Annotated in this window: 46 protein-coding genes; 17 read left to right on the forward strand and 29 right to left on the reverse strand. The window is 60.3% G+C overall.

The annotated features are described in order from the left end of the window. From PMI35_RS16810 to PMI35_RS16770, 9 genes are all read left to right on the forward strand, one after another. Nucleotides 1-228 (forward strand): aldehyde dehydrogenase family protein (locus PMI35_RS16810; protein ID WP_008059457.1); only part of this gene is annotated, 228 nt, incomplete at its 5' end. A gap of 250 nt (nucleotides 229-478) precedes the next feature. After that, complete coding sequence (gene eat / locus PMI35_RS16805) at nucleotides 479-1,849, forward strand: ethanolamine permease (RefSeq protein WP_008059458.1); 1,371 nt, start codon at nucleotides 479-481, stop codon at nucleotides 1,847-1,849. 96 nt (nucleotides 1,850-1,945) lie between these two features. After that, nucleotides 1,946-3,340 carry an ethanolamine ammonia-lyase subunit EutB gene (locus PMI35_RS16800; RefSeq protein WP_008059459.1) on the forward strand — a complete coding sequence of 465 codons (1,395 nt, stop codon included), beginning with the start codon at nucleotides 1,946-1,948 and terminating at the stop codon, nucleotides 3,338-3,340. Then, nucleotides 3,337-4,173, forward strand: coding sequence for an ethanolamine ammonia-lyase subunit EutC (gene eutC, locus PMI35_RS16795; protein WP_008059460.1), 837 nt, complete (start codon nucleotides 3,337-3,339; stop codon nucleotides 4,171-4,173). The genes PMI35_RS16800 and eutC overlap by 4 nt, the downstream gene beginning before the upstream one ends. 116 nt (nucleotides 4,174-4,289) lie before the next feature. Then, nucleotides 4,290-4,751, forward strand: coding sequence for a GNAT family N-acetyltransferase (locus PMI35_RS16790; RefSeq protein ID WP_008059461.1), 462 nt, complete (start codon nucleotides 4,290-4,292; stop codon nucleotides 4,749-4,751). Nucleotides 4,752-4,962: 211 nt separating this feature from the next. After that, entirely contained in the window at nucleotides 4,963-5,619 is a 657-nt protein-coding gene (locus PMI35_RS16785; protein WP_008059462.1) for a DedA family protein, read from the forward strand. Nucleotides 5,620-5,622: 3 nt separating this feature from the next. Next, nucleotides 5,623-6,435 (forward strand): zinc-dependent peptidase, encoded by an 813-nt coding sequence (locus PMI35_RS16780; RefSeq protein WP_008059463.1) that lies wholly within the window; start codon nucleotides 5,623-5,625, stop codon nucleotides 6,433-6,435. Nucleotides 6,436-6,548: 113 nt separating this feature from the next. Beyond that, nucleotides 6,549-7,076 carry an inorganic diphosphatase gene (gene ppa, locus PMI35_RS16775; RefSeq protein ID WP_007894323.1) on the forward strand — a complete coding sequence of 176 codons (528 nt, stop codon included), beginning with the start codon at nucleotides 6,549-6,551 and terminating at the stop codon, nucleotides 7,074-7,076. Between the two features lie 228 nt (nucleotides 7,077-7,304). After that, on the forward strand, nucleotides 7,305-8,051 hold the full coding sequence (locus tag PMI35_RS16770; RefSeq protein WP_008059465.1) for a S24 family peptidase: 747 nt from the start codon (nucleotides 7,305-7,307) through the stop codon (nucleotides 8,049-8,051). Nucleotides 8,052-8,778: 727 nt separating this feature from the next. Here PMI35_RS16770 and PMI35_RS16765 read toward each other — a convergent pair. The 3 genes from PMI35_RS16765 to PMI35_RS16760 are packed head-to-tail and all read right to left on the reverse strand — an operon-like array spanning nucleotide 8,779 to nucleotide 12,994. Further along, the gene (locus tag PMI35_RS16765) at nucleotides 8,779-9,570 is read right to left on the reverse strand and encodes a hypothetical protein (protein ID WP_008059466.1); all 792 of its coding nucleotides are present in this window, start codon (nucleotides 9,568-9,570) and stop codon (nucleotides 8,779-8,781) included. Next, nucleotides 9,570-10,961 (reverse strand): hypothetical protein, encoded by a 1,392-nt coding sequence (locus PMI35_RS33315; RefSeq protein WP_008059468.1) that lies wholly within the window; start codon nucleotides 10,959-10,961, stop codon nucleotides 9,570-9,572. The genes PMI35_RS16765 and PMI35_RS33315 overlap by 1 nt, the downstream gene beginning before the upstream one ends. Then, the gene (locus tag PMI35_RS16760; protein ID WP_008059470.1) at nucleotides 10,958-12,994 is read right to left on the reverse strand and encodes an N-6 DNA methylase; all 2,037 of its coding nucleotides are present in this window, start codon (nucleotides 12,992-12,994) and stop codon (nucleotides 10,958-10,960) included. The genes PMI35_RS33315 and PMI35_RS16760 overlap by 4 nt, the downstream gene beginning before the upstream one ends. 435 nt (nucleotides 12,995-13,429) lie before the next feature. Between PMI35_RS16760 and PMI35_RS16755 the strand changes: the two genes are divergently transcribed. Continuing rightward, a complete protein-coding gene (locus PMI35_RS16755) occupies nucleotides 13,430-17,236 on the forward strand; it encodes an AAA family ATPase (RefSeq protein ID WP_008059471.1) in 3,807 nt (1,268 codons plus the stop codon). 421 nt (nucleotides 17,237-17,657) lie between these two features. On the opposite strand, the gene PMI35_RS35285 is transcribed toward PMI35_RS16755, so the two are convergent. From PMI35_RS35285 to PMI35_RS16695, 14 genes are all read right to left on the reverse strand, one after another. Beyond that, a complete protein-coding gene (locus PMI35_RS35285) occupies nucleotides 17,658-18,263 on the reverse strand; it encodes a hypothetical protein (protein WP_008059473.1) in 606 nt (201 codons plus the stop codon). Further along, entirely contained in the window at nucleotides 18,260-18,832 is a 573-nt protein-coding gene (locus PMI35_RS35290) for a hypothetical protein (RefSeq protein WP_008059475.1), read from the reverse strand. Before PMI35_RS35290 ends, PMI35_RS35285 begins: the two co-directional genes overlap by 4 nt. Further along, nucleotides 18,829-20,514 carry a DUF3987 domain-containing protein gene (locus PMI35_RS16750; protein ID WP_008059478.1) on the reverse strand — a complete coding sequence of 562 codons (1,686 nt, stop codon included), beginning with the start codon at nucleotides 20,512-20,514 and terminating at the stop codon, nucleotides 18,829-18,831. The genes PMI35_RS35290 and PMI35_RS16750 overlap by 4 nt, the downstream gene beginning before the upstream one ends. Then, on the reverse strand, nucleotides 20,511-21,581 hold the full coding sequence (locus PMI35_RS16745; protein ID WP_008059480.1) for a toprim domain-containing protein: 1,071 nt from the start codon (nucleotides 21,579-21,581) through the stop codon (nucleotides 20,511-20,513). Before PMI35_RS16745 ends, PMI35_RS16750 begins: the two co-directional genes overlap by 4 nt. 3 nt (nucleotides 21,582-21,584) lie before the next feature. Next, the gene (locus PMI35_RS16740; RefSeq protein WP_008059481.1) at nucleotides 21,585-21,884 is read right to left on the reverse strand and encodes a hypothetical protein; all 300 of its coding nucleotides are present in this window, start codon (nucleotides 21,882-21,884) and stop codon (nucleotides 21,585-21,587) included. Beyond that, nucleotides 21,884-22,090 carry a helix-turn-helix transcriptional regulator gene (locus PMI35_RS16735; protein ID WP_008059482.1) on the reverse strand — a complete coding sequence of 69 codons (207 nt, stop codon included), beginning with the start codon at nucleotides 22,088-22,090 and terminating at the stop codon, nucleotides 21,884-21,886. The genes PMI35_RS16740 and PMI35_RS16735 overlap by 1 nt, the downstream gene beginning before the upstream one ends. A gap of 121 nt (nucleotides 22,091-22,211) precedes the next feature. Continuing rightward, the gene (locus tag PMI35_RS16730) at nucleotides 22,212-23,030 is read right to left on the reverse strand and encodes a hypothetical protein (protein ID WP_032831593.1); all 819 of its coding nucleotides are present in this window, start codon (nucleotides 23,028-23,030) and stop codon (nucleotides 22,212-22,214) included. Nucleotides 23,031-23,123: 93 nt separating this feature from the next. After that, the gene (locus PMI35_RS16725) at nucleotides 23,124-24,368 is read right to left on the reverse strand and encodes a tyrosine-type recombinase/integrase (protein WP_008059484.1); all 1,245 of its coding nucleotides are present in this window, start codon (nucleotides 24,366-24,368) and stop codon (nucleotides 23,124-23,126) included. Between the two features lie 208 nt (nucleotides 24,369-24,576). Further along, nucleotides 24,577-25,389, reverse strand: coding sequence for a YfaP family protein (locus tag PMI35_RS16720; RefSeq protein ID WP_008059485.1), 813 nt, complete (start codon nucleotides 25,387-25,389; stop codon nucleotides 24,577-24,579). Nucleotides 25,390-25,392: 3 nt separating this feature from the next. After that, nucleotides 25,393-27,024, reverse strand: a complete 1,632-nt coding sequence (locus tag PMI35_RS16715; RefSeq protein ID WP_008059491.1) for a DUF2300 domain-containing protein — start codon at nucleotides 27,022-27,024, stop codon at nucleotides 25,393-25,395. Nucleotide 27,025: 1 nt separating this feature from the next. After that, nucleotides 27,026-31,582 carry an alpha-2-macroglobulin family protein gene (locus PMI35_RS16710; protein ID WP_008059492.1) on the reverse strand — a complete coding sequence of 1,519 codons (4,557 nt, stop codon included), beginning with the start codon at nucleotides 31,580-31,582 and terminating at the stop codon, nucleotides 27,026-27,028. Continuing rightward, nucleotides 31,579-32,229 (reverse strand): DUF1175 domain-containing protein, encoded by a 651-nt coding sequence (locus PMI35_RS16705; protein ID WP_008059493.1) that lies wholly within the window; start codon nucleotides 32,227-32,229, stop codon nucleotides 31,579-31,581. Before PMI35_RS16705 ends, PMI35_RS16710 begins: the two co-directional genes overlap by 4 nt. After that, nucleotides 32,214-33,926 carry a DUF2138 domain-containing protein gene (locus PMI35_RS16700; RefSeq protein ID WP_008059499.1) on the reverse strand — a complete coding sequence of 571 codons (1,713 nt, stop codon included), beginning with the start codon at nucleotides 33,924-33,926 and terminating at the stop codon, nucleotides 32,214-32,216. The genes PMI35_RS16705 and PMI35_RS16700 overlap by 16 nt, the downstream gene beginning before the upstream one ends. Nucleotides 33,927-33,962: 36 nt before the next feature. Next, a complete protein-coding gene (locus tag PMI35_RS16695; protein WP_008059500.1) occupies nucleotides 33,963-34,751 on the reverse strand; it encodes a YfaP family protein in 789 nt (262 codons plus the stop codon). A 277-nt stretch (nucleotides 34,752-35,028) separates the two neighbouring features. Between PMI35_RS16695 and PMI35_RS16690 the strand changes: the two genes are divergently transcribed. The 5 genes from PMI35_RS16690 (at nucleotide 35,029) to PMI35_RS16670 (ending at nucleotide 41,420) form a co-directional block, all read left to right on the forward strand. Next, entirely contained in the window at nucleotides 35,029-36,174 is a 1,146-nt protein-coding gene (locus PMI35_RS16690; RefSeq protein WP_008059508.1) for a Fic family protein, read from the forward strand. Nucleotides 36,175-36,271: 97 nt separating this feature from the next. Further along, entirely contained in the window at nucleotides 36,272-36,514 is a 243-nt protein-coding gene (locus PMI35_RS16685) for an exodeoxyribonuclease VII small subunit (protein WP_007970180.1), read from the forward strand. Next, entirely contained in the window at nucleotides 36,511-37,398 is an 888-nt protein-coding gene (gene ispA, locus PMI35_RS16680) for a (2E,6E)-farnesyl diphosphate synthase (RefSeq protein ID WP_008059510.1), read from the forward strand. Before PMI35_RS16685 ends, ispA begins: the two co-directional genes overlap by 4 nt. 91 nt (nucleotides 37,399-37,489) lie before the next feature. Beyond that, the gene (gene dxs / locus PMI35_RS16675; RefSeq protein ID WP_008059511.1) at nucleotides 37,490-39,388 is read left to right on the forward strand and encodes a 1-deoxy-D-xylulose-5-phosphate synthase; all 1,899 of its coding nucleotides are present in this window, start codon (nucleotides 37,490-37,492) and stop codon (nucleotides 39,386-39,388) included. 148 nt (nucleotides 39,389-39,536) lie between these two features. After that, a complete protein-coding gene (locus tag PMI35_RS16670) occupies nucleotides 39,537-41,420 on the forward strand; it encodes a TonB-dependent receptor domain-containing protein (RefSeq protein WP_008059512.1) in 1,884 nt (627 codons plus the stop codon). A gap of 108 nt (nucleotides 41,421-41,528) precedes the next feature. Here the strand turns inward: PMI35_RS16670 and PMI35_RS16665 are convergent, their stop codons facing one another. From PMI35_RS16665 to nrdR, 12 genes are all read right to left on the reverse strand, one after another. Next, nucleotides 41,529-42,329, reverse strand: a complete 801-nt coding sequence (locus PMI35_RS16665) for a cobalamin-binding protein (protein WP_008059513.1) — start codon at nucleotides 42,327-42,329, stop codon at nucleotides 41,529-41,531. Beyond that, a complete protein-coding gene (locus tag PMI35_RS16660) occupies nucleotides 42,329-42,748 on the reverse strand; it encodes a hypothetical protein (RefSeq protein ID WP_008059514.1) in 420 nt (139 codons plus the stop codon). The genes PMI35_RS16665 and PMI35_RS16660 overlap by 1 nt, the downstream gene beginning before the upstream one ends. Next, nucleotides 42,745-43,362 (reverse strand): GTP cyclohydrolase II, encoded by a 618-nt coding sequence (ribA, locus tag PMI35_RS16655; protein WP_008059515.1) that lies wholly within the window; start codon nucleotides 43,360-43,362, stop codon nucleotides 42,745-42,747. Before ribA ends, PMI35_RS16660 begins: the two co-directional genes overlap by 4 nt. Before the next feature lie 109 nt (nucleotides 43,363-43,471). Continuing rightward, entirely contained in the window at nucleotides 43,472-44,227 is a 756-nt protein-coding gene (locus PMI35_RS16650; protein WP_008059516.1) for a substrate-binding periplasmic protein, read from the reverse strand. A 23-nt stretch (nucleotides 44,228-44,250) separates the two neighbouring features. Then, nucleotides 44,251-44,754 carry a phosphatidylglycerophosphatase A family protein gene (locus PMI35_RS16645; protein WP_008059518.1) on the reverse strand — a complete coding sequence of 168 codons (504 nt, stop codon included), beginning with the start codon at nucleotides 44,752-44,754 and terminating at the stop codon, nucleotides 44,251-44,253. Further along, nucleotides 44,751-45,716, reverse strand: a complete 966-nt coding sequence (gene thiL, locus PMI35_RS16640) for a thiamine-phosphate kinase (RefSeq protein ID WP_008059519.1) — start codon at nucleotides 45,714-45,716, stop codon at nucleotides 44,751-44,753. Before thiL ends, PMI35_RS16645 begins: the two co-directional genes overlap by 4 nt. Before the next feature lie 18 nt (nucleotides 45,717-45,734). Beyond that, nucleotides 45,735-46,235 (reverse strand): transcription antitermination factor NusB, encoded by a 501-nt coding sequence (gene nusB / locus PMI35_RS16635; RefSeq protein ID WP_008000432.1) that lies wholly within the window; start codon nucleotides 46,233-46,235, stop codon nucleotides 45,735-45,737. Then, nucleotides 46,232-46,708: a 6,7-dimethyl-8-ribityllumazine synthase gene (ribH, locus tag PMI35_RS16630; protein ID WP_003228649.1), complete on the reverse strand. Its 477-nt coding sequence runs from the start codon at nucleotides 46,706-46,708 to the stop codon at nucleotides 46,232-46,234. The genes nusB and ribH overlap by 4 nt, the downstream gene beginning before the upstream one ends. 91 nt (nucleotides 46,709-46,799) lie before the next feature. Continuing rightward, on the reverse strand, nucleotides 46,800-47,891 hold the full coding sequence (gene ribBA, locus PMI35_RS16625; protein WP_008059522.1) for a bifunctional 3,4-dihydroxy-2-butanone-4-phosphate synthase/GTP cyclohydrolase II: 1,092 nt from the start codon (nucleotides 47,889-47,891) through the stop codon (nucleotides 46,800-46,802). 31 nt (nucleotides 47,892-47,922) lie between these two features. Beyond that, the gene (locus PMI35_RS16620; RefSeq protein WP_008059524.1) at nucleotides 47,923-48,588 is read right to left on the reverse strand and encodes a riboflavin synthase; all 666 of its coding nucleotides are present in this window, start codon (nucleotides 48,586-48,588) and stop codon (nucleotides 47,923-47,925) included. Between the two features lie 47 nt (nucleotides 48,589-48,635). Next, on the reverse strand, nucleotides 48,636-49,769 hold the full coding sequence (gene ribD / locus PMI35_RS16615) for a bifunctional diaminohydroxyphosphoribosylaminopyrimidine deaminase/5-amino-6-(5-phosphoribosylamino)uracil reductase RibD (RefSeq protein WP_008059525.1): 1,134 nt from the start codon (nucleotides 49,767-49,769) through the stop codon (nucleotides 48,636-48,638). Next, a complete protein-coding gene (gene nrdR / locus PMI35_RS16610; RefSeq protein ID WP_003228656.1) occupies nucleotides 49,766-50,230 on the reverse strand; it encodes a transcriptional regulator NrdR in 465 nt (154 codons plus the stop codon). The genes ribD and nrdR overlap by 4 nt, the downstream gene beginning before the upstream one ends. Nucleotides 50,231-50,357: 127 nt before the next feature. Here nrdR and PMI35_RS16605 point away from each other — a divergent pair, with 127 nt between their 5' ends. Together PMI35_RS16605 and PMI35_RS16600 are read left to right on the forward strand one after the other, a co-directional pair. Next, on the forward strand, nucleotides 50,358-50,816 hold the full coding sequence (locus PMI35_RS16605) for a YbaY family lipoprotein (protein WP_008059528.1): 459 nt from the start codon (nucleotides 50,358-50,360) through the stop codon (nucleotides 50,814-50,816). Continuing rightward, nucleotides 50,813-51,466 (forward strand): class I SAM-dependent methyltransferase, encoded by a 654-nt coding sequence (locus PMI35_RS16600; RefSeq protein WP_008059531.1) that lies wholly within the window; start codon nucleotides 50,813-50,815, stop codon nucleotides 51,464-51,466. The genes PMI35_RS16605 and PMI35_RS16600 overlap by 4 nt, the downstream gene beginning before the upstream one ends. The last annotated feature ends 65 nt before the right edge of the window (nucleotides 51,467-51,531 follow it).

Below are 51,531 nucleotides of genomic sequence, written 5' to 3' on the forward strand. Positions count from 1 at the left end.
GCCGGCCTCTGGACCCGCGACATCAACCGCGCCTACCGCATGGGCCGCGCGATCAAGGCCGGTCGTGTGTGGACCAACTGCTACCACCTGTACCCGGCGCACGCCGCGTTCGGCGGGTACAAGAAGTCCGGCGTCGGCCGTGAAACCCACAAGATGATGCTCGACCACTATCAGCAGACCAAGAATTTGCTGGTGAGCTACGACATCAATCCGCTGGGTTTCTTCTAAAAGACCGGGGCAGCACGGGATTTCCGTGCCGCCCTTCCCACCGCCATCGCGAGCAAGCTCGCTCCCACAGGTTTTGTGGTGAGCGGGCCGATGCAAAACCCTGTGGGAGCGGGCTTGCCCGCGATGGCGTCCGTAACGAAAACATAAAATCATCGCCCTGCCGCTCCGGCACGGGCTTTGCGTGCCCGCAGTTCACGCAAACGCAACACCCGAAAGTCCAACAAGATCAAAAAAAATACAGCGAGGACTTATGACAACTACCACACAGCTCAAACCCACACTCGGCACCTTGCATCTCTGGGGCATTGCCGTTGGCCTGGTGATCTCCGGCGAGTACTTCGGCTGGAGTTACGGCTGGGGCACCGCCGGAACCCTGGGGTTCCTCGTTACTGCCCTGATGGTGGCAACGATGTACACCTGTTTCATCTTCAGTTTCACCGAATTGACCACCGCGATTCCCCATGCCGGCGGGCCGTTTGCCTATAGTCGGCGAGCCTTCGGTGAAAAAGGCGGGCTGATCGCCGGCATCGCCACCCTGATCGAATTTGTTTTCGCGCCCCCTGCCATCGCGATGGCCATCGGCGCCTATCTCAATGTGCAATACCCGGAACTGGACCCGAAAATCGCCGCGGTTGGCGCCTACTTCGTGTTCATGACCCTGAATATTCTCGGCGTCAGCATCGCCGCCACCTTCGAACTGGTGGTCACCGTGCTGGCCGTCGCCGAACTGCTGGTGTTCATGGGCGTGGTCGCGCCAGGCTTCAGCTTCAGTAACTTCGTGGTCAATGGCTGGTCGGGTGCCAACGAATTCACCATGGGCTCGATTCCCGGCATTTTCGCCGCCATTCCCTTTGCGATCTGGTTCTTTCTCGCCATTGAAGGCGCGGCCATGGCCGCCGAGGAAGCCAAGGACCCGAAACGCACGATTCCCAGGGCATACGTGAGCGGCATCCTGACCCTGGTGTTCCTGGCCATCGGCACAATGGTGATGGCCGGTGGCGTCGGCGACTGGCGTCAACTGGCAAATATCAACGACCCACTGCCCCAGGCCATGAAAGCGGTGGTCGGCAACAATTCGACCTGGATGCACATGCTGGTCTGGATCGGCCTGTTCGGCCTGGTGGCGAGTTTCCACGGGATCATTCTCGGCTACTCGCGGCAGTTCTTCGCCCTGGCCCGCGCCGGCTACCTGCCGCGCAGCCTGGCCAAGCTCTCGCGCTTCCAGACACCGCATCGGGCGATCCTGGCCGGTGGCGTGATCGGCATTGCGGCCATCTACAGCGACGGTCTGGTCAACCTGCAAGGCATGTCGCTGACGGCGGCAATGATCACCATGTCGGTATTCGGTGCCATCGTCATGTACATCATCAGTATGCTGAGCCTGTTCAAACTGCGTAAGACCGAGCCGAACCTCGAACGCACCTTCCGCGCACCGGGCTATCCGGTCGTACCGGGGATTGCGCTGTTCCTGGCGGTGGTGTGCCTGGTGGCGATGGCGTGGTTCAACACCTTGATCGGCCTGATCTTCCTTGGCTTCATGGCCGCCGGTTACCTGTATTTCCAGCTGACCGCGCGGCAACGCTCCGAAGCACCGGCGGACGCTATGCTCGAAGGAGCTTGAGTTGCACCGGCGCCGGGCCTCCAGCCTGGCGCTTGCCCTGTTTGGGGTCGAAAAACCCGCCCCAAGGTTCAATATTCAACCAGGAGGACACCGCCCATGGCCGTATACGCCCATTCCGTCGGCGCCCAGACCTACCGCTTCGAAAACCTCAAGGAAGTGATGGCCAAGGCCACCCCGGCCCGCTCCGGGGACTACCTGGCCGGCGTCGCCGCCCTCAATGACGGCGAGCGCGTCGCGGCGCAGATGGTGTTGGCCGACATCCCCCTGAGCCACTTCCTGCAGGAAGTCCTGATCCCCTACGAGACCGATGAAGTCACACGCCTGATCATCGACACCCACGACAAACAGGCGTTCGCGGTGGTCAGCCATCTCACCGTCGGCGGTTTTCGCGACTGGCTGCTCAGCGACGCCGCTGACGAGCAGGTCCTGCGCGCCCTCGCCCCCGGCCTGACACCGGAAATGGCGGCGGCCGTGTCGAAGATCATGCGCGTACAGGACCTGGTGCTGGTGGCACAGAAGATCCGCGTCGTCACGCAGTTTCGCGGGACCCTTGGCCTGCGCGGCCGCCTGTCCACCCGCCTGCAACCCAACCACCCCACTGACGAACCGGCCGGAATTGCCGCGAGCATCCTGGATGGCCTGCTGCACGGTAACGGCGATGCCATGATCGGCATCAACCCGGCCACCGACAGCATCGCCTCGATATGCGCCATGCTGGACATGCTCGATGCGATCATCCAGCGCTACGAAATCCCGACCCAGGCCTGTGTGCTGACCCATGTCACCACCTCGATCGAAGCGGTCAATCGCGGCGTCCCCCTGGACCTGGTATTCCAGTCGATTGCCGGCACCGAGGCAGCCAACGCCAGCTTCGGCATCAATCTGAACGTACTCAAGGAAGGTTACGACGCCGGCTTGAGCCTCAATCGCGGCACCCTCGGCAACAACCTGATGTACTTCGAAACCGGTCAAGGCAGCGCACTTTCGGCCAATGCCCACCACGGTGTCGACCAGCAGACCTGCGAAACCCGGGCCTACGCCGTGGCGCGCCATTTCAACCCATTCCTGGTGAACACCGTTGTCGGCTTCATCGGCCCCGAATACCTCTACAACGGCAAGCAGATCATCCGCGCCGGCCTCGAAGACCACTTCTGCGGCAAGCTGCTGGGCGTGCCGATGGGCTGCGATATCTGTTACACCAACCATGCCGAGGCCGACCAGGATGACATGGACACCCTGTTGACCCTGCTCGGGGTCGCCGGGATCAACTTCATCATGGGCATCCCCGGCTCCGATGACATCATGCTCAACTACCAGACCACGTCGTTCCACGATGCGCTTTACGCCCGGCAAACGCTGGGGCTCAAGCCTGCGCCGGAATTTGAACAATGGCTGGCGAAAATGGGCATTTTCACTCAGCCGGACGGCAAGGTCCTCTTCGGTAACAGCCTGCCGCCGGCCTTCCGCCAGGCCTTGGCGCAATTGGGATGAGTGTCGATATGGAAAAACCACCCTTTGATCCGCACAACCCCTGGCTGGAACTGCGACGCCTGACCCCCGCACGCATTGCCCTGGGCCGCACCGGCACCAGCCTGCCCACCCGCGCCCAGCTGGACTTTCAATTTGCCCACGCCCAGGCGCGAGACGCGGTGCACTTGCCGTTTGATCATGCCGCCCTCAGCGAGCAACTGGCCGAACGCGGTCGTGACAGCCTGTTGCTGCATAGCGCCGCGCCTGATCGCAACAGCTACCTGCAGCGCCCCGATCTGGGGCGCAAGTTGAGTGTGGAGTCGGCAAAAAAACTGCGCCAATACGCCGCCGCCAATCCTGCCGGGGTCGATCTGGCAATCGTGGTCGCCGATGGTTTGTCTGCATTGGCCGTGCATCGCCATACATTGCCGTTCCTGGTGCGCTTTTCAGAGCAGAGTTCAGCCGACGGATGGTCAATGGCACCTGTAATATTGGTGGAACAGGGCCGGGTTGCCGTAGCCGACGAGATCGGCGAACTGTTGGGCGCAAAGATGACCGTGATCCTCATCGGCGAACGCCCTGGCCTGAGCTCTCCAGACAGCCTGGGACTATATTTCACCTACAATCCAAAGGTCGGCCTGACCGACGCCTATCGCAATTGCATTTCGAATGTGCGCCTCGAAGGCCTGACTTACGGCATGGCGGCACACCGTTTGCTTTATTTGATGCGCGAGGCGTGCCGGCGACAGTTATCCGGAGTCAACCTGAAGGACGAAGCACAGGTGCAAACGCTGGAGTCAGACGCAGGTGCGGACATAAAAGGAAATTTCCTACTTGATTCGCCGCAAGCCTGAACCGCTTCCGCATTGCGCTTTCTCACCTTTTTCAGGCAGGATCGACGAACGGCTGCCAGTGAGTCCCCTTTGCCGCCAAAGCACGTGAAGACAGCCACTTGAAGACGAGACCTACCATGCGGATTATTCAAGCGACCCTCGAACACCTGGACCTGCTCACCCCATTGTTCGTCAAATATCGCGAGTTTTATGGCTCCCTGGCATACCCGGACTCGTCCCGGGCGTTCCTCGAGAAACGCCTGCGTCGCAAGGAATCGGTGATCTACCTGGCCCTGTCCGACGACGACAGCAACAAACTGTTGGGCTTCTGTCAGCTGTACCCAAGCTTCTCTTCGCTTTCGCTTAAGCGCGTATGGATCCTCAATGACATCTACGTTGCCGAGGAGTCTCGCCGCCAGTTGGTGGCCGACAACCTGATCCGCACCGCGAAGAAAATGGCCAAGGAAACCAATGCCGTGCGCATGCGTGTGTCCACCAGCAGCAACAATGAAGTGGCGCAGAAAACCTATGAGTCCATCGGATTTAAGGAAGACACCGAGTTCAAGAACTACGTGTTGCCGATCAGCGACGAGTTATAAGTTCACAAAAGATCGCAGCCTTCGGCCGAAGGCTGCGATTTTGTACTCAATACATTCCGAAATTCCCTGCTACAAACCCCACGCGCTTTTCACTTCGCAGCCCGTATAATTCCCTTCTTTCCGGCTTGTAAGAAAACTACCTCCTGTCTGTAGTCTTACGCGAAGTCATCCGCAGGCCTGCCGAATCGGGCCGTTACCACAGGTGTCGTCAATGGATTTCAACCCGCTCGATCTCGTCCTGCATCTCGATGTCTACCTCGATTTGCTGGTCACCAACTACGGGCCATGGATCTACGCCATTCTGTTTCTGGTGATCTTCTGTGAAACCGGCCTGGTGGTCATGCCCTTCCTACCGGGCGATTCACTGCTGTTCATCGCTGGCGCCGTCGCGGCCGGTGGCGGCATGGACCCGGTGCTGCTGGGCGGTTTGCTGATGCTCGCGGCGATTCTCGGTGACAGCACCAACTACATCATCGGACGAACGGCGGGCGAACGATTGTTCAGCAACCCGAACTCGAAGATCTTCCGGCGCGACTACCTGCAGCAAACCCACGACTTCTATGACAAACACGGCGGCAAAACCGTGACCCTGGCGCGTTTCCTGCCGATCATCCGTACCTTTGCCCCCTTCGTCGCGGGCGTCGCAAAAATGCCTTACCCGCGTTTCTTCGCCTTCAGCGTGCTGGGCACGATTCTCTGGGTCGGTGGCCTGGTGACCCTGGGTTACTTCTTCGGCAACGTCCCCTTCATCAAATCGAACCTGTCGCTGCTGGTGGTTGGTATTATCCTGCTGTCGCTGGTACCAATGATCATTGGCGTTGTGCGCAGCCGTCTTGGCGGTTCGAACTCCAAAACCGCCTCGCGCTGAACGATGTGGTCCCTTGGCGCCTGGCGACGCCGGCGCATCCTGGCCAAGCACCCTATAGCCGACGACATGTGGCAGCGGGTGCGCCATCACCTGAGTTTCCTGGATGGCATCAGTGCCGCCGAAGACCAGTGGCTGCGCGAAGCCTGCGTACTGTTTCTGCAGGACAAGCACCTGACCGCCCTTCCCGGGGTTGAGCTGCATCAGGAACAACGCCTGCTGCTCGCCGCCCAGGCGCAACTGCCTTTACTGCATCTGGGTGACCTGAACTGGTATCAGGGCTTTCACGAAATCATTCTCTACCCCGACGACTTCCTCAGCCCCCAGCGCCATCGTGACGCCAGTGGAGTCGAGCACGAATGGGACGGCGAGCACAGCGGCGAAGCCTGGCAGCAAGGGCCAATCATCCTCGCCTGGCCAGGCGTCATGGCCAGCGGCGGCTGGGAAGGCTACAACCTGGTGATCCACGAACTGGCACACAAGCTCGACATGCTCAACGGTGACGCCAACGGCCTGCCCCCGCTGCACGCGGACATGCGGGTCAGCGACTGGGCCAGGGTCATGCAGCAAGCCTACGACGACCTCGACCGCCAACTGGACCGCAACCCGCACGCCGAGACTGCCATTGATCCGTATGCCGCGGAAAACCCGGCCGAGTTCTTCGCCGTCACCAGCGAATACTTCTTCAGTGCCCCGGATTTGCTGCACGAGGCTTATCCACAGGTCTACGGGCAACTCAAGCTGTTCTATCGCCAGGACCCACTGGCAAGGCTGCGGCAACTTCTGGCCGAAAACCCTGTCTATCAGGCACACGACTAAGGTCTACACGACTTCTGGTACGTGGCGTCGTCGTAGGAATATGCCTATAATCGCCGCCACTTTTTGGTCAATCCGGCCAAGTGTTTCTGGTCAACTAACGGGGGCAACGCCCAATGAGCTACAGCAAGATTCCGGCTGGCAAAGACCTGCCGAACGACATCTACGTCGCGATCGAGATTCCGGCCAACCACGCGCCGATCAAATACGAAATCGACAAAGACAGCGATTGCCTGTTCGTTGACCGTTTCATGGCCACCCCGATGTTCTACCCGGCCAACTACGGTTACATCCCGAACACCCTGGCAGACGACGGTGACCCCCTCGACGTGCTGGTCGTGACCCCTTACCCGGTTGCTCCAGGTTCGGTGATCCGCGCGCGTCCAGTCGGCATCCTGAACATGACCGACGACGGCGGCGGCGATGCCAAAGTGATCGCGGTTCCACACGACAAGCTGTCCCAGCTGTACGTCGACGTGAAGGAATACACCGACCTGCCAGCGCTGCTGATCCAGCAGATCGAGCACTTCTTCGCGAACTACAAAGATCTCGAAAAAGGCAAATGGGTGAAGATCGAAGGCTGGGCCGGCGCAGACGCCGCCCGCGACGCGATCACCAAGTCGGTTGCCGCCTATAAAGGCTAAGCGCAGCTGCAGGCCTTGAGCCTCCCGCTTCAAGAAAAACCCCGGTTATCCGGGGTTTTTCTTGGGCGCCTGTAAAGCCGACTTAAACAACATGTTTATTTCGCTGCATTCCCAGGTTTTCATGTTTATTTTTTACCCAACACGTCTCACATCCAGTCGTAAATTTCCCGCGAAATTTGAACGAGTCGTTTATTCAAAGCCCTGACCGGCGCCAGTAGACTCCCGTTCATGAAAAAGAACACTAGCGGCCCACGGTTTAAAGCGCTCCTTGAAGCAGCGAACATCACGACAACAGGATTTGCCGAATTCCTGGATACGGCTCCGCAAAATGTACACAACTGGTACACCCGCGGTGTCCCCGCCCATTGCATGGAAGAAGTCGCGCGGAAACTCTCGGTCAACAGCGACTGGCTTAAAACCGGCGAAGGCTCGAAAGACGCCAGGCACCTGCGTCTCGTCGACGACACCGGCTACACCTTCGACGCCCAGGCGATCCGTGGCGTCTACACGGTCGTTGAGCCCACCGACATCGAATTGCCCTTCTACAAGGAAGTGATCACGGCCCCCGGCTCCAACAAGACCCACGTCATCGAAGACCGTGAACAATGCCTGCGCCTGCCCCGCAGCCACCTCGACTCCCTGGAAATCAATCACACCGACGCCATCGCAGCCGCCATGATCGGCAACAGCATGGCCGAGAAAATCGATGACGGCTCCACCCTGGCAATCGATCGCGGACTGACCCAGATTATCGATGGCGAGATCTACGCGATCGAACATGACGGCATGCTGCGCATCAAATACCTGCACCGATTGCCGGGCAACTCCCTGCGCTTGCGCAGCCATAACCGCGCGGATTACCCGGACGAAATCTTCAGGCCCGCACAAATCGAAGAACAGAACATCAGGGTACTGGGCTGGGTGTTCTGGTGGTCGACCCTGAACAAACGACGGCCACCGCTGCCGTTCTTGTAACACCCGGACACCCCATCTCACACACCAAGCTGGGAATTTCACAAAAAAATCAGTATGCTGCGCCCCACATTTGCGCATCGACCCGCCAAGCGGCCCTGATCGCACCGACAAGGCAGATGACTTTCTCGCCAAGTCCCACAGCCGGACGCAAGATCCGGGTGTACGTTTTGAAGGCTGGCGCGGTTTACCAAAAATGAACCAAGCCAGTCCCCGAGAAGCCGGCCACAAGCCGGCTTTTTAATGCCTGAAAGCCAAGTAGAATGGGGCTTTATACAAAACCCCGTCTTTGACCCACACTTTGACCCACACCCAATCTATGGGTTGTTCGCTCCCATTCGACCCAAATGATATGTATCATCGAGTGCATAATTTCATCAGCTTGACCACAAATGCATTCGTATTGACCTCCTGCATTCATGCCTCTTGAGAGCAACACACGCCGTAGTAACGATCGGTTGAATCCAAGCCTATATCTATCGTTCGCTGGGGTGCTGCTTACAACCCATTACAATACATCGCGCAGTAATACAGGCTAACCGCTCAGCAATGCTGGGCAGTTAGCTATCGACCTCCGCACTCTCGACGCACGCTACCAACCGATCATTCACTCTATGTGGGGGTGACAAGAATTTCGGCGGCAAGAACGTTAGGTGCTGCTGGCACCCACGAGATGACCAGTAAAAGTCCCACGAGTAATTCCCGGTCTCGACCCTCCCAATTCGAGGTTTCACCTCACGCAGCCAAGGAACATCATTACGATTCGATAGGCTGGTTCGTAACAGGCCAGGACTCTAGGGTCGGGGTCCACCTCTCCATGCAGGAGGGCATTTCGCATCGTATAGATTGTTTCTACTAATCCGGAAAGCAGCTCATCCGGGGGACATTGAAACTCCATTGTTCCGATTTGCAGACGCTCGGTTCCACCACGAAGGAGGTTGCGCATAGGGCGCGGATTGCAGCCGTCATAGAGCTGGCGAAGGGTCGTCTGCTGCGAACCAGATAAATTCGCGGTGAACTCAGGCAAGCCATAAACTGCATTCGGATCATATTGCGCCTGGACGTGCTGGAGCTTTACGCTCTGGTTGCGAACCGAAACTACGGTGATCTGGATACTGCCGCCTGCAACCTTCTCTGCCTTGTATTCATGTCCGCTGCGCTCGATGCGTTCGCGGTTGAAATGCCTAGGTGTAATGCAGACGCTACGGAGCGAAATTTGCTCATTCACGCCTTTTCGAGTTACTTCGAAATGAATGCCATCCAGGCGGGTTTGCAAATCCGATATAGCGAGTTTTAGCGCCTGCGCTTCGGCGGTATCGTTTTCATTTCGTAGCAAGGCAAGAACGCCGCGACGAACTGGGTTGGGTTGCCCTTTTATCCAGTCAAGCATGGCCCGCTCTTGCTGTTGGGCAGAGGCGTGACGGAACCAAGCATTGAAGGCAGCCCAAGCTTTGACGAAGGGGCCTATATAATCGATCTCGGCACGGCTCATCCAGTCAGCGGCGTGTGGAGGTAGGGCCATTAGATCGCCTCCACTGTTTGGTCGAGGTAAGCAATGGCAGCGGGCTCCCCTTCTTCAATCGCAATTTCGACAGCCCGTTTCGCCGCCTCCAACAGATTGGCCGCGTTGGCCTTTGCCGCCTTCGCCGCAATCACGTCCTGCGTCACTTGATAGGCCACAGCATCCGGAATATGGGGCAGTGGCAGGTTGAAAATATCGGCGTCGGTAATCGCGGGATACATGCTAGCGCTGGCATAGAGGTCCAGCAGTTCGCAAATCACCGGCAGACGCAGATAGGTGAGTAAAACTTCGGGGGCAATCTCGCGCGGCTTCACTACAACGAAACCGGATGAGCAGACAAACCCGTCCTGTTCTGGCGCAATCTGGGACGATAGACGGCGGATCGGACGAACGGAGGAAGTGATGATATCCCCGGACCGTACATGCCATGTGGCGCGACTAGGCGCGTCTACCGAAGCGAGGCGGGTACTAGTAGTTGCCCCCGCCCCGTCGAGGTCACTGATCTCGATATAGTCGAAGGTCTCGCAGGCATCAGGTTTGAACTTCTCGCGCCGTGGATCGGCTACGTCCGCAACGGTGCGCCCATCCACTGCCAACAGGTCGAGCAATGCCTGAATTCGGGGGGCGAAGAACCGAGCGTCGAAGCGGCCGGACGCGAAGACATCCTTTGCGCTAGCGGTGTAGGCGAGCGGTTCGGGCGGCGTCCATTCAGCAAGGCCGAGGGCGGCAAGCAAAGCCTGCTCAGCAGCAACTAGTCGTTCTGAAGCGGCGAGTTGCAGCGAATGTGCGGCCCCGAACTTCTCAGCGATCCAATTCTGGATCTTAAAGTCAAGGAGTGGAACGGGGATTTCCTTGACCTCTTCAGGGTTTACATTGGTCTGGTTAATCGACTGTCGAGAACGTCGCTTCACATCGGCCGATCCAAACCGAGAGCTTAGGAATGCCACGAGCATTTCCGGAAGCAGCGTTTCTTTTTTCGTCTGGAAACGGACCAAGTAGGATGCAAATACCGGTGCATTTGCTCCGCCCCCAAGAAACAACCCGGTTCGCCCCACCCACTCATAAGAATTGGTGCGGTTAAACAAAACATCACCTGGCTCCAGACGAAACAGTCGGGCTTGTCGATCATCCAACTCAGCGCATTTATCTACGTCTAGGTCACAGAGCATGTTGTGGATTTCGTTCATCCGATAAATCGGAATGCCTATGCCGTCTTCGTTCATTTCAATAGAGACGCCGTATTGCGACAGCTTTAGATGCTCCCCAATTGGTTCATAGTTAAGAGCTGGGTTTCGATAAGGCTCCTTGGTCCAGAAATCACTGTCGATACGCTGATCCTTGTTGTCGCGAACCAGTGCTAGCGAGGCAACTCTGACCTCAAGCCCCTTCATCGGATTGCTCCGGCGGTCTGGGCCGAAGGGCCGGTCGGAAAAAAACTGAAGCCCTCCTTGCGGGCGAATTCCTCGAAGGCTTCAGTAATCCCATCCTCGGTGAGCCCATCGTGGTTAAACAGGTCATGCGACACAACGAAATGGCCATGAGTGTCGCGCATGAATGTGCCGTCCGGGTTCTTGCGATAGACCTTACATCCCGAGTTATCGACGCTTTCCACCTGCTGCGTGGCGAAGAAAATGTCGTAGTCTTCGACCTTCGGGCAAAGCGGCCCCATCACCGGATCATCGTTCCATTTCTGTACGAACAGAACACTGGTCTTGGTGCCCGTATGCGGCTTGAAGGTATTCTGGTGCAGGCCCACCACGGCAAGAATGCGGCAGCGCTCCATGATGAACTCGCGCAGCTGCTGATCAGTCCCGTTGTTGAACCGCCCCTGAGGCAGCACAACCGCCATACGCCCGCCGGGCTTGATGAAGTCGAGGTTGCGCTCTATGAACAGCAGGTCACGGGCAACAGCGCGCTCCAGCTTGCCGTTCTTCTTGTGGGCCAATTCATAGGATGACAGCATGTCGGATTGTTTGATGTCACCGGCAAAGGGCGGGTTCGCCATCAGCACATCGAAGCCGAAGTTGCGGTAATCGCTTTGGCGCGGGTTCTCACGTAGCTTACGTAGCCGCCGCCAGCCGTCACCGTAGCTATCTTGCCAGTCGTCCTGTTTGACCGTCTCGTCCCATTTGGTCCAGTCGAGTGTGTTCAGGTGCAGAACGTTCGTTTCGCCATCGCCAGCGATAAGATTCAGACATCGCGCGACTCGGACGCTTTTCTCATCGAAATCAATGGCGAACACGTTATCGCGCACATAGTCAATGCACCGCGGTGGCTTGGCCTCCATAGTGAAGAGGTGGCTTTCCTCTCGCCCCATCGCCCGCATGATCTGGCGCCAAACGTGGAACATGCTGTGCACAGTGAACCCTGCCGAGCCGCAGGCCGTGTCGATCACTGTCTCGCCCTCTTTCGGGTTCATCATTTTGACGCACATGTCGATCACCCAGCGAGGGGTGAAATACTGACCTTTCTCACCTTTTGACGATTTGGAGACCAGGTATTCAAATGCGTCGTCGATCACGTCCAGGTTAGAGTTGAACAACTTCCACTCTTCGAGAGACCCGACACAGACTTGCAGGTGATCGGGCGACAGACGGATGCGCTCATCCGAGAGGAAGACCCCCGGCCATTTTTGTTTAGCATCATCGAACAAGTTCTGAATCGCGGTCTTGAGCTGGGCGGCGGTGTTCTGGTTGCGAAACCGCAGGGCACTGCCAAGCCGGTGCGAAGTCATCTCGTCATAGAGCTTCGTAAATATCAGCTTGAACACTTCCTCGAAGACGTCAACACCGGCATTGGCTAGCACCTCGTCTTCCATATCCTCGATCAGATCGCGCAGGGACCGGGCAAACTTGCCTTCCTTCACCCGCTCATCTTCAAGGGCGATCAGGGTTTGAATCGTCCACGGCTGATCGACGACCTGTTCGATGGTCTGATCCGCGCGGGGAAGCTCATGGATCGACATGAAGTAATTGGGGTTCTTGCGATGCCAGACCTCGTCCAGAATGCCATCGCTCCACACTGCAAGGGGCGCACCGGTCGCATGGGTGTAGGAACGGAGCTGCTCCTTGCCGTCTTTAAACTTGGCCTGTTTCACTTCGACAATGATGTAAGGGACAGTCGGGCGGTCAGCGTCAAACACCACAATGTCAGCCCGCTTGGAACTGTCACGTCCGAATGTGATCGGGTATTCAACAGCAATACGGGACCTCGCGTAGCCTAGCTTGTTGATCAGACGAGCTAGCCAGAGTTGGCGGGTACGTTCCTCGGCTTTGAGCTGCACCTCCTTGTCGCGAACGAGGCATCCCACATAAGGTATCAGCTTGCCACGGTTCTCTCTCATGACCACGCGATCATCAAGTGCGCGGACCTCCTCTGCGGAAAACAGAACGAATTCGCTGAACTCAGCGGCAATTTTACTCATTGAATCTTATCCTTGGTTTTCTCGATGCTGGCAGGCTACTTAACGTGATGGCTTGATCTGAAGAATAACGCGCCGCCCGCTGTTTAACCGAAAGCTGTAATGGTTGGTGGGCCGACATACTACGCGAATGTCAACGTGGAGCGGGCGGCAGTCTTGCCACGCGCAGACAGATAGGGGACGGATTTATTTCCGTTTTCTTAATAGGTAGCGTCTGGCCACAGTGTGCGGAACGCCTTCAGGAACGCTTGCTATGATTTCTAAGGATCTCATCACAGGGATCACCCATGAGGTATTTATTCAAGGTGAGCATCGAAGCCGGGCTACCTTACCTCCCGAGAGCCTCAGCGACTAAAACGCGTCACTTTGGGCTACTAATATTGCGAACAGGACAGAGGCGGCTAACCGCCCTTCGCCACGAATTTGAAGGAACGACCGATGGTACTAATTGAAGGCGCTCGCTCGCTCCCTACTCAGCACATTACCGTTCGCGTGCCATGGCACGACCAGCGTTGGAACGGCACGCTCTGTAAAGACCCTTGCGCCAACACCTCATGTATGGTCCTGCCACGGGTAGGTACCGGTAGAGATGATGTATTCGAACAGAAGTGCGCCGGACAATCACTGCAAGGCCTGACCGAAAGCGATCTACCGCCATGTGTCGACGAACATGGAACCTTCATGGCGGATTTTGGGCTTAGCAAACTTAAGACACACCCTTACCGCAACGTTGAAACACATATGCATTTCGCTGAGACGCCAGTCAGGCTAGATCCTTTCGCGGCTGCGGCAATTCCTTTTCGTTGGATGCTGAAAAACAACGTCGAAGGCGTCAAGCGTGACATGTTGTCTGGCCTAGCTAAATCCCTTGCGCTTGGTTACAACCCCGCCAGGGAACCGTCCATGCCGGAGTCGATTCCCGATACCTGGATACAGGAAGGTACTAACCAGCAGATTATGCTGGATACTTTTTTCAGCGCCATTGAGCCACAGGAATCCTTGGTCTTTTTCTATGCCAAGCGCACACCGCTATCGGAATCGCCGCGCCGCGTCATCGTCGGCGTTGGACGGGTGACTGGTGTAGGCAAACCAGTCGAATACCACTACACAGGCGGCAAGCGACGCGAGAATCAGATGTCGGGCTTCCTCTGGGAGCGGACGTTGACTCACTCCATCCGAATTGACGGCAAACGTAACCTCGATGGTTTCCTGCTGCCGTATCATGATCTGTTGGCGCAGGCCGAACAAAATGAGCACCTGGAGCTTGAGCGTTGCATCGCCTTCGCCCCGGACGAAGCTTTCGAGCAGTACTCGTACGGCTCGGAGCTGCTTCACCATGACAACGCGATCGCCTCTCTGCTAGCCATAGAACACGCTCTGCTAGAGATCTCACGGGTCATGCCAGGACCTTGGGCGGAATACCGGTCCTGGGTCGATCGAGAGCTCAATAGAATCTGGAAGCTGCGCGGTTCCTTCCCAGGAATTGGCGCGGCTCTGTGCGCCTTCGGCGTTGAGCGAGGCAACCTCCTAGGCTGGCACTTAGCCGCCCAGTGTCAGGAAGGTGATACGCAGTCGGCGTGGGATCACTTTGAGACGGTCCTGAAGCATCCCGAAAGCTTACCGCGACATTTACAGAACACTGTTGGCCCAACTCTCGCGCGCAAATGGGAAGGACTGGACAGCGGCCGGAGGGCGCTGCTCATGCTGCTCAGCCGCTTCGAGCTCAGCACCGACCAGGCGCAGTTCTGGTACTCCGCCGAGATGCGTAAAGCTTCTGGCATCAAGGACTCAGACCAGGCCCTACGCGAAAACGCCTATTTACTGTTCGAATATTTACACGAGCACGCCCTCCCTTTTAACGTTGTCGATCGCGGGCTTTTCGGTGCACGTGACTTAGAAGGCCCCAACGCTCTCCCAGCTGAAAGTTGCTTATTCGAAGCGACAGATCCCCGACGCGTCCGAGCGCTGATAGTCGATCTGCTGGAGCAAGCAGCGATTGAGGAAGGCCATACGATTCTCCCTGAAACTTGGACGATAGAGCGCATCCGCTCACGAGCTATCGAGCCAGTCTGTCCGGTGGATGCCGACCTCCTGCCTCTCTTCGACGAAGACCTGCTGCCATTCGTTGTACTAATCGAAGATGAGGGCAGAAGAAGCTATCAGCTCAAGCGCTACGAACAGACCCGAATCTGCATCGCCGACGAGGTGGAGTACCGCCATAAGAGTGCGAGCAAGACTGAAGAGTTTGATTGGGTTGATCTGGTCAATGAGGCAATTGGCAAGGGACAGGACAACCCAACAGCCGACATTCAAGAGGAAGAGGCCCGGAAGGAGAAGGCAGCAGCACTTCAAATGCTCTACCAGCGCCGCATCAGCGTGCTACTGGGCGCTGCAGGCACTGGAAAGAGCACCCTAATCAAGGCTCTGTGCCGCATTCCGGCAATCCAGGACAGTGGCGTCTTGTTACTCGCCCCAACCGGCAAAGCGCGGGTGCGACTGGAGCAAGCCAGCGGAATGCCCGGACAGGGCGAAACCATCGCCCAATTCCTGAATCGCTTCGATCGCTACGACGGTACCCAAGGCCGCTATTTCATGAACTCATATGGCCGCCGCGCAACAGGGTACAAAACCGTTGTGATCGACGAGGCATCCATGCTGACAGAAGATCAGCTAGCGGCAACTCTGGACGCCCTGCAGGGAGTCGATCGGTTGATACTCGTTGGCGATCCGAATCAGTTGCCTCCGATTGGCGCAGGCCGCCCCTTCGTCGACATTTGCCACTGGCTTCAACCGGAGCAAGTTGCCAGCTCTGGAGTTCGAGTCGTCGATGGCTATGCCGAGCTACTAGTCACGCGCCGCCAACAAACCGGTGAGGACCGCGACGACTTGGCCTTTGCCAATCTGTTCAAGGGCGAGGCACAGGATGCCGGCGCCGATGCGGCCTGGAACCAACTCACTACAGCCAATTCACCCAGAATGGGTGTCCTAACCTGGGAGTCGACCGAGCATCTGGCTTCCCTGTTGCGCGAAGCGATGGCCCGGGAGCTGAAGTTCTCTTCACCTGATGACAGCCTCACTTTTGAGCAGAGCTACGGCGGTAGCCTGTACGAAGGCAAGGTGTTCTTCTGGCCTCGGATGCAGGAGCAAAGCAGCGGTGGCGCAGCAGAGAAAGCCGAGGACTGGCAGGTCCTGACGCCGCTGCGTACCTCGGCAGTTGGTTCGGATGCACTCAATCGACAACTACAGACCCATTACCGGACGTTTGCCTTGGCACTCAGCGGAAGCAGCGGTTGGCGCCGCATTCCGAGGCCTATGGGGCCGAGTCGGTTGCTGTGGGGTGACAAAGTCATCAATGTACAAAACAGGTCAGGCCGCACTTGCTATCCGAAGAATCCGGACTCCTATGTGGCCAACGGCGAGATAGGCGTGGCGACCGGTTACTTCCGGCGAAAGGACAACAAGTATCTTTTCGAACAGCTTCAGGTCGAAATGGCCACCCAACCCGGAGTGGAGTTCCATTACAAACCATTTGAATTTGGAGCCGATAGAACCGCGCCGCTCGAGTTGGCGTACGCTCTAACGGTGCATAAAACCCAAGGCAGCGAGTTTGGTACCACCTTCATCGTGATTCCAAAGCATTGCCGACTGCTAACACGGGAAATGCTCTATACGGCTCTGACCCGGCACAGGAATAAGGTGGTGCTGCTAATCCAGGGCAAGCTGTCGGACCTTTTCTCCTACAGCCAAGATTCCGCCTCTGAGATTCGGCGGCGCATGACCAATCTATTCCAGACCTCCACCCCGGTGACATTGCAGGTGGATAATCGCACTGTCACTCTTGATGACAACCTGATCTATCGTACAGATCGCGACGAACTCGTCCGCTCGAAGAGTGAATGGATCATTGCCGATAAGCTTCATGCAGCCGGAGTTCGATACATCTATGAGTATCGGATGAAATTGGGCGGCACCGAGCGCTGGCCAGACTTCGTCATCAATGACGATCATCGCGGTCTGACTTGGTACTGGGAACACTTGGGCCGTATGGACAAGCCGGATTACCGCGCACGCTGGGAAATCAAGCGTAAGGCCTACGAAGCACAGGGAATTGTTCCCATGGAGGAATACGTGCCTGGGCGATCGACAGGCATCCTGATCACCACCGAGGAGGATGGCCAAACGAGAGACCTGAGCGAGCAAATTACCGCACGAATTTCGCTTATCCGTAACCCAGGTCTACTCTAAGCATCAACGATGAGCTCGACTGTTAGCGAAAAGCAGTCGAGTTCGCAGCAGGTCTATGGGAGCGAGAGTCCTGATATTTCCAAAAGACCTGTTCGAATCCGATGCGGCTCGTTCACTGCTGGATCAGCTACTCGACGACTCGGTCTTTATCACAGCAGCTCCAAGAGTTATCAATCTCTTCGTGACGACAGCTGAAAACAGTTCAAAAGTTCTGAATTCGAACCACTTCATGCTCCAGTCACTCCTCAACTGGAGCTTCATCAATGTTCTTGTAAGTGCCCGGGACGGCGGTGCTCGGGCTTAGAGTTTCGCTCAGTCCAAGATCTCGCGACGAACCTTGTCCTGCTCGCGCAGCTCTTCGGCCAGATCTCGCAGCAGCGGCCTCATCCCCCCTGTCCATGCATTGCGCGATGCAGCCGCCTTACCCTCGGCGCTTCGCGGTCCGGTGCTTTGCTCCCAAGGTCGCCATTGCCGGATCAGCTCCGCCTGCCGCGCCCGTCGCTCGGGTGTCCATCCGTTTGCCATGCTCAACCTCCAATAGTTCGTTCTGCATTTTTTTGGTTTTCCGCGTGCGCGCGGGCTTCTCTTGAATACCGTTGTTGACCTGGACCTGATTGCCGATGTTCGCCTGTTTCACGAAAGCGACCTGCTTGGGGATTTTGAGTTCGGTCAGGGTCTGTAAGGTAGCCCTGGCCTGGTTCTGGGCCTTTAGCGCGAGGCGCATGTAGGATTGCAGTCCATCCATGTGCTTGGCCCTCAGTGCCCGACTTGCGAGCTGCGCGAAAAGAACGTCCAGAGTGTGCGCCTGCGCCACCAGCATATTTTCTGCTCGAGTCATGTCGCCGTTGTTGATTGCAGCCGTCTGCCGCTTCAGCTCGAGGACAACATCGGTAACCGGCGACTCGCCGAGCAGGTTGCTACTAACAAGCAATGCCGCACTCAAGGTCTCCGGGGTCAGGCAATTGCGGGCGAAAGCCTGTTCCTCAGTTTCCTCCATGGTTAACTTCTCTTTCAGGGCACTGCTCATTCGCTCACCTCCATAGGGGTATTGTTATACCGCTGACGCAGATCAAAACCAGCCGCACAGTAACGGCTCGTTGCCGCATGGCAGGCGCGGCAGCCCATTAGGTGGTTGGTGTATGTCGCATCGGCCTCTCGCCATACCTGTGACGCCGTAGCGGCGGTGTGGACGGTGTACTGTCGTGCAGGTTCCTCAGCGGCGTGGATCTCGGCCGGTTGCTCGACTCGCTGCGACCCGTTGATCCATGCTGGGCTGGCGCGGATCGTGTCAGCCACCAGAGTCGCGTCCGTACCGGCTAGCTCGGTAAGGTCGTGCGGCTCCAGATGACTGCCTTCCAGCAGTACGGCAGGACGGGTGTCGAGCAGGCGCGCGACGCGGGCCAACCATGCGCGTGACGGCACCGGATCGTTGGCGGCTTTCAGTGCGGTGATGATCTCGACCTTGTGGGCAACCAGTTCGGCCAGCAGGTCGTCTGACGGCTGGCGATCAGCGCGCAATTGCAGGCAACCATTCTGCCCGATCGCCATCTCGACGCCGGCCTCACCCGCACGTTGCATCAGCTCCGCGGCGTTCAAAGCATTAACTCCCACTTCTGCTCGCAGCACGCGCGCGCTGATGCAGGGGGTTGCGGATTCTGCGGACTCTGCGGAAGGACGAGCAACTGCTGGGGTACTGCGCGCGGAAGCACTGCGGAAATTTGCGGGAGCGCTTCAGATGCTGGACGAGTAGCGCAGGTAAACCGTGCAGTTTCCGCAATTTCTCGTAGTTCTTCCGCAATCGCAAAGCCGCGCAATTGCTGGGTTTCCGCAGAATCCGCAACTTCCGCAAGGGGATTGATCCTGAATTGCTTACCGTCGCTGCTCAGCAGGTGCTGATGTTTCATCAAAACGGCCAGTACTTTGTCGCGCACCTTGGCCGAACGCACCGCAGCCGGTCCCGACTTGCCCAGATCATTGACGTGGAACTCTTGCCACGTGGCCGTGCGCTTGGGATCGCGCAACCAACTCATCAGCTCGACGGCAACCTTCTGTTCAGGATTAACCGGGGTCGCATCGGTGTAGCGCTGCCACTCAGAGAGGGAGTAACGCACCAACTTGCACGCGTAGCGCATGCAGTCACCATCAATCTGCTCAACGCCACCAAAGAGGCCAAACACCGCAGCCAAGCGCAACGCCTGCTCGGCGCCGCGGGCGGCGAACGGCTTCAGGCCAGCGAACTTTCCGAGCGGCCCACGCTCGCTCTCGATCTCGTTGCGGAAGTCTACCCATACCTGTTTAGCCTCTGCATTAGGCTCCAGAACAGGCGGGGTGACCTCGCCTGTTTCCGGGTCGATACGTTCCGGGGTGTCGGCGATTTCTTTACAGCGCGACCAGTACGCTTGCAGGCGTGGGTCTGTGTAGGCGCTGTGCTGCAGTGACTCGATGGTGATGAAGCAAGTGCCGGCCAGGCTAACCGGAGCAGCGAGCAGGAAGCGTGCTAGAAAGCCCTGCCCGACCAACAGCGGATCGCTCAGTGCCCCCGCCACGGCCACCGCTTGCGCCATCAAGTGAATGCTCAGGCGGCGGTTGTAGGCCACGCCAGAGCCTTCAAGGTTGCCGCGCGAGCGGGTGCGCTCGAATTTCCCTGAGGAATAGACTGTCGTCAGGCCGCCGAGGGTCGCGGCCACGGTGTCAGCCTTAAGCGAGTGACCACCGAGCATTTGCCCACCTTCGTCCGTGTCCCAGCTTGCAGCCGACTTGCCCCGGATGAAGTCGCCAACCAGCGGCTCGAAAGTAGCATCGCTGTATTGGGTCCTCGGATCGGATGGCAGCGGGTGCACAGCCAGAAACTCATCACGTGCCTTGCCTTTCAGGCCGGCAGCAATTGCCTCAATCTCGGCGCAGGCTTGGCGGTGGTGGGCGCGTGCCTCTTTCTCCGCTTCGTCAATCGTCTTGAAAGCCAGTTCACGCGCGCTCGACTTGCCCTCCCCCGAATCGAAAAGCGACAGCATGAACAGCGAGCAGGGCGCTCCTTCCGGCTTGCCCTTGAAGTGCCAAGCGTTGACACGCGTCTGCGCCAGGTGGGTGACTGCTCCGACAACGCACTGCCCGGCGATGGCGGCAGGTACCATTGCATGCTCGATAATCGCCTCGACTGCGCCGCGCATTTCGTAGGTCAGGGCGTCCAGGGGGTAGAGCGTGGGCGGCATGGCGTCCGGAAGCAGCGGTTTAGGCACCAAACCTGCCGGACTCTTAATCTCGGTCATCAGCGCATTCATGCCCGCTCCTCCCGCCATACGGCCAAATCGTTGAAGTCGGAGAGATGCAGGGGCGCATCCTCCGGCCAGGCCGGTAGGACGTACCCGCAGTCAAGCATCGCAGCCGCATGGATGGTCGCCAGCTTGCCCGCGTTGGGCCTGCCCTCGGCTTCCTTTGCGCGGTCATCGTCGCCGCCGACAATCAGCACAGCATTGGGGTAGTGGCGCTTCAACTCCAAGCCGGCCCGCAGCACATTGCCGGCGCTCATTGCAGCAGCGACCGGCTTGCCGGTCTGCTCGTGAAGCGTCGCGGCAGTGGCGATACCCTCGACTATGAACAGCTCGACGCCGGGCTCGATACGCCCGAACGGGCAGTAGCAGCCATTGATCCGGCCACCCGAAGGGAAACGCTTGTTGCCGTCGGCCGCGATGCGTTGAAGATTCACCACTTTGCCGCGCCAGCAGATCGGAGCCAGCAGCACGTCGCCGAGCTGACGCAGGTGGTGGGGCTTGATGCGTTTGCGGGCCAGGTACGAATGATTGGGATCAGCCGGCCTGGCGAGCGCCCAATCGCGACGCGCACGGACGGCGGCGCGATCCCACCCGGCTTGCTGCTCTGCATTGGTCTGTTGTTGGCGCTGCTCGCGCCTGCGGGCGATGCGCTGACGCTCGACCTCCTCGGCGAGCAGGTCGCGCTTATGGTCGCCGCCGAACGGCAGCCCCAGTTGCCCGGCAATGATGCGGGCGGCCTCAGTCTGCCGGCAGCCGCGCAGGTAGGCCAGCAGCGACACAAGGTCGCCGCCTTTATCGCCGCTGGCGAAGTCGTGCCAGGTGCCAGTATGCAAGTTGATGCTGAACGAGCCGGGCGTACGGTCACCGCGTACCGGGTTGGTCGGCCAGTACTCTTTGCCGATGCGCTTGCCATCCGGCAGCCAGTCAACCAGCAGATTGTCGGGATCGACCAAGGCAGCATTAGCGATGCGCTGAATCTCAATATGGACCGGCATCAGTGCAAGCCCGCCAGCGAAGACTTTCTTCAGGCCGAACACTACCGGCCCGCGATTATTCGTGGGTTGTTGGGTAGGCATGGATTACGCCCCCTGCGGGGTCAGGAAGTCACCGAACACCACGAGTTCGGACGGAATTTTGCTGCTGCAGGCATAGCCATCAAGCAGCGAGAGGATCTCGTCCAAGATGAAGCTCTCATGATGTTCGAGACGGCGGTCGGTATTGGTCATCATCGCCCCCAAGACCAGCCAATACGGGGCGAACTGCATCATTGTAATCAGAAGGATGGAAACGGATTCACAAAGGAGCAGGCGGTTGATCAAACTAACAATCTGGCCTTGGGTACGGCTGCTTTTCCGGCAAAGGAAGTGGTCGTTTTTCATTACCGGCACTCCCCCAACTGCTCAGCAATCCACGCTTCGACCTCGAGAGAATCCCAGCCAACCGCATGGGCGCCAGCGATGCGGTGGGATTTCGGGAAGCGGCCAGCCTTCATCAAATCGTAGATCGTGGTGCGCCCCAGACCGGTTTTAGTCTTCAGCGTCGTCATGCGCCAGATACAGCGGGGTTGTTGAACGATTGCAGCCATCGTCGATTCCTTATGGATCTACCCGTTATTGGGCGGACGATGGCTATTCAATAAAATAGATCGAGGAGTTTGCAGTCCGGCCTGCGCGCATCCTGTTCAGTCTACGCGCAGACCGTAAACATTAGCTTTTGGCGTTACGGTGCTCCCGAACCCAGTCGTAAAGGGTTCGCTCAGTAACCTCGTATTCTTTATGGTGATGTCGCGCAAAAGCCGCCATGCCACTGTAATTGGTGCCTCTGGCGTCCCACTCTGCCACGGCTGCTGCTTTTAGCTGGTTGGTAGGTTTGTGGCGGGCGCTGGCCGAGCGGCGCCCCCTCGCGCTTACAGCTTCCTTGGCTGCGGCAAGGCTTTCCCTATAGAGTTCGGCCGAAGTAAATGAAGAATGTACCAAGCCGTAGCACTCATCCATATCCGGTGAATTGACACCCTTAGTAAAGAGGTAATCGTCGATATAAATAAGACCCATAGCCGAAAAAAGGGCTTCAAAGTCTGGAAAGTCGTCGGCTGAAAAGTGACCTGAAATCACGCCCGGGGTCACAAACTTCATGAGGACATTCAACAGCCAGCCGTAAGATCCGTCCTCTAGGGCTCGCGCCACGGTTGTTGTTATTGGACCGTCAACCTCTTGGAGCCTCAATTGACCGACATCAATTGCGTGCTGGATATACGGCGCCCATCCCTTTTCATTCTCCCTTATATCCTCAACAATATCCTTGAAATCCTGAGTTGTTGGCTGAGCTCCAAGTCTGCCTGCAACTATCACATAAGCATCGTGGCCAGCTTTCCAGAGAGGTGACAAAAAACCGCGTCTGTCCTGGTCCAAATGAAACCAATCAGCAGTTGGCGTACCATCTGCACGAAGGAATATTTTTTCTCGCACCCCCCTCTCGCCCTCTGCAAAGGTTAGGTAAGGGTCAAAGCCTACAAATACGAAGCTCATTTCATTCATCCGGCACAAGCTCAAATTAGATGATCAGCAAAGTTGTTGAATTATCCATCTTTCATCCCGTCGGACTAGGCGGCCGTAACTCGGTCAGGCGCGCTTGAATTCGCCTTGAATGACGTTTGCCGCTGGCGGCGTGGTTATGAATTTCGCCCAATCGGCCATCAAGACACGGCGTTTCTCGATGAAATCGGATCGGGAGTACGCGGCCTCGGTTTGGTCGCGCTCGTCATGGGCTAGCGCCAGCTCGCAGACTTCGCGCGGATGTTGAGTGCATTCGTTTGCCCAGTCACGGAAGCTCGACCGGAAGCCGTGACGGGTCACGTCATCATGCCCTAGGCCGTGCAAGAGGTTGCGGATGGCATTGGCATGCATAACGCCAGTCTTACCTTGGCCAGGGAACAGGTACGAGCTGCCCTCGATCCGCGGCAGGGCTTCGAGCAGCTCGACAACCTCGGGAGCAAGGGGAATGTTGAAGGCCTGCTGCATTTTCATCCGCTCGGCAGGCAGCGCCCAAATACCCGCCTTCAAGTCAAACTCCGACCATTTTGCAAAGCGGACCATGAGCGCGCGCGCACCAGTGAGTATCAGCAGGCGAGCCGCCATAGCGGCGCGAGATTCGTCCATCGCCAGCTTAACCATAAGCGTCGGCACATCCTTCCACTTCATCGCGGGGAAGTGCTGGCGCTGGCGGGCTTTCTTCTTTTCCACCTTGCTCAGCAGGCTGTCCAGATGCCCGCGCCAGCGGGCCGGATTGTCGCCTTCGCGCAGCTTGTGCGCCTTGGCGGCATCTAGGACCTGCTCGATTTGTCCACGCACCTCATCGGCGGTGCGGGTTTTGGTTGCCCAGATGGGGCGAAGTACTTTTAGGACCTGCTCGGTCTGAATCTCAGCAGCAGGCAACCTGCCGATGATGGGGAAGGCATAGAGCTCTAGTTTTCGTAACCAGCCTTTACGCCACTTTTCCGACCAGGCAGAACCATGAGCGCTCCGGTATTCGGTCGCAAGCGACTCAAAAGTCACACGACGCGTTTGCGCTTGCCGCTCTGCTTCACGCTTCGCTTCTCGCTCTTCATCGCGAGCCGCCAGAGGGTCACCGCCAGCAACCAAAATCTTGCGTTGATCAGCGGCGAGTTCGCGGGCCTTCGCAAGGGTTACGGTTGGAAATGGGCCTAGCCCCATTTCCCGGCCTTTACCTTCAAGCTTGTAGCGGAAAATCCAACTGGAAACCCCGGCTTTGCTTATCTGGAAATACAGACCATCACCATCGTTGGTCTTACCTGTACCTCCAGACCGGACAAGTGATTCGATTGCCTTAATTGTCAGCTTGCCCATACAACCCCCTCAGTTCCGACCCACACCCTGACCCACACCTTGATCGCGGTTTCCAGCGATCAACGTCGGACGCTTACGAACTGATAGTAGGTTTAAAGCCTTGTAAAATCTAGCCTTTGAGGAAGAGTGCGAAAAGCTGCGGACGAAAGAAATGCCGGCCACAAGCCGGCTTTTTAATGTCCGCAAGAACGTGATCCGACGATTCCCCTCACGGATAACTAAACGACTTAACCAACGTCAACTCCCCCACCGCCCGCATCGGCACCAAAAAAGTCTCCATCTTCTCACTCGGCGTCCCCTCCTCCGTAATCACCGTCACCTGCGCCGTCGTCAGCGGTTGAACCGCATCCTCCTGCCCTTCCTCATCGCTGCGATACCCACCACCAAAGTAATTCACATACACCAGATACTGCCCCTTGATCGGCGCAGGCATGGCGAAGATTTCCGGGCCGTAGCCGGTGGTGACGTCGACATCGAGGGCGGCGCCGTTTGGCACGGCGCGGTCGCCGTACCAGATGTGGGCGCCGTCGGGGGTGATCAGGTGCAGGTCGAGGTCGGTGCCGTCGCTGTCCCAGGCCAGCAGTACCCGCAGCTTGGCGGGTGTGGCTCCGACGCTGGTGTTGAGGAACTGGGTTCGGCGGCGCTGCTGGCCGTCAGGGCTGCGGACTTCGACGCTGTTGCTGCCGTTGGGGAATGAGAATGGCCGATCGAAGCCGCCTGCTGGATCGATTTTCAGGGGCATGCTGACGCCGTTGACGATCAGCCGGCCGGGTTCGGCGTTCTTCGGCGCTGCTTTGATCTGACCCGTGATGCGCGCGGTGTTGGCCTGCCCCGCCGGGGTGTTCACCGATGAAGCCGGGTAGTTGACGGTCTGGCGGAAGCTTTCCCCCTCGCCTTCAAGAGCGCCGGTTCGCCAGCCGCCAGAGGGGGTGTCGAGTTTGACACTGTCGGCAGCGGTTGCCGGTGATAGCACGGCGAGCGCGCAGAGCAGCAGCAAGACCTGTGGATAACGATCTGTCATGGCCTATTCCAGCAAGAGGTGGCGGGCGAGCCCTTCGATGTAGGTTTCATCCTGGCCGTTGGGGTGCGCTTCGAAGGCCAGGTGCAGGTATTCGTGGGTCAGGTCGAGGCGGTCCTGCAGCGAGAGCACGCCACGCGCGTAGATGCGCTGGCGTTCGCGGTCGACGAAGGGGCGGCCGAAAGCCAGGCGGCATACGGCGAAGGTGCTGACTTCGTTGTAGCCGGCTTCGCTTTCAAGACGGGGTCGCCAGCCGCGGCGCTGCTTTTGCAGCCAGTCTTGCGCGGCGGGCAGCGCTTCGCAGGAGGCAACAGGATTGTCCCAGCGGCTGAGGCTGGCCCGTGGGTAGGCGTGAAGCAGGATGGCGTCGTAGCGCTGGCCGGCGTTGGCTTGTTCCACGGCTTGTTGCCAGGACAATCTGTCGAGGCCTGGCTGGTTGGAATGGTAGGTCACGCTGCTGCCGGCAAGCACCAGGTCGCTGGTCCAGGCGGCGATGCTGCGTGCCTGCGCCGTGGCTGGGCGCGGGGCAACGCGTTGGCGCTGGCTGCTGTCGTCGATGCTCAGGCAATCACCGCGCCGGGTGGCGTTTTGCAGCAGGTAGGTGCGGATGGCCACGGCCAGGGCTTTGGCGGCTTCAGCGGGTTCGGCACTGGCCTCACGCTGGAGCACACGGGCGACATATTCTTCGCGATCGAGGCGGGCGACGAGCCTGGGTGAAGGGCTGTCGTTGAGCAGAAACAGTTCGCCGTCACTGTGGATATCCAGACGGTTGCCATTGGCGAACTCGACACGGTAGTCGCCCTGCAACTGGCGGGACGACATGACAGGATCACCTGACACTACCCGCTGCAGTGGATAGCGGGAGAACAGATCGACCTCGACGCACTTCCCCGCCTCCGCCGGCCAGGATGTCGGCAGCACCGTCGCCAACGCCTGGGCGTAATCGCGCAGGACCCGCTGGCTGGTTCCGCGCCCTACCGCCCAGATCGGCGTGCCATCCGCCGTCCAACCGGCGAACCCACCCTGGCGCGACGCCGCATCCCGATCCCCCAGCCAGCTCCAGGTCTTTACCCGCAAGCGGCTGCCGAGCTCGCCCACGACGTTGCCATCCGCCGCGTTCAACAGCACATCCAGTAGCACGCGACGCGCCTGGTTCTGCGCCGGCATCCGCGCCAACATGCGCAACAATTCAACCACCGGAACCCGGGTGGCCGGCTGCAAGGAAGGCAAGTCCAGCAGCCACTCGGGTGCCTGTCGGGCCTGCCAATATTCGCGCCAGGCGCCTGGATCGAGCGTCAGGCGCGCCGGCTCGAAATACAGCCCGCAGGATTTCACCAACGCCTGGTCCCGTTCGATCGTGCCACCGGCGGCGCAGCAATAGACTTCCTCTTTCGACTGCCCGCGGCAGCTATACGCCGGCTCACGCGCCCCGGTGTCCACCAGCCAGCCGTACACGAACAGTTTCCAGACACTGCCCAAGGGTGCCTGCAGACTGTCGGATAACGGTTCGCGGGATATCAGCTGCGTGCGGCTCAACGTCAGCAATTGGTCCTTGAACGCCAGCCGCAACGGTTCTTCCTGCGCGGTGGCCAGCGCGGGAATCAGACTCAGCAGCAACCAGACCCAAGGCCGACGCATATCAGTGAACCGTCACCGAACCGAGCGCAGGTTTCTGCTCCTGAGCCTGATGCTGTGGCGCGTACACCTGGGTGAAGCGCGCGGGCGGCAGGCTGAACTGGCCTTTCTGCGAGAAGCGCACCAGGTGACGCAGACGCAGTTCACCGCTCAAGGCATCCACCGGCACCGCGTAGGCCATTTGTCCCGGCTCGAAACGGGCCTTCTCCAGCGCTGTCGGTTCGGTTCCGGCCTTGCCCATGAGCTTGATGCCCCAGGTCGTGCGTTCGACATCCGCGCCCGGTGGCAACGGCACTTCAAGCAGGCCATAACGCAAGGGCCTGGCGGCTTTGCTGGTCAGGATCACTTCGTCGAGATAGAGGTTGTCGCTGGACAAGGGAGCACTGCCGACCGGCTGCAGTTTGAAGGTGAAGGCTTCATCGCCCGGCACCAGTCGCGACAGGCGACGGGTGATGGTCACCGGCAGCGGATCGACCGCTGGCTGCTGGCTCTGGAAGCTCAACGCGGCGCTCAGCGGACGCTCTTGTGCGCCGCTCAGGGACAACACGCCGGGTACCTGCGCGCCTTGCCATGTCCAATAGACTTCACCCGTCGCGCCCTGATTCTGCTTCCAGCCATCTCCCGGTTTCAAGGCTACAGCCGGCGCGGCCTGTTCGATGCTGCGTTGCAACCAGGTCAGTGCCAACGCACGTTCCAGCGTGGATTGCTGTGGCAGTAAACGCAGCAACAACGCCTGCGCATACGCCTGATCGAACGGTTGCAGCGATGCATTCAGCGCTTCGGCAAAGGGCTCGGAACTGGTCGCCAGTCGCTGCTGTGCGTCAGCCAATTGCCGCTTGAATGCGGCCGGCAGAGCGACCTTCGATTGCCCGGCCAGTGAAGCACTCAATGTCCGCGCAGCGGCCAGGCCCAGCGCCGAGTCCGGATCAGCCATGACCAGGCTATCGCCAGCCACGTCCATGACGTTTTCGGCCCTGCCCTCACCAGCGCGCATCAGGTCTTCCATCAATCCGCTGAGCAACGTGTCGACCGGCAATTGCATCTGCTTGGCGAACGACAGAATCAGCGCCCGTTGCAACAGCGGTGTGTTCTTCGCCTGTTTCGCGTACACCTCCAGCACCCGCTGCCAGTGCTCCGGCGGCAGGCTCAGCTCCAGCACCCGGCTGGCATGCCAGTCGGCGTAATAGGCGTAGGCGGTGAGAAACGCGTCCGGCTCGCCGTCCATGCCCCACCAGGTGAAGCTCGCCGAAGGGCCGGCCATTTGCACCAGGCGCAGGCGGCTGTTCTGCATGATCAGGCGCAGGCGATCGCGAACCTGCGGGTTCGACGACAAGGCTGGATAGGCGATGCTCAACGGCAGCAATTGACTGGCAGTTTGCTCGACCCCGCCGTACGGGTAACCCAGCAGATCATCGAGGGCAGAACGGAACAGCGCTTGCGGGCTGTCATCCAGGCGCAAGCGAATATCCGTTGCATCCGCCGGCAGGCTCAACGGCATGTCTGCACTGGTCACGTCCAGGCGTTGGCTTTGCGTGACTTGCCACCCTTCGCCGGTTGCATTGAGGTGTACTGCCAAGGCATCGACGGTTTGGCCGTCCTGCGTTAGTTCCGCGCTCCAGTCGCCATTGACCAGCCCGAACGCCGGCAGCGGTATGTAGTTGATGCCGCTGTCGAGCGTGACGGGAACCCGCTGTTCGCTGCCCGCGTAATGAATCACCAGCTCAGCCTTGACCTGGTTTTGCGCCTGGCTGAAAGCAAACACTCCGAGATCCGGTTTATCGCCGGCGCGGAATCGGGTTGGCCCACTCCACTTCAGGTACAGCGGTTTCTCCGAGCGCACGAACTGCTTCTTCTGCCCGACCTGGCCGTCATCGGCGATGGCCCGGGCGGTGATGCGCCAGCGGGTCAGCGAGTCCGGCATCTTGAAGGTGAAACGGGTCTTGCCGTTGGCGTCGGTCACAAGCTCCGGTTGCCAGGCGGCGGTGTCGACGTCTTCGCGACGCGGACGCTCCAGCACCTTCACGCCGCGCTCGCTGCGGTTGGCTTTGCCCGGCGCGCCAGGGCTGCCGGGCAACGCGACGTCGTAGCTGATGAAAGAAAGGCTGGCGCTGGTGCGCACGTTGTTGCGCCGAGGATGGTAGAAGAACTGGTCGATGGTCGGCGCGATTTCCGGTTGCAAGGCGTAGACCATTTCGTCGACCACACTGACCGTCAGATGCGCCGGGATCGGCTTGCCGGCGAACTGCGTGGTCAGGTCCACCGACACGGTGTCGCCGGGTCGGTATGTCTCTTTGTCTGTGGCGATGGCCACGTCGATCTGCGGCGTGATCACCTTGATGCCGGCGTTCTGGAAACTGTACTGGCCACCCTTGGTGTACAGCACCGAGAACGTCAGGTTCGGCGCGAAGCTGTCCTGCACCGCAATGAGCGCGCGGTATTGGGTGTCGCTGAGTTTTTCCACCTTCAGCCAGTCGCCACCCTTGGACAGCAGCGCCGTGGCCTCGACCTTGTCGCGCTCCAGCGACAGCAGCGCATCGCTGATCGGCTCAGGGAAGGTGATCAGCGCCAGAGCTTCATCGCCGGCCTTGTACTCGGGTTTGTCGAGGACGATTTCCACGGTTCCGGGTACCGCCTTGACGCCTTCGCCGGTGACCGAATGCCCCGTGGCGCCGAGCGTTCGACCATGGTCATCCTTGAGCGTCAGGTTGTAGGTCCCCGGGCGCTCGAAGGCCAGGGTGAAACCCTTATCCGTTGTCGCGAGCTTGCTTTCGCCAGTGCTTTGATCCTCCAGGCGAACCCAGCCATAGCTGCTGGGCGTGACCGCCTCAGCCTGCTCGCTTTCATTGACGTAGCTGAACGCAACCTTGTCGCCCACCGCACTGAAGCGCTGCGGAGCACTCAAGCGAAAATTCGCCGCTCCGCGGTCGATGAGGATTTCCTTGGTGGTCTTGACCCGAAACGCCGCGCCATCGCTGGCGAACACGGTGAGCATGTAGCGGCTTGGTTTTTCGGCGGCCGGCAAATCGAGAACGGCATTGCCCTTGGCGTCGGTGGTCAGTTCGGTGCTGGTCAGTTCCACCGGGAATTGCCCGAGGTATTGCAGTTCGTTGTCGACCATCGACAGTTGCTGGGCGCGCAGGCTCAAGGTCAGCCTGGCGTTGGCCACCGGTTTGCCGTCCGGATAGAGCAGCACCAGGTTGCCCTTGACCGGTTCGCCAGCGCGGTAATCCTGCTTGGCCAGGTTCAGGGAAATCTCGAAGTGCGGCTTGATGTATTCGGCCACGCGGAAGGCGCTGCTGTAGGCTTGATCCTTGTAGTTGAAACGCAACTCATAACCACCGGCCACCGCATTGTCGGGCAACTGGAAACGGCCTTGGGTGCCGGCCTTGGAATCGAGCTTCAAATCGAGGGCTTGCAGTGCCGTACCGGTCGCATCCAGCACGGTCACGTTAACGTCGGCTGCGGATGGCTGCACTGAATCCCGGGCATTCTTGAACTCGCGCCCGACGATTTTCAGCGACACCCAATCCCCCGGCCGGTAGAGCGGGCGGTCGGTGAAGGCAAAGAGTTTGGTGTCGTAGATTTCGCTGTCGTAGTAGAAGTTCTCCGAGACGAAAACGCCGCCCTCTTCGTCCTCGCCAATCACGAACGAGCGCTCGGGACTGACGTGTTTCAGGCGCAGCAAACCATCGGCATCGGTCGCGCCGCTGCTCATCACGCCCAGGCCATCGGTCCACAGCACATTGACCTTGGGTACCGAACTGCCCTCGTGTTTGCGCGCAGCCCACACCAGCAACTCATCCCCGGCAATCTTGCTCACCGCCACGGTGTTGGAGACGAAGACCATGGTGGTCGCGCGGTACTTGCCGATCAGCGCTTCCACCAGGTACAGCCCCGGTTTCAAGTTGCCCAACGGGATATAGACGTTGCCCGGCGCAACACTGACGAACTCACTGGAAGACCCGGCGAGATTCACCCCTTCAGGCGGCTGGATCGGTTTGGCTTGCCACAGCGGATAACGGAATTGGCTGACCACCGGCAGGCCCGGAATCAGGGCGAATTGCGGCTGCGCGTCGTAGGGGGTTGGCGCAGCCATGGCGCTACCCATCTTCAGTTCCGGTACTTGCTCGGTAACTTGTTTACGCGACTCGTAGGAAAACGCCCGCTGCATCACCCGACGGGATTTTCGGTACCAGTTGTCCCACAGGTAGGCGAGCGTATTCGACAGGCCCTCGCCCTTGAACTGGCCGTCACTGACGACCCGGTGCAGGTTCTTCTGGCGCTTGAGGAAGTCCAGCGGTTTGTCGATGCGATACACCCGAATGTCGGCGCCGCCGTAGGGTTCCATGCGCAAGCGACGGTAGTCGCGGCCCGGCGCTTCAAGGCGGACCATCGCCTGTTCGTCGCTGGCGAAACTGCTGTCGGCCAGCAGGAAAAAACTTTCACCGGCCACCGGCGTGTAGCCGCTGGGCTCGACGGTGTCGTCGGCGTTGACCGTCGAAAATGGCAGCAGCAAAGCCAACAACAGAGGCAGAAAACGCAGCATGCGGGCACCCGTCATTGAGAGAGAAAATTCAGTCGATAAACGCCGATGAAGTTGGGGTTGGCTGCATCGGGTATCCATCGGGTGTCCTTCCATGTCATGAGTTGTTGCAGGCTTGCCGAGCGCATGCCGTTGTCGGTGGGGCTGGTGGTGCCGGTGTGATAGGCGATGTAGCGGCCCATCCAGATCATCAGGTGCTGGTCGTCGCCCTGGTCGAAAAACATCAGGTCACCGGGACGCGCCTGTGCGACATCGCGGCCAACCAGCTGGCTGTTGAACTGGATCAGCTTGATCGCGTTGACGTAGGGTCCGACCTTGCCACCCCCCTGTTGCCATTGCTGGGCCAGGCCGCGCTGGGCCGCACTCAATTGCAGCTCCGGCGGCAGGTAGCGGTTGGACAGGCCATTGCTGCGCAGCCATTTGTCGTCATGGACTTTCAGCGCTTCGTTGGCGGCAAAACGCACCAGCCCCGCGCAGTCCTGCTGATACCAGCGCGGGCTTGGGCCCCGGCTCAGTTGCTCCTGGGCGATGCGCACGAACCAGGCGCGGAATACCTGGGATTGCTGCGGATCGAGCGCCGGTGTTTCGATCGCCCGGGCGCCCGCGCTCAACAGCAAAGCGAGCACGCCGAGGCTGCGGATCAATATGTTCACAGGGCTTTCCATTGCAGCGGCAGCCATTGCCAGTGGCCATCGGGCTCGCTGCCCTCGGGCAGGGTCAGGGCGTACTTGCCGTATCCGCCGAGCTTGCGCAGCTTGGGAATCAGGTAGGTTTGCGCCGCGTTGTAGAACACCGGTTCCATGTCTTGCGGCAGGCTGTCGAGGGTTTCGCGCTGCATCAGTTGCGCCATGGCGTCCGGGCCGAAGTACACCGGCATCAGCAGGTCCTTGGGCACCACGTCGGCCATCGGCGGGAAGCGTTTGTCGAGGGTGCCAAGGGCCTTGTCCAGCAGCTTGTCATCGAGGGAAAACAGCAGCGTCGAACCGTGGCGCGCCAGGCTGACGTTCATGAATGCCTTGCCGGTGATCGCATCGGGATTCTCGGCATCCTTGGCCGCATAGGGACCGAAACTGGAGCTGACCTGACGCTGCCATTGCCGGTTGTCGCCAAGCTGCTTCTCGACCACCGGGAACGCGTGCTCCTCGACCTTGCTTTCATAAGCGCCGACCATCGAACCGAACAACTTGCCCAGTTCGCCATCGAGGCTGGCGCTGTCTTCATCCTTGAGGCTGGCCACCAGCAATGGCGTGTACAGCCGCGAATCGGCGTACCAGCACAGGCCCGCCGCGCCGGCCATGTGCTCGGTCAACGCCTGGGCCGCGGCCTCATCAGCACCGAGCTTGAGCAGCAGCGGCTTCTGTTGCTCGGCGGCCAGCGGCAGGGCCACGCACGCGCTGGCGCCCATGGGCATGGCTTGCCAGATCGGTTTGAAATCGAAGTCCGGCTGGTCGTCCAGTTCATCCATGGCCAGGAAGCTGTGCCAGCCCTTGTCATCCATGTCGAAGCGCAGCCCGGCGAAATTCGGGATGAAGCGCTGGTACCCCATCGCCAGCACGCTGGCATTTACCGATAGCCGCTGTTTCACCTCTGGCGCGCGTGGTTGCAGGCCAAAGGCTTCGGGGAACAGTTTGTCACCGTTGAGCAGCGCGGCGATGGCTTGGGTCGAGACGCTGCCCGATTCCTGCGTCGCCCCGCTTTGCGGATCGTAGAGTTTGACCGGATTGGACAGCACCACCAGTTTGTCGCCATGGGAGGCAAACAGCAGCGCCTTGCTGGCGTTGTAGGTGAGTTGATAAAGCGCCACGTCGTCGTTGCCGACTTTGACGTCTGCGAGCTTGCTCAACTGCGAATCATCCAGCGCCACCCTGGCCAGCGGCTCCAGCACCTTGGCCAGGCCACCGCGATCCATCACCAGCAGAAAATCCTTGAGCCGGCCATCCGCTCCGCGCCATAACGCAACGTCCGCCGGTTGATCGAACAGTTGCTCGATCAGCGTGTCCTGCAACTTCAGGTCGTGCTCGTAAATGATCCGCCGCAGGCTGCCGATCAGCCCGAGGCGGTCGGCGTGGGTTTCGTAATAGAAGACGAAATCTTCGGTCAGGGTTTCCTTGAGGAACGGCACCGCCAGCAGGTCCTTGGGCAACTGGCTCAGGGAGTGGGTCTCGAGCAAACCATCGGGGCGGCTCATGCCGAGTTTTTCCGCCGCCAGTTGCGGTGCCGGGGCTTTGCTTTTCTGCATCAGCCAGCCCATGCCGGCGGCCACGCCCACGACCAGGCACAGCCCGGCCACAATTACCGGCCAACGACGGGACGGCTTGGGGCTCGGCGTTTCGGTGGCCGAAGGAACAGTGTTATCGCTCATTTCACAAAACCCGAATTCATCCGTGGAGCGGGATGCTTAATAGTTGAAAGTCTTGACCAGCAGCAGGTCACCGATTGCGCGCAGGGGCACGATGAAGGTTTCGCGTTTTTCGTCGACAGTGTTTTCGTTCAGCACCAGGTTGATCTGCGAGGTGATGACCTCGTTCTGGTTGCTGGTCTCATCGAAGTTATAGCCGCCGCTACCGAAGTTGCCCCAATAGTTGACGTAAACCAGATAGGTGCCGTGCAGCGGCGCGGTCATGGTGAACATTTCCGGGCCAGGGCCGTCGACGCCGTCCGGGTCCAGGCCGCCGCCATTGCTCATCGCCGGCCGGGCCCAGAATGCGTGCTGGCCGTCGGGTGTCACGATGTGCAAATCGAGTTCGGCTTTCGGATCGTCCCAGCCCAGCACCACGCGAATCCGCGCCGGGGTGCGCAGGTTGTTGGCTTCATAGAACTGCACGCGCTTGAGCGACTGGCCCTCGGTACTGCGCACTTCCACGCTGTTGGAACCGGCGCCGAACGCATAGGGCCGGGCAAAACGACCCTGGTCGTCGGTGTACAGGTTCAGAGGATTTCCGTTGACCGCCAACGTGTGGGGCCCACGTTGCGTGCCGATGGCCTTGAGCTGGCCCTGGATCATCGTGCGGTTGCGCTGCACACCGCGGTCGATGGGCGGCGTGGGATAGGCGACTTGCGGGTTTTCCGTGCGGTCCAGCAAACCGTTGAAGCGCCAGCCGCCCACCGGGTCCGACAACTCGGCACTTGGCGCGGCCAGGGCGGGCGCACAGACCCACCCGATCAGCAGCAAAAGAAATGAGCGCATGTGACGCCTCCTGCCATGCATGACGAAACCTTGCGCCTGATCCTCGGCGCGTTACAGATGCGGATACTGCGTTTCGTCTGAAAGACCCATGACTTTCGGGTCGTAGATGGCGCGAAGGTTAGACGCTCAGTTAGCGCCTAACAATCAGATCTGTCTGAAAATGCGGTGGGAATCACGTACGCGGCTGGACGATGAGCCGAATAACGATCATATTCGGCTCATAACATGAGCCGAATAGCCTCTCTAATCGGCTCACACCTCCAAGAGTAGCGAGTTCATGGCACCTTTCTGGATCTGGCAACAGCCCGATTGGCCGAATTTTTCCTGGAATGCCGAGCAATTGGCGCCGTTGCTGCGCGAATGCGTCCAGGCACAAGGTCAATTGATGGGCATGGCCAGTTCCGTGGGTGCCTCGCTCAGTGCGCAGAGCGAACTGGATGCGTTGTTGCAAAATATCGTCACCTCATCCGCAATTGAAGGTGAGCAGCTGAATGTCGGCTCGGTGCGATCTTCATTGGCGCGACGGCTGGGACTGGAGCAGCTTGAAGGCAATCATGTCAGCCAACGCAGCGAAGGCCTGGCGCAATTGATGCTCGATGCCACACAGCATTTCGCCGAACCCCTGACACTGGAACGATTGCTGGATTGGCATGCGTGGTTGTTTCCTGATCAGGACACCGCCCTCGCCGCCCGGAGCATGCGTGTCGGTGCATTGCGTGGTGATGATCCGATGCAAGTAGTGTCCGGCCGCCTCGACAGGCCGACCGTTCACTTCGAAGCCCCCCCGCGCCATGGCCTTGAGCGCCAGGTCGACAGTTTCCTCAGCTGGTTTGAAAGCAGCCGGAACCAGGCGGGACTCGACCCGTTACTGCGGGCCGGGGTCGCGCATTTCTGGTTCGTCACGCTTCACCCTTTTGATGACGGTAATGGCCGACTGACTCGAACCATCACCGACCTTGCATTGGCACAGGGCGAGGCTCAGGCGATTCGCTTCTACGCCATGTCAGCGAGCATTCTGGAAGATCGGTCTGGCTATTACCGCGTGTTGGAAAACAGCCAGAAAGCCACCCTCGACATCACCGAATGGCTGGCGTGGTTTCTCCATACCTTGTTGCGCAGCTTGCAGCAGGCCATGACGCGGATCGAGTCGGTGCTGGGCAAGGCCCGCTTCTGGCAGGCACACCGGCAATCCGGGCTGTCGGCCGAGCAGACCAAGGTGCTCAATCGCTTGCTCGATGGTGGAGAGCGTGGATTCGAAGGCGGGATCAGCGCCGCGCAATATCAAACGGTGGCGAAAGTATCCAAAGCCACCGCGACCCGTCATTTGGCTGAAATGCTGGAAAAGGGCTGCCTGCAGCGCCTGCCCGGCGGCGGGCGCAGCACCCGGTATCGGATCAGACACCCCGATGACGCGCTCACCTGAACCCCGAATCCATGGTTCCGAACACCCCGCTCATTTGCCCATAAACCCCCTATCTGCTAGTGTCGCGCCGGTTTAACGTCAACCGGAAATCGCCGCCATGGCCCGCAAAAAAGCTGCACTGGATTTCGAACAGTCCCTCGCTGACCTGCAAACGCTGGTAGAGCGTCTGGAGAATGGCGAATTATCGCTGGAAGACTCGCTGGCCGCTTTCGAGCAAGGCATCGGCCTGACCCGCGATTGCCAGGCGGCGCTGGCCCAGGCCGAGCAAAAGGTTCAGGTGCTGCTCGAGCGTGATGGCGAGTTGGCCGAGGAACCCTTCGACGCGGATCAACCAGAATGATTGCAGCGTATTCGGCGACCAGCCAGGCCCGTGTCAACGCCGCCATGGAAACCCTGTTTGTCGCGCCTGGCCCTGAGCTGGCGCGGCTGTACGAAGCCATGCGCTACAGCGTGATGAATGGCGGCAAACGCGTGCGCCCACTGCTGGCCTACGCCGCCTGCGAAGCGCTGGGCGGCAAGGCGGAGCAAGCTAACGGCGCGGCCTGTGCGGTAGAGCTGATCCACGCCTATTCGCTGGTACACGACGATTTGCCGGCCATGGACGATGACGATCTGCGTCGCGGCCAGCCGACGACACACAAGAAATTCGATGAAGCCTGCGCGATCCTCGCTGGCGATGGCTTGCAGAGCCTGGCGTTCAGTGCCCTGCTTGACCCACGCCTGAGCGATGCCGACGCAGAGATCCGCCTGCAAATGGTCAGTGCGCTGGCACTGGCGGCAGGCCCGGCGGGCATGGTCGGCGGTCAAGCGATCGATCTCGGCTCGGTCGGCCTGAAGCTCGACCAGAAAGCCCTCGAATACATGCACCGGCACAAGACCGGCGCGCTGATCGAAGTCAGCGTCAAGCTTGGCGCCCTGTCCAGCGGTCGCGCCGAGAAGGACGAACTCAAGTCCCTGCAGACTTATGCACAGGCCATCGGCCTGGCCTTCCAGGTCCAGGACGACATTCTCGACGTCGAAAGCGATACCGAAACCCTCGGCAAACGCCAGGGCGCCGACATTGCCCGCGACAAGCCAACCTACCCGGCCCTGCTTGGCCTCGATGCCGCCAAGGCCTACGCCCTGGAGCTGCGCGATCAGGCGCTGCATGCGCTGCGACCGTTTGACGCGGCTGCCGAGCCACTTCGCGAACTGGCCCGCTATATCGTCGAGCGACGCAGCTGACGGCGTATCCGCCAAAAAAGACCAACGCGTGGGCAGGGACCGATGCATCAGGTAAACTGCCGCATCTTTTATACCTATAACGATTCGCCTGATGCCCACGACGTTTCATGAGATTCCCCGCAAGCGCCCGACCACGCCCCTGCTCGACCGCGCGAACACGCCGGACGGCCTGCGCCGGTTAGGCGAAGCCGAGCTGGAAACCCTGGCCGATGAGTTGCGCCTGGAATTGCTCTACACGGTCGGTCAGACCGGTGGGCATTTCGGTGCAGGTCTGGGCGTCATCGAGCTGACCATCGCGCTGCATTACGTCTTCGACACCCCGGACGACCGGCTGGTGTGGGACGTGGGTCATCAGGCTTATCCGCACAAGATCCTCACCGGTCGTCGCGAGCGCATGGGCACGCTGCGCCAGAAGGACGGCGTTGCCGCCTTCCCGCGCCGTTCCGAGAGCGAGTACGACACCTTTGGCGTCGGCCACTCCAGCACGTCGATCAGCGCAGCCCTGGGCATGGCCATTGCCGCCCGCCTGCAGAACAGCGATCGCAAGGCGATTGCCGTGATCGGCGACGGCGCACTGACGGCCGGCATGGCGTTCGAAGCGCTGAACCATGCGCCGGAAGTGGACGCCAACATGCTGGTGATCCTCAACGACAACGACATGTCGATCTCGCGCAACGTCGGCGGCTTGTCGAACTACCTGGCGAAGATCCTTTCCAGCCGCACCTACGCGAGCATGCGCGAGGGCAGCAAGAAAGTCCTGTCGCGCCTGCCCGGCGCCTGGGAAATCGCCCGTCGCACCGAAGAATACGCAAAAGGCATGCTGGTACCCGGCACGCTGTTCGAAGAGCTGGGCTGGAACTATATCGGCCCGATCGATGGCCACGACCTGCCGACCCTGATCGCCACCCTGCGCAACATGCGCGATCTCAAGGGCCCGCAGTTCCTGCACATCGTCACCAAGAAAGGCAAAGGCTTCGCCCCGGCGGAAGTCGACCCGATCGGTTACCACGCCATCACCAAGCTCGAACCCCTGGACGCCCCCGCCGCTGCGCCGAAAAAAGCCAGCGGGCCGAAGTACTCCGGCGTGTTCGGTGAATGGCTGTGCGACATGGCGGCTGCCGACCCGCGCCTGGTCGGGATCACCCCGGCGATGAAGGAAGGCTCGGACCTGGTGGCCTTCAGCGAGCGTTTCCCGCTGCGCTACTTCGACGTGGCGATTGCCGAGCAACACGCCGTGACCCTGGCGGCCGGCATGGCCTGCGAAGGCGCGAAGCCGGTGGTGGCGATCTATTCGACCTTCCTGCAACGCGGCTACGACCAGTTGGTGCATGACGTCGCGGTGCAAAACCTCGACGTGCTGTTCGCCATCGATCGCGCCGGCCTGGTCGGCGAAGACGGTCCAACCCACGCGGGCAGCTTCGACCTGTCGTTCCTGCGTTGCATCCCAGGCATGCTGGTGATGACCCCGAGCGACGAAAACGAACTGCGCAAGATGCTCACCACCGGCCATCTGTACGAAGGCCCGGCAGCCGTGCGCTATCCGCGCGGTAACGGCCCGAATGCGACCATCGAAAAAGACCTCGAACCGATCGAAATCGGCAAGGGCGTGGTTCGCCGCCAGGGCAGCAAGGTCGCCCTGCTGGTGTTCGGCGTGCAACTGGCCGAGGCGCTGAAAGTCGCCGAGACACTGGATGCGACCGTGGTCGACATGCGTTTCGTCAAACCGCTGGATGAAGCACTGGTTCGCGAGATTGCTGCCAGCCATGACCTGCTGGTGACCGTCGAAGAAAACGCCATCATGGGCGGTGCCGGCGGTGCGGTCAGCGAATTCCTCGCCCGTGAGAACATCCTCAAGTCGGTGCTGCACCTGGGCTTGCCGGACATTTACGTCGAACACGCCAAGCCTGCGCAGATGCTGGCAGAGTGTGGCCTGGATGAAGCCGGGATCGAGGCTTCGATTCGCGAACGCCTGCAACTGCTCAACATCTAAACACCAGACACATGCAAAACCCTGTGGGAGCGAGCCTGCTCGCGATAGCGGTCTGACAGTCACCAATTCCTTGACTGACACACCCTCATCGCGAGCAGGCTCGCTCCCACAGTTGCAAGCGTCACACCAGACCTTCCATGGACTTCCCTTGAAACTCTCCCCCCTCGCCCTGACGCTGACCCTGCTGCCAGCCGGCCCGCTGCTGGCCGACACCTTCGAACGCGACCAGGCCCTGAAGCTGCCCGACGTGTTGATCAGCGCCAACCGCCAGGTCGAGGCGCGCAACGACAGCAGCGCCGCCAACACGGTGTTCACCCGCGAAGACATCGACCGGTTGCAACCCAACAGCGTCACTGATCTGCTGCGCCGTGTACCGGGGGTGCAGGTGGCACAAACCGGCGGACGCGGCAGCCTGCCGGGGATTTACATTCGCGGCACGCAGTCTGCCCAGAGCCTGGTGCTGGTGGACGGCCAACGGATCGGCAACGCGTCCTCCGGTGACAGCAACCTGCAACACATCAGCATCGACCAGGTCGAGCGCGTGGAAGTGCTGCGCGGCTCCCGTTCGGTGATCTACGGCAGCGATGCGATTGGCGGGGTGATCCAGATCTTCACCCGGCGTGGCAGCGAACCCGGCCTGCAACCCCGGCTGCATATGGGTTTTGGCAGCAACCAGACCTGGGAGCGCAACCTTGGCGTGTCCGGCGGCGATGAGCAGACCCGCTTCAACCTTGGCGCCAGCCTGGACGAAACCGCCGGGATCGATCGCACCCATGAGTCGTATCCCAGCGACGGCGATCACGACGCGTACCGCAACAAATCCCTTAGCCTGAGCCTGAGTCACGCCCTCACCGACGACGTCGAGATCGGCGCCAACCTGCTGGATAACCGTGGCAAAAGCGAATTCGACAATCCGTTCGGCCGCTTCGACCTGAACACCTTCGAGTCTGTCCAACAGCAGCCCTACAACGAATTCGATGTGAGCAGTGTCAGCAGCTACGTCGACGCACAGGTCAACGACCTGTGGAAAACCCGCGTTGAATTCGGCCACAGCGAAAACCGCGAGAAGACGTTCGACAAGCTCAGCGATGAGCGCAGCGTGTTCAACACCTACCGCGACTCGGTGAACTGGCAGAACGACCTGACGCTCAACGAGCGCAACAGCCTGATCCTCGGCGGCGACTGGTACGAAGACGGGGTCAACAGCAGCACACCGTTCGACGAGGACAGTCGCTGGAACCGCGCGGCCTTTATCCAGCATCGCTACCAGGCCGACAGCTTCTCCACCGAACTGGGCCTGCGCCGCGACCAGAACCAGCAGTTCGGCGGCCAGAACAGCTGGAGCGGCACCTTCACCCTGCCGCTGAACCCGGACAACGATGTGCTGCTGACCTACAGCGAAGGTTTCCGGGCACCGACCTTCAACGACCTGTACTACCCGGACTTCAGCAACCCTGACCTGAAACCCGAGACCTCGAAGAGCTATGAACTGCAATGGCGCAGCCAATTGACCGAGAGCAGTCGCCTGGAGGCCTCGCTGTACCGCACGGACCTCGAAGACGCGATCATCTTCGGCAGCAATTCACGGCCGGAGAACGTGGCTTCGGCCCGCATCAACGGTTTTGAAGCGGCGTTGAAACAGGAATTGTTCGGCTGGCAGAGCAACCTCGGCGTAGCGATTATCGACCCGCGGGACCGCGACACGGGGCATACCCTGGCCCGTCGTGCACGCCGTACATTGAGCTGGGACCTGGATCGACAGTTCGACCGCCTGGGCCTGGGCGCCAGCTGGCAAGCGGTGAGCAGCAGCTATGACGACTTGAACAACCAACAGCCATTGGCTGGTTATGGGTTGCTGGGATTGCGCAGCAGTTGGGCACTCAACCCTGAGGTCAGCCTGGAGCTGAAGGTCGATAACCTGCTGGACAAGGGATACAGCCGGGCGTTGTACAGCCATGAAGGCAGCCAGTATGGGTATCGCGAAGAAGGTCGGGCGTGGATGTTTGGGGTGACCTGGACCCCTGAGCTCTGACCAAGAACTCCGGTGTTTGGGCCGGCCTCTTCGCGAGCAAGCCCGCTCCCACAGGGTCAGCGTGATTCCTGTGGGAGCGGGCTTGCCCGCGATGAATACACCTCGGTCTCAACGATCAGGCGCGATCAATCGGCACAACTTGGCCGTCGCCTCGATCATCTGCCCGCTCGGCCGCTCCAACCCCTTGTCAGTCACCAGCCGCAACTGCCCCTGCCGGACCGCCGCCACGTGCGGCCACGCCTTCCATGCATCCAGCTGCGCCTGATCGCCGGCCAGAATCACCTCGGGATTACGCTGCAACACCGCCTCCACGCTGACCTGCGGTGCCGGCAGCGCCAGATCGGCAAACACGTTTTGCGCCCCGCAGACGTCAAGCGCAGCGCTGATGATCTGCCCACCGCCCACGGTATAGAGCGGCCGATCCCAGACCTGATAGAACACCCGCAACGGCTGGTCGCGCCGGTAACGCTTGCGCAGCTCAGCCAGCCGCTGACGCAAACCGCCGGCCAACGCAACCCCACGCTCAGGCCGACCAAGCTGCACGGCGATCGCCTCGATCTGCGCGGTGAGCTGTTGGAAATCATGGGGTTCGGCGACGTAAGTCGGAATATTCAAGCGCTTGAGTTGCTCACGCTGGGCCGGCCCGACACTGCCGGGCCAGAGCAGCAGCAAATCAGGCTGGAGGCTGAGCAAGCGCTCCATCTCCAGTTGACCGTAGCGGCCCACGGAGGGCAAGTCCTTGAGTTCGGCGGGACGCTCGCCGGCATCCAGCACGCCGACCAGCAAGTCGGCCGAACCCAGTTCGACGACCATTTCAGTGAGGGACGGGGCAAGGCTGACAACCCGCTCCACCGCCCCGATCGAGCCGCTGGTGGCCAGCAGCAACAGCGCCAGCCAAGCGAGACGCATCAACCGAGCTGACGCGGAATACGGTAGAGGTAGAACAGCACCGCGGTCGACAGCGCCAGCAGCATCAGCGGCACTGCTTCGAGGCCGACGAACACCGCCAATGCACCGATCCACGCTGGCAGGCCAGCCGCGAGGAACGCTGTGCGCCGCTTGGCCGCCAGGTGGATCCATGCGCCAGGTTCTTCAGGGGTATCGAGGGCTTTCTGGGTGGCGATCAATGCATGTTTGTAGCCGCCAAAAAACTTCAGGCTGACAAACATCGAGGCCACACCGGCGATGAACAACGGCATCGCCAGCACCGGCAGGATGGCTTCACCCTGGCCGAACACCGCGTTGATCACGAACAGCGGCAACAAGGCCAACGCCAGGTATTGCCACCAGTTGACGGACAGTCGCCGCCGTACCTGACCGCGGGTCACGCCCGGTCTACCTCGCCCTGATGTTCGTTGCCCATCATGTGGTCGAGTTTGCTGGCCTTGGTCGCCAGGTAGAGTTTGTTGTGCGGGTTGTGGCCAGTGTGCAGCGGCACGCGCTCGGCGACCGCGATGCCCATGTCGGTCAAGGCTTTGACCTTGCGTGGGTTGTTGGTCATCAGGCGCAGGGATTTCACCCCCAGGTGCTCCAGCATCGGCAGGCACATGGCGTAATCACGCTGGTCGGCGGCAAAGCCCAGGCGCTCGTTGGCTTCAACGGTGTCGGCACCGCCGTCCTGAAGCTCATAGGCGCGGATTTTGTTCAGCAGGCCAATGCCACGGCCTTCCTGACGCAAATACAGCAAGACGCCCCGACCTTCACGGGCGATGGCCTGCAGAGCGGCCTCAAGTTGCGAGCCGCAGTCGCAACGCTGGCTGAACAAGGCATCGCCCGTCAGGCATTCGGAGTGCAACCGACCGAGTACCGGGGCACCGTCGGCGATCTCACCCAGGCTCAGCACGACGTGCTCGCGACCGGTGGCCTCATCGAGAAAGCCGTGCATGATGAATTGCGCAAAAGGCGTTGGCAGCTTGGAAGCGGCGACAAAAACGACAGGCACCGGTGTGCTCCTGATCTAAAAGTCTGAAGATTCGCAGGCCGGCATTGTAACAGCAGGTTCCAACCGACGCTTAGGCTGAATTATCGGCCATAACTATCAAAAAGTCTGATTACTGGCCTGTTAGTTGCTCATTCTCATCGAATGGGTAGGGTTGCTTCCAGCGTTCGAAGATCGGCCTGAGCTCACCGCTTTTCACCAATTGCGCCATGCGCTGGTCGAACAACGCCATCAGGCTGCGGGCCGCCGGGGTCTTGGCAAAGCACAGGTACAGCGGTAATTCGGCGATATGGGTGCGGCGGAACTGCGAAGGATCCTTGGCCCGACTGAGCACCCAATCGACTTCGGTCAGCGCGTCGATGTAGAAGTCGGCGCGGTTCTGCGTCAGCATCGAAACGATGCCGGTCCGCCTTAACACTTCGTTGTAGCGGCGAATATTGGGCAGATAATCCTGATAGTCGTAGCCACGTACCCACGCCAGGCGGTAATTGCCCAGGGTTTGCGGGGTCGGTTGCGGACTGCTGGCCAGGCCCAGGGCATAGATATGATCGGTATCGAAGTTCCAGCGCGGATACAGCACATCGCTGGATTCTTCATGGTAGGAGCCGACACAGGCATCGACTTCACCCCGCTCGGCCAGCCCCATCGAGCGCACATAGGGTTCGCTGCGGATGTCCAGCTTGACCCCCGCCGGCTCGAAGACCTTGCGCAATACGTCCCAACCCAGGCCGTGGCCGTCGGCAGCGGTATAGTCTTCCCAGTCTTCGCTGGCCAGATGAATCACCGTCGGCGCGGTGGTTGCCTCCTCCGCCTGGGCGAATACACCGAACACCGCGAACACCATCGCTACCAACCAGCGTCGAGCCATCCCTAGTTCTCCCAATTAATCCCTCAGGCGAAAATCCATACCAGCCCCTGCATCGCCAACCACGCAAACACCCCGGCCAACACATCATCGAGCATGATGCCGACGCCTCCATGCACATGCCGGTCAACCCAGTGAATCGGCCACGGCTTGAGGATATCGAAGAAGCGGAACATCAGGAATCCCGCCAGCAGCCACTGCCAACCTTCCGGCACCAGCCACAGGGTGATCCACATGCCGACCATCTCGTCCCAGACGATGCCTTCGTGGTCGTGCACCCGCAAATCATCGGCCACCTTGCCGCACAGCCAGAAGCCGAACAGCATGGTGATGCCCAGCATCAACCAGTAACCCCAGTCGGGCAACATCTGCCATAACGGGATAAAGGGTAGCGCAACCAGCGACCCCCAGGTGCCCGGAGCCTTTGGCAAGGTGCCCGAGCCAAAGCCAAACGCGAGGAAATGCCAGGGATTGCGCCAGACCGAAGGCGGTACGAACTCCGCCGGAACCTGTTTGGGGTGATCTGTCACGGTGTCTCCCGAAAATGTTGATAGCCCCGGGTATGCGGGGTGATGTCCTTGCCTTCGGCGTCCAGCAGCGTCACGCCCTGCCCCGTTACCACCCGCCCAATCACATGGATCGGCCAGCCGTCGGCCAGCAACAGTGGTAACTCGACGGACGGTAGGGTGAAGGCCAGGACGTAATCGTCGCCGCCGCTCAGGGCCGCTACCTGTGCGTCCTCTCGACCGAGAAAATCGACCAGGCTCTGCGACAGCGGCAAACGATCCCGTTCGACTTCGATTCCGACCTTCGAGGCCAGCGCGATATGCCCGCAATCAGCGAGCAGGCCATCGGAGATATCCATGGCCGACGTGGCCTTGCCACGCAGCGCCTGGCCCAAGCCGAGCTGCGGTTGCGGCGACCAGTAATGCGCCAACAGCGGTTCGGCAATGTACGCCTGGGCCGTGCGCTGGCCGAGCACCAACGGCAAGGCACCGGCGGCATTGCCCAGGTCGCCGCCCACACACAGCAGATCACCCGGTTGCGCACCGCTGCGGGTCAGCGCCAGACCGCCCGGCACGCGCCCGAACACGGTCATGGTCAGGCTCAGCGGCCCACGGGTGGTGTCGCCACCCACCAACGCCACGCCGCAGCTTTGCGCCATCTGGTTCAAACCACGGGCATAGGCCTGCAACCAATCGGCAGTCACCGTCGGCAAGGTCAGGGCAAGGGTAAAGGCAACGGGGGTGGCGCCCATGGCAGCCAGGTCGCTGACGGCCACGGCCAGCGAACGCTGGCCGAGCAGAAACGGATCGCAGGGGTCGGCGAAATGCACACCGGCCACCAGGGTGTCGGTGGAAATCGCCAACTGCTCCCCGGGAGGAACAGCCAGCAAGGCGCAGTCATCGCCAATCCCGAGGGCAACGCCTTCGCCGCCCTGCGCACAAGGCGCGGCGGCGAAGAAATTGCGGATCAGCTCAAACTCGCCCATCGCTGAATCAAGCGCCGATCAGCGCTTGAACGCCTTGACTTCAGCTTCACGCAGACGCGGGGCCAGCTTGTCGAGCACGCCGTTGACGAACTTGTGGCCATCGGTGGAACCGAAGACCTTGGCCAGTTCGATCCCTTCGTTGATCACAACGCGGTACGGTACGTCGACACGCTTGAGCAGTTCCCAGGTGGACAGGCGCAGAACCGCCAGTTCAACCGGGTCCAGCTCTTCGATGGTCAAGTCCAGGCAAGGCTTGAGCGCGGTGTCGATTTCGGTCTTGAACTGCGGAACCCCGTGCAGGATTTCGCGGAAGTACGCACCATCGACATCGGTGAAATCGTTATCGACCCGGAACTGCGCTTCGATCTCGTTCAGCGACTGCTTGGCCATGTGCCATTGGTACAGCGCCTGAGTCGCGAGCTGACGGGCTTCGCGACGCTTGACGCTTTTCGATGGCTTGCCAGCATCCGCAGGTTTTGGATCGCGCGGGTTGAAACGATCGCTTTCGTCGCTAATCACTTGGCCTCCAACTGCGCCAGCAGGCTGACCATTTCCAGAGCGGACAGGGCAGCTTCGGCACCTTTGTTCCCGGCCTTGGTGCCGGAACGTTCAATGGCTTGCTCGATGGAATCAACGGTCAGGACGCCGAAAGCGACCGGCACACCGAACTCCATGGACACCTGGGCCAGGCCCTTGGTGCACTCGCCAGCCACGTATTCGAAGTGCGGAGTACCGCCACGAATGACCGCGCCCAAGGCGATGATTGCCGCGAACTCGCCCTTCTGAGCGACTTTTTGCGCAACCAGCGGGATTTCGAAGGCGCCAGGGGCACGGATGATGGTGATGTCGCTTTCGCTCACGCCATGGCGAACCAGGGCATCAACAGCACCGCTGACCAGGCTTTCAACGACGAAACTGTTGAAACGGCCTACTACCAGAGCATAGCGGCCTTTAGGGGCGATGAAGGTACCTTCGATGGTCTTCAGGGTCATTCGATAGATCTCTTAAAGAGCCGGGACGCGTCTCGTACGCGTCCCTCGGTGATTTATTTGCCGCGAATTCAAGTCCGGAAACGACCGGTCATTATTCGGAGGGCACGTATTCTACAACTTCCAGATCGAAACCGGATATCGCATTAAATTTCATCGGTGCCGACATCAGGCGCATTTTGCGTACGCCGAGGTCACGCAGGATCTGCGAACCGGCACCCACGGTGCTGTAGGTGGTCGGCTTTTTCACCGCCAGGTGGTCGGCGGTTTCGCGAATGTGCGCCAGCAATACATCGCCATCCAGTGGGTGGCCGAGCAACAGCACCACGCCACTGCCGGCCTCGGCAACCGCGGACATGGCGGCGCGCAGGCTCCAGCGGCCCGGTTGCTTGACCATCAGCAGGTCGCGCAGCGGGTCCATGTTGTGCACCCGAACCAGGGTCGGTTCTTCGGCGCAGACAGTGCCCAGGGTCAGGGCCATGTGCACGTCGCCTTCCACGGAATCACGATAGGTCACCAGGTTGAATTGGCCCAGTTCGCTGTCCAGAGGCTGCTCGGCAATCCGCTGAACGGTACGTTCGTGGATCATCCGGTAGTGGATCAGGTCGGCGATGGTGCCGATCTTGATGTTGTGTTCAGCGGCGAAAGCTTCCAGCTCGGCGCGACGGGACATGGTGCCGTCGTCGTTCATCACTTCGCAGATCACCCCGCTCGGCTCGAAACCGGCCATGCGCGCCAGGTCGCACGCGGCTTCGGTGTGGCCGGCGCGGGCCAGGGTGCCGCCGGCCTGGGCCATCAGCGGGAAGATGTGGCCGGGGCTGACGATGTCTTCAGCCTTGGCATCACGGGCGGCTGCCGCTTGCACGGTGCGCGCGCGGTCGGCGGCAGAGATACCGGTGGTGACGCCGGTGGCCGCTTCGATCGATACGGTGAACTTGGTGCCGAAACCGGAACCGTTGCGCGGGGCCATCAGCGGCAGCTTGAGCAGTTCGCAGCGCTCGCGGCTCATCGGCATGCAGATCAGGCCACGGGCATGCTTGGCCATGAAGTTGATGTGTTCGGCCTGGCAGCACTCGGCGGCCATGATCAGGTCGCCTTCGTTCTCGCGGTCTTCGTCATCCATGAGGATGACCATCTTGCCTTGGCGGATGTCTTCAACCAGTTCTTCGATGCTATTGAGCGCCACAAGGCACCCCCATTCTTTTAGAAATTGAGTTTCAGGATTTGAGGTAGCCGTTGGCGGCCAGAAAGCTTTCGGTAATGGTGCTGCCGGCAGTTGGCTCAGCGGCCTTGTCGCCCAACAGCAGGCGCTCCAGATAACGCGCCAGCAAGTCCACTTCCAGGTTCACCCGGCGGCCTGGCTGGTACGACGCCATGATGGTTTCGCTCAGGGTGTGCGGAATGATGGTCAGCAGGAACTCGGCGCCATCGACTGCGTTCACGGTCAGGCTGGTGCCGTCGACGGTGATCGAGCCTTTATGGGCGATGTACTTGGCCAGTTCTTTTGGCGCGCGGATGCGGAACTCCACGGCACGGGCGTTTTCGGTGCGGGCAACCACTTCGCCCACGCCATCCACATGGCCACTGACCAGGTGCCCGCCGAGGCGAGTAGTCGGGGTCAGGGCTTTTTCCAGGTTGACCGGGCTGCCGCTTTTGAGGTCATTCATGGCGGTGCAGTCGAGGGTTTCGCGACTGACGTCAGCCGCAAAGCCATTGCCCGGCAGTTCAACAGCGGTCAGGCACACGCCGTTGACCGCAATGCTGTCGCCCAGTTTGACGTCGCTCAGGTCGAGCTTGCCGGTTTCGACGTGGACCCGCACATCCCCGCCTTTAGGGGTCAATGCACGAATACTGCCGATGGATTCGATGATGCCGGTGAACATGGGGTTCTCCTCGAGAACAGAGCCAGCGCTATAGCGATGGCCGGAAATTATACGCTCGCTGCCGGTGAAGGAATGGCAGTGACTCGCCAGTCATCGCCCACCGCGCGAATTTCGGTGATTTTGAGCTCGGGTGCATCTTTCATTTGCGCGAGCGGCCAGTCCAGCAGCGGCCGTGCCAAAGAGCCCAAAAACTTGCCGGCAATGAAAATCTGGAACTCATCCACCAAACCGAGTTGAGCGAAAGCACCGGCCAGTCGTGGACCGGCCTCCACCAACAGCTCGTTGACGCCACGGTTGGCGAGCTCGACCAGTAGCTGACGCAGATCGACCTGACCGTCGTAGCCGGGCACGATCAAGCATTCCGGGCCATTGGCGTATTGCTCTTCCACCGCCACACAGGTGGCGACCAGCGCCGGGCCGGCCTTGAAGAAAGGGGCATCCAGCGGCACCCGCAGACGCCCGTCGACCAGTACGCGCAGTGGCGGACGGCTCATCACCAAAGCGGTTTGCTCGGCATCCAGGCCCAGCTCATCGGCACGTACGGTCAAGCGGGCGTTATCCGCCAGCACGGTGTCGGCACCGGTCAGCACCACGCTGGCCTGGGCACGCAGGCGTTGCACCGCCGAACGCGCCGCGGGCCCGGTGATCCATTGGCTTTCGCCGCTTTCCATCGCCGTGCGACCGTCCAGGCTCATGGCCAACTTGACCCGCACGAACGGCAAGCCATGTTCCATGCGCTTGAGGAATCCCTGATTGAGCTTGCGCGCTTCACCCTCCAGCACACCACTTTCGGTGGCGATGCCGGCCTGGGCCAGGCGTTGCAGGCCACGACCGGCCACTTCCGGGTTCGGGTCCTGCATCGCTGCCACGACCCGTGCCACGCCGGCGTTGACCAGCGCATCGGCGCACGGTGGCGTGCGACCGTGGTGACTGCAAGGTTCGAGGGTCACGTAGGCGGTGGCGCCACGGGCCAGCTCACCGGCGGCGCGCAACGCGTGGACTTCGGCGTGGGGCTCACCGGCGCGTTCGTGCCAGCCTTCGCCGACGATCTGCCCGTCGCGCACGATCACGCAACCGACCCGCGGGTTGGGGTGAGTCGTGTAATGCCCTTTGCGCGCCAGCTCCAGCGCGCGGGCCATGTAATGGGCGTCGAGGATGGCTAGCTCTGCTGGCGTGGTCATTCTTTCACCGGTTCCCTGGCCAGGCGATCGATCTCTTCGCGGAACTCATTGAGGTCCTGGAAGCGGCGATACACCGAGGCGAAGCGGATGTAGGCGACTTCGTCGAGCTTCTGCAGCTCGGCCATCACCAGCTCACCGACCACGAGGGACTTGACCTCGCGTTCGCCGGTGGCGCGCAGTTTGTGTTTGATGTGCACCAGCGACGACTCGAGGCGCTCGACACTCACCGGGCGCTTTTCCAGCGCACGCTGCATGCCGGCGCGGAGTTTTTCTTCGTCGAACGGCTGGCGACTGCCGTCGGTTTTGATCAGGCGCGGCAACACCAGTTCAGCGGTTTCAAACGTCGTGAAACGTTCGCCGCAGGCCAGGCATTCACGCCGGCGGCGCACCTGTTCGCCCTCGGCGACCAGACGCGAGTCGATGACCTTGGTGTCGTTGGCACCGCAGAAGGGACAGTGCATGGTGGCAGGCAACAAAAAAAGGGAGGGCCATGGTAGCGCATCCGGGTGGCAAGACAAGCCATAGGGTTTGCGGTATACAGACGGGATGATCACATGATCCATGGATTTCACCCTTCCGGAGCTGCCAATGCCGTTACGACCGCTCGTTTTGCTCAGCCTTTTCAGCCTGTTGGTGGCTTGCAGCAGCGATGCCCCCCAGCCGCCAACGCCAGGCCCGGCGCCGCAGCAGGCGCAGAAGAAAGCCCGGGAATCGGCCAACCTCGGCCCGTTGCCAGCCTATCAACGGGAATTGAGCGGTACCCTGCAAGGCGTGCCGGACGGCGCCGAAGTCGAGCTGGCGCTGCTGGTGATCGACGAGAAGGACCGCCCGCAACAATTGCTCGCCAGTTCCAACCTGATCGGCACCAACCAGGTATTGCCGTTTCATCTGCGTTTCAATCCAGACGCGTTCCCGGCGGGCGCCCGGGTTGAACTGCGCGGCCGCGCCAGCCAGTCGGGTCAACTGATCCTGCACCTGCCATCACAGCGGATCTATCAGCCGACCACCCAGGTGCTGGGCCAGCTGCAATTCGTCAAAGCCCCATGAAGACGCCGCTGGACCTGCAACAGGCGTTGGGGGAATTGCTCGGAGATGCGCGACTGGTCGCTTGTGAGTTGCCTGAGACGGATCTGAAGCTGTGGCTGATCGATGGCGACAACATGGACCGCGCCTTCAGCCCGGAAGAGACCCGGCGCATCCTGCATGAACCGCCGTACTGGAGTTTCTGCTGGGCCAGCGGCCTGGCCGTGGCCCGTTACCTGGCGCAGAACCGGCATTGGGTCAAAGGCAAGCGGGTGCTGGATTTCGGTGCCGGCTCCGGGGTCGCGGGGATTGCCGCGGTCAAGGCCGGGGCGCTGGAAGTGGTGGCCTGCGACCTCGACCCGCTGGCGATTGCCGCCTGTCGGGCGAATGCCGAACTCAATGACGTACAGCTCACCTACTCGACGGATTTTTTCGCCGAAGACGATCGCTTTGACCTGATCCTGGTGGCGGATGTGCTGTACGACCGGGCGAACCTGCCGCTGCTCGATGAGTTTCTCAGTCGTGGTCGGGAAGCCTTGGTGGCGGATTCGCGGGTGCGGGATTTCCAGCATCCGTTGTATCAGCGCATCGAAATGCTGGAGGCCATGACCTTGCCGGATCTGTGTGAGCCCGAAGAGTTTCGGCACGTGAGCCTTTACCACGCAAGCCGTTAAAAGATCGCAGCCTTCGGCAGCTCCTACATTGACCGCGTGCAAACCCGATCCTGTAGGAGCTGCCG

Source organism: Pseudomonas sp. GM78 (assembly GCF_000282475.1).
Classification (GTDB): Bacteria; Pseudomonadota; Gammaproteobacteria; order Pseudomonadales; family Pseudomonadaceae; genus Aquipseudomonas.

What these genes read in the sequence shown, in the direction of transcription:
- eat (WP_008059458.1), top strand. Translation starts at nt 479, where the DNA reads ATGACAACTACCACACAGCTCAAACCCACACTCGGCACCTTGCATCTC.
- PMI35_RS16800 (WP_008059459.1), top strand. Translation starts at nt 1,946, where the DNA reads ATGGCCGTATACGCCCATTCCGTCGGCGCCCAGACCTACCGCTTCGAA.
- eutC (WP_008059460.1), top strand. Translation starts at nt 3,337, where the DNA reads ATGAGTGTCGATATGGAAAAACCACCCTTTGATCCGCACAACCCCTGG.
- PMI35_RS16790 (WP_008059461.1), top strand. Translation starts at nt 4,290, where the DNA reads ATGCGGATTATTCAAGCGACCCTCGAACACCTGGACCTGCTCACCCCA.
- PMI35_RS16785 (WP_008059462.1), top strand. Translation starts at nt 4,963, where the DNA reads ATGGATTTCAACCCGCTCGATCTCGTCCTGCATCTCGATGTCTACCTC.
- PMI35_RS16780 (WP_008059463.1), top strand. Translation starts at nt 5,623, where the DNA reads ATGTGGTCCCTTGGCGCCTGGCGACGCCGGCGCATCCTGGCCAAGCAC.
- ppa (WP_007894323.1), top strand. Translation starts at nt 6,549, where the DNA reads ATGAGCTACAGCAAGATTCCGGCTGGCAAAGACCTGCCGAACGACATC.
- PMI35_RS16770 (WP_008059465.1), top strand. Translation starts at nt 7,305, where the DNA reads ATGAAAAAGAACACTAGCGGCCCACGGTTTAAAGCGCTCCTTGAAGCA.
- PMI35_RS16765 (WP_008059466.1), bottom strand. Translation starts at nt 9,570, where the DNA reads ATGGCCCTACCTCCACACGCCGCTGACTGGATGAGCCGTGCCGAGATC.
- PMI35_RS33315 (WP_008059468.1), bottom strand. Translation starts at nt 10,961, where the DNA reads ATGAAGGGGCTTGAGGTCAGAGTTGCCTCGCTAGCACTGGTTCGCGAC.
- PMI35_RS16760 (WP_008059470.1), bottom strand. Translation starts at nt 12,994, where the DNA reads ATGAGTAAAATTGCCGCTGAGTTCAGCGAATTCGTTCTGTTTTCCGCA.
- PMI35_RS16755 (WP_008059471.1), top strand. Translation starts at nt 13,430, where the DNA reads ATGGTACTAATTGAAGGCGCTCGCTCGCTCCCTACTCAGCACATTACC.
- PMI35_RS35285 (WP_008059473.1), bottom strand. Translation starts at nt 18,263, where the DNA reads ATGAGCAGTGCCCTGAAAGAGAAGTTAACCATGGAGGAAACTGAGGAA.
- PMI35_RS16750 (WP_008059478.1), bottom strand. Translation starts at nt 20,514, where the DNA reads ATGAATGCGCTGATGACCGAGATTAAGAGTCCGGCAGGTTTGGTGCCT.
- PMI35_RS16745 (WP_008059480.1), bottom strand. Translation starts at nt 21,581, where the DNA reads ATGCCTACCCAACAACCCACGAATAATCGCGGGCCGGTAGTGTTCGGC.
- PMI35_RS16740 (WP_008059481.1), bottom strand. Translation starts at nt 21,884, where the DNA reads ATGAAAAACGACCACTTCCTTTGCCGGAAAAGCAGCCGTACCCAAGGC.
- PMI35_RS16735 (WP_008059482.1), bottom strand. Translation starts at nt 22,090, where the DNA reads ATGGCTGCAATCGTTCAACAACCCCGCTGTATCTGGCGCATGACGACG.
- PMI35_RS16730 (WP_032831593.1), bottom strand. Translation starts at nt 23,030, where the DNA reads ATGAGCTTCGTATTTGTAGGCTTTGACCCTTACCTAACCTTTGCAGAG.
- PMI35_RS16725 (WP_008059484.1), bottom strand. Translation starts at nt 24,368, where the DNA reads ATGGGCAAGCTGACAATTAAGGCAATCGAATCACTTGTCCGGTCTGGA.
- PMI35_RS16720 (WP_008059485.1), bottom strand. Translation starts at nt 25,389, where the DNA reads ATGACAGATCGTTATCCACAGGTCTTGCTGCTGCTCTGCGCGCTCGCC.
- PMI35_RS16715 (WP_008059491.1), bottom strand. Translation starts at nt 27,024, where the DNA reads ATGCGTCGGCCTTGGGTCTGGTTGCTGCTGAGTCTGATTCCCGCGCTG.
- PMI35_RS16710 (WP_008059492.1), bottom strand. Translation starts at nt 31,582, where the DNA reads ATGACGGGTGCCCGCATGCTGCGTTTTCTGCCTCTGTTGTTGGCTTTG.
- PMI35_RS16705 (WP_008059493.1), bottom strand. Translation starts at nt 32,229, where the DNA reads ATGGAAAGCCCTGTGAACATATTGATCCGCAGCCTCGGCGTGCTCGCT.
- PMI35_RS16700 (WP_008059499.1), bottom strand. Translation starts at nt 33,926, where the DNA reads ATGAGCGATAACACTGTTCCTTCGGCCACCGAAACGCCGAGCCCCAAG.
- PMI35_RS16695 (WP_008059500.1), bottom strand. Translation starts at nt 34,751, where the DNA reads ATGCGCTCATTTCTTTTGCTGCTGATCGGGTGGGTCTGTGCGCCCGCC.
- PMI35_RS16690 (WP_008059508.1), top strand. Translation starts at nt 35,029, where the DNA reads ATGGCACCTTTCTGGATCTGGCAACAGCCCGATTGGCCGAATTTTTCC.
- PMI35_RS16685 (WP_007970180.1), top strand. Translation starts at nt 36,272, where the DNA reads ATGGCCCGCAAAAAAGCTGCACTGGATTTCGAACAGTCCCTCGCTGAC.
- ispA (WP_008059510.1), top strand. Translation starts at nt 36,511, where the DNA reads ATGATTGCAGCGTATTCGGCGACCAGCCAGGCCCGTGTCAACGCCGCC.
- dxs (WP_008059511.1), top strand. Translation starts at nt 37,490, where the DNA reads ATGCCCACGACGTTTCATGAGATTCCCCGCAAGCGCCCGACCACGCCC.
- PMI35_RS16665 (WP_008059513.1), bottom strand. Translation starts at nt 42,329, where the DNA reads ATGCGTCTCGCTTGGCTGGCGCTGTTGCTGCTGGCCACCAGCGGCTCG.
- PMI35_RS16650 (WP_008059516.1), bottom strand. Translation starts at nt 44,227, where the DNA reads ATGGCTCGACGCTGGTTGGTAGCGATGGTGTTCGCGGTGTTCGGTGTA.
- thiL (WP_008059519.1), bottom strand. Translation starts at nt 45,716, where the DNA reads ATGGGCGAGTTTGAGCTGATCCGCAATTTCTTCGCCGCCGCGCCTTGT.
- ribH (WP_003228649.1), bottom strand. Translation starts at nt 46,708, where the DNA reads ATGACCCTGAAGACCATCGAAGGTACCTTCATCGCCCCTAAAGGCCGC.
- PMI35_RS16620 (WP_008059524.1), bottom strand. Translation starts at nt 48,588, where the DNA reads ATGTTCACCGGCATCATCGAATCCATCGGCAGTATTCGTGCATTGACC.
- ribD (WP_008059525.1), bottom strand. Translation starts at nt 49,769, where the DNA reads ATGACCACGCCAGCAGAGCTAGCCATCCTCGACGCCCATTACATGGCC.
- nrdR (WP_003228656.1), bottom strand. Translation starts at nt 50,230, where the DNA reads ATGCACTGTCCCTTCTGCGGTGCCAACGACACCAAGGTCATCGACTCG.
- PMI35_RS16605 (WP_008059528.1), top strand. Translation starts at nt 50,358, where the DNA reads ATGCCGTTACGACCGCTCGTTTTGCTCAGCCTTTTCAGCCTGTTGGTG.
- PMI35_RS16600 (WP_008059531.1), top strand. Translation starts at nt 50,813, where the DNA reads ATGAAGACGCCGCTGGACCTGCAACAGGCGTTGGGGGAATTGCTCGGA.